The sequence below is a fragment of the Pseudomonas sp. p50(2008) genome (assembly GCF_015351605.1).
Lineage (GTDB): Bacteria > Pseudomonadota > Gammaproteobacteria > Pseudomonadales > Pseudomonadaceae > Aquipseudomonas.
The window spans coordinates 57,672-114,740 of sequence record NZ_JACMYF010000014.1; the positions used below are offsets into that span (position 1 = coordinate 57,672).

The following is a 57,069-nucleotide window of genomic DNA, read 5'->3' on the forward strand; positions in this document are numbered from 1 at the left end:
GGGCGACAAACTGCTGCGTTATTCCTACATGGCATCAGCGGCGATCTTCTGCTATTTCGCGGTGTACGTGATCCTATCGGGTTACAACGAGTTTGTCGGCAGCGGTGCCGTCGAGCAGTTGCACACCCTGTAATTTGGCGAATCGGGTTTGGCTTCTATACTCCCAGCCGAACCCACTTTTTCATTCCAGGAGTCGAGTCATGGACGAGCAAGCACGCGTGGAACTGGCTGAACCTCGCTTCGAGCATGGACACTTCCTGCTGATCGCGGGGCTTGGTGGACGATTCACCCAGGAAACCGCCGGTAGAATCCCTGATCTGTGGGAAAAATTCATCTCCGAGATCGGCAAGATTCCTGGCCAAAAAAGCGAAGTCACCTACGGCATCTGCTGCAATCCGGATGGCAAGGGTGGTTTCGAATACATCGCCGGTGTCGAAATCAGCAAGCTCGATGACCTGCCCGAGAAATATCGCTGGGTCGAAGTTCAACCTCAGCACTATGCGGTATTCGAGCACAAGGGCTCGCTGGATAAACTGCCGGAGGTCTTTCAGTACATCTGGCATACCTGGCTGCCGCAATCCGGACACGAGGCGGCGGACGCTCCGGAATTCGAGCGTTACAGCGAAGACTACAATCCGAAACTCAACACTGGCGTGCTGGAAATCTGGCTGCCGCTCAAGGCGTAATAATTTATGATCGCCAACCTTCTTCATCGCTGACTTCGAGTTGCCATGACCCTTGTTATTCGCCACGTCACGCCTGCTGACCTGGACCGCTGCTACAGCATCGAAACCGTCGCCTACGAAGGCGACGAAGCCGCCACTCGCGAAAAGATCGCGACCCGCATTGCCACCTGGCCCGAAGGTTTCATCGTCGCCGAGGTGGAGGGCGTTGTCGCCGGCTTCATCAATTCCGGCGCGGCGTTTGAAGTGGAAATGTCGGACGAGGCCTTCAAGGAGCTGATCGGCCACGACCCGGCAGGCCCGCATGTGGTGATCATGTCAGTGGTGGTTCATCCGGATTATCAGGGACAGGGTGTGGCGAAGCGTTTGATGGAAGAGTTCATCGAGCGCATGCGCGCCATGGGCAAGGTCAGCATCAACCTGATGTGCAAGGAGCGGCATGTGCCGTTTTACGCCGGATTCGGCTTTGCCTACGTCAAGCCATCGACGTCGGATCACGGCGGGATGGCATGGCATGAAATGGTGCTGACGTTATAGTCAGTGAAGATCAACTGTGGGAGCAAAGCTTGCTCGCGATAGCGATCTCAAAGACGCCATCGCGAGCTGGGATGTGTCAGTAAAGACTGTCGCGCACCCTCGCCGGGGCTTCCCGGTCATAGGTCTCGGCATCGAACTCCCCATCATTCAAACGCTTGTGAAACGCGCCCGCCGTCGGCAGCGCAGAGCGGTCGAGGTAGGTCTGCGGGTTCCACACATCGGAACGCACCATCGCCTTCGAGCAATGAAAATACGCCGCCTCCACTGTCACCAGCATCACCGTGCGTGCGGGTTTGCCGTTCACCGCGAAGCTGTTCAACAGCTCCGGCTCGGCACTGATCTGCGCGCTGCCGTTAACCCGCAAGGTCTCGCCAATCCCCGGAATGATGAACAGCAATGACACCCTTGAATCCAGCACGACATTGCGCAGGGTGTCGATGCGGTTGTTGCCCGGACGGTCCGGAATGGCCAGCGTTCGCGAGTCGATAATCCGCACGAAACCCGGCATGTCACCCCTTGGCGAACCGTCCATGCCATCCGGGCCGACCGAGCTGATGATCACGAGCGGGGAAGCACGGACCATCGCCTGATAATCCTCGTTCAAGAAAGGGATTTGCTTGCGCACGGCGCGATCGTGGGGTTGGCCGTAAATGGCCTCCAGTGCTTCGATGCTATTGAGCATAATTATCTCCTTGAAAAAACAGACCCATGCGCCGTTCAAAACCGATACGGCCCTTGTACGCTTCGCCGGTATCGACCCAGCCGAATTTTGCGTAAAGCGCGATCGCCGCTTCATTATCCGCGTCCACCGACAGTTCCAGTCCCTTGATCTCCGGCCAGGCCAGGCGCGCCACTTCCGGCAGCGCTTGCAGGCAAGCCTTGCCGTAGCCTTTGCCCTGAGCCCGTTGATCGACTTGCAGTGCATGCAGCGTGGCGCTGTGTTCGTTCGCCCAGGCAGGCAATACCGGCGGGCGTTTGAGCAGCAGGAACGCGACGGGAACGTCCTCGACCAGCAAGGCAAATCCTTTGACGCCGGGGCCGGGTTTGGACAGCAGGGAATGCAGCGCTCCGAAGATATCGCCGCAAAACCTGATTTGTTTCGGATGCACTTCGATGGCCTCGACCTGTTGGCGCTGGAGCGTATTCAGGCTTTCGTAAGGCACAAGCTGGGCTGTCACTGGAGTGTCCTTTTTCCAACAGAATCGAGCCTCGGATTCTAGCGAGTTTGTGTCCGTGGATTATTTTTATTTGGGCTGTCGAATGGGCGTCGGTCCAGACGACTAAGGGTGTCTTCACAACAATACACACGGAGAACCCTCATGAGCGCACACGCCGAAATCCAGAGCCTGATCGATACCTATCAACAGGCCGTCATCGCCAAGGATATTGATAAAGTCATGGCACTGTATGCCGATGACATCGTTTCGTTCGATGCGGTCAAAGCCCTGCAATTCAAGGGCAAGGCCGCTTACCGCGCGCATTGGCAGGCGTGCATGGAAATGTGCCCCGGCCCGCACATTTTCGAGTTTCACCAAATCAACATTGTGACCGGCGAACAGATCGCTTTCGCCCATTGGCTGGCCCATTGCGGTGGTACCAATGACAAGGGTGAAACCCAGGCCTGCTGGATGCGCGGTACAGCCGGCTATCGTCGCGACGCGGGCCAATGGCGCATCGTCCACGAACACTTTTCTGCCCCGTTCGACATGGAAAGCGGTGCCACGTTGTTCGACTTGCAACCTTGATCGTCTGGCTGGTCGTCGGGAAAAAACACCCAAACGCCAAACTGCAGCCATAGTTGATCCGTTCGATCCGGGAGAATCCCATGAAGTATTTGTGCCTGGTCTACAGCAGTGAGCGCGAACTGCATTCGCTGCCCGAGAGCCCTAAAGATGCCGAATGCATGGCCTATGCCGAGTCCATCCAGGGCAGCGGGCGAATGATCGCCGCCGAGGCGCTGGAATCAGTGCAGACCGCGACCACCGTGCGCATGCGCAACGGCAAACTGTCGATTACCGACGGCCCCTTTGCCGAAACCAAGGAGCAGTTGGCTGGCTTCTACCTGATCGATGCCAAGGACCTTAACGAAGCCCTTCAGGTCGCCGGAAATATTCCGGCGGCACGGGTGGGCTGTGTCGAGGTGCGCCCCGTTCGCCAGTTGAATCCCTGAATAACAAAGACAACAGGAGATCCTGCATGAGTCCGACACTCCTTCAACGACAGCCTGCACCGTTCGAGTTATCCATCAGTCGCCTGATCGACGCGCCACGGCGCAAAGTCTTCCGCGCCTGGACCGAGCCGGCCTTGCTCGCCCAGTGGTGGGGGCCGCACGGCATGACCACGCCCGAGTGCGAAATGGACCTGTGGGTCGGTGGCCAATTCCGCACCCTGATGCGCGCCCCCGACGGTTCGGAGTATCCGACCCTGGGCGTATTTCTGGAAATCGTCGCCCCCGAGCGTCTGGTGTTCACCGATGCCTTCATTCCTGGCTGGATCCCCTCGGGCAAACCATTCATGTCGGCAGAGGTGACGCTTGAAGAGCGCGACGGCAAGACGCTTTATTCCGCGCGCGCCATGCATTGGTCCGAAGAGGATCGTCAGGCCCACGAAGCCATGGGGTTCGAGGACGGTTGGGGGCAGAGCCTGGACAGGTTGGTGACGTTGGTCACTGAAGGCATGCCGGACTGATGCCGGGCGTGTCGGTCAGCGCTCGGGTCGAGCAGGTTTATCGCGACGAGTCGCGGCGAATTCTGGCGACACTGATTCGCTTGCTCGGTGATTTCGATCTCGCGGAGGAGGCGCTTCACGAGGCTTTTTTCGTCGCGGTCGAACGCTGGCAACGAGACGGCGTGCCCGATAATCCACGCACGTGGCTGGTGTCCACCGGGCGCTTCAAGGCCATTGACGTGTTGCGCCGGCGTGCGCGATTCAATGCGTCGCGACCCCTGCTGATCGCGCAACTGGAGGCGCTGGAGCAGGCGGACTGGAGTGATGAGGACGTGGAAGACGACCGCTTGCGCCTGATCTTCACCTGTTGTCACCCGGCACTCGCGGCGGATTCGCAAGTGCCATTGACGCTGCGGGAAGTGTGCGACCTGACCACGGAAGAAATCGCCCGAGCGTTTCTCGCCACGCCTACCACCATTGCGCAACGCATCGTTCGGGCCAAAGCCAAGATTCGAGACGCAAAAATCCCCTATCAAGTGCCGACCCTGGCGGAATTGCCCGAACGTCTGGACAGTGTGTTGCGGGTGATCTACCTGGTGTTCAACGAAGGTTACTCGGCGTCCATCGGCGCCGAATTGACCCGTGAAGAACTGACCCGCGAAGCCATTCGCCTGGGTCGTTTGTTGATGGAACTGCTGCCTGAGCCGGAAGTGATGGGGCTGTTGGCGTTGATGCTGTTGCACGAGTCCCGGCGTCCTGCCAGGACATCGGCAGACGGTGAGCTGATTGTGCTGGATGAACAGGACCGCTCGCTGTGGAATACCGAGCTGATCGAAGAGGGTTGCGCACTGATCGAGCGGGCGCTGTCGACGGGGCGGTTCGGGCCGTATTGCTTGCAAGCAGCGATTGCGGCAGTGCATGCAGAGGCGCTGAGCGCACAGGAAACGGACTGGCTGCAGATTGTGGGTTTGTATGACGTGTTGCTGGCCGCTGTGCCTTCACCGGTGATCGAGCTAAACCGGGCGGCAGCGATTTCCAAACGGGATGGGCCGTTGGCGGCGTTGGCGTTGGTTGACGGGATTCTGCAGCGCGGTGAGCTGCTGGACTATTACCTGGCGCATTCAGCGCGGGCGGAGTTTTACCGGCAGCTGGGCAGGGCGGAGGAGGCGCGGGGGGCGTATCGGCGTGCGCTGGAGTTGACGCAGCAACTGCCGGAACGGCGGTTTCTCGAGGGGCGCTTGCGGGCATTAAAGTGAGGCGACCTCAAGGCCGCCATCGCGGGCAAGCCCGGCTCCCACAGTTGACCGTGTCGGCCAGGACAACTTGGTCAAATGTGGGAGCCGGGCTTGCCCGCGATGGGGTCCTCAAACCCTCCACAAAATAACAGTTAACCCTGTGGGAGCCGGGCTTGCCCGCGATGGGGTCCTTAAAACCTGGCCAAAAATCTCAGGCCTGCTGACGTGTTGCCGCCAACACAATCTCCCGAATGCACACATTCTGCGGCTGCTGATAGGCATAGCTGATCGCCGCCGCCACATCCTCTGCGCTTAACACCGTGCCACCCATGTCCTGTTTCCAGGCCTGGTAACCGGTCTTGATCGCGTCATCGGTGGTGTGACTGAGTAACTCGGTTTCCACCGCCCCCGGCGCAATAGTGATCACTCGCACATTGTGCGGCGACAGCTCTTCACGCAGGTTCTCGGACAGACCGTGCACCGCGAATTTGGTCCCGACGTAGGCAACGTGGTTCGGGAACGTCTTGCGACCGGCCACGGAACTGATGTTGATGATCGTGCCGTGTTTACGCTCAACCATGCCCGCGACCACCGCATGCACACCATTGAGCAAACCCTTCACGTTGACGTCGAGCATCTGATCCCACTGCGCCGGATCCTGTTGAGTCATCTCGCCCAGCAGCATGACACCGGCGTTGTTGATCAACAGATCCGCGGGGCCGAACTGCGCTTCAGCCTCGGCCACTGCCGCGAGCAGGGTTACGCGGTCGGTGATGTCGACCCGGCGGCTGAGGGTGTTCGGCAGTTCTAGCGCCTCCAGACGCTCAACCCGACGGGCCAGCAGCAACAGGGGATGACCGGCCGCGCTCAACAGGCGTGCAGCCGCTTCGCCAATGCCGGAACTGGCCCCGGTGATGATGATCAATGGCTTGCTCATGCTTGACTCCTGGAATTGGAAAAACAAATAACTAAACGTGAGGCGCAGTATATTTATCGCCTTGCTGGCTGAAAAATGCCTTATTCCTCTTTCTGCTATCGGAATTTCCTATGGATATTCGTCACCTTAAAGCCTTCATCGCCGTATTCGAGGAACGCAATATCACCTCGGCGGCGCAACGATTGTTCCTCAGCCAACCAACGCTGTCAGTCACCATCAAACAGCTCGAAGAAGACATGGGCGCGACGTTGTTCCTCCGTCAGCCACGAGGTGTGGAGGTCAGCGATGAGGCACGGGTGCTGTACCCGCAAGCCCGGCGAATGGTGGCGGAGGCCGAGGCATTGAGCCGGCTGTTTCGTGGTCGAGAAAACCGGTCACCATTGGTGCTGGGGATTGAAGGGGATATTGCCGACAGCCAGATCGAAGCCTTCGTGCGCATGGCCCATCAGGCGTTACCCCATTTGCTGCTCACGCTGGAAGAGGGTTGCCATGGCGACGGTCGCTTGGCGGTGGAGGAGATGTGTTGCGAGGACGAATTGTTCCTGCCGTTGTGGGAGGAGTCCTACGTGATGGCATTGCCGGTCGGGCATCCGATGGCCAAGGGGGAGGCGGGCCAGCACTGGACGCCGATCGATGACTGGATCACCTGTGCGCAGCATCCTTCCCATCAGCGTTTGATGGCGTTGTACGGGCGTTCGCCGGAAGCGGTGGCCGGGCATGCCGGTTCGTTGAAACAGGCACTGCACATGGTCGCGGCGGGGGTTGGTGTGGCGATGTTGCCGCAGTCATTGGTGAGCGGGAATGACCGGGTGGTGACCCGCGCATTGCACCTGCCGGCACCGACCCGGCGAGTGGGTTTGTGTTACGCGGCGCAGGCGTTGGAGTTGCCGATGATGCGAGGGTTGCATGAGTATTTTCAGAGCAATCGGCCGATAGATATCGACGCTGCGTGAAACGTCACCCCTGTAGCAGCTGCCGAAGGCTGCGTTCGGCTGCGAAGCAGTCGTGAAATCAGGCGATGAGGTGTTCCAGTTATAGCGTGTGGTCAGAAATTACGACTGCTTCGCAGCCGAACGCAGCCTTCGGCAGCTGCTACAGATAGGTCTGTGTTTACTCCAGCATCTTGCCCAGCAACCAACTCCCCGCCGGCCCTGGCGGATGCAGGCGTGACCACAGCGCATCGACAAACACCGATTTCGGCCAGCCGCGCACCTTCAGCTCCACTAACGCCCCGGCGTCAAAACGACCCACCAGCCAGCGGGGCAAAGGCGCCCAGCCAAACCCGCCCTGAGCCATTTCCAGCAGCATCAGGTAACTTGGCGCCGACCAGACGCGGCCTTTTGCACGGCTTTCATACGGATTGACGATCGTCGCCAGCCGCAGCTCGCGGTGTTGCTGCAACACCTCCTGATCAATATCGCTCAGCGTCGCCAACGGGTGCGCACGGGAGACGAACAGCGCAATTTCCGTGCGCTCTTCGACGGTCGAACTGACCAGGTCCGGCGGATAACTTTCCTGCATCTCGGCAAACGCGACATGCGCCCGACCTCGCTGCACCAGCGCCACCAGGTCGTCGCATTCGGCAATCAGGCATTCGAGTTCCAGGTCGGGATAGCGTTGCTCGAACGCACTCAGGGCCGCCTCGAACCGGTCGGACTGGTACGTGTCGGAAATCGCCACGGTGAGCTTGGCTTCGACTCCCTGGGACAGTTGGCTGGCGGACATTTCCAGCCGGCTGGTGGCGGCCAGGATGTCCTCGGCCCGTTGCAGCATGACGTGCCCCGCCGGCGTCAGCGTGGGCTTGCGGCTGCTGCGGTCAAACAGGATCAGATTAAGATCGATTTCCAGGCTGGCCACGGCGGCGCTGATGGTCGACTGACTGCGACCCAGCTTGCGTGCCGCAGCGGAAAACGAACCTTGGGTGGCTGCCTGGACGAACGCCAGCAACACTTCGTGCGAGGCCATGAACTATCGCCTTGATCGATGGTTATTGATTATGAAGTATCGGGGCAGTGCCGGATCATGGCAACCACAGTCACTCAGAGGAGTCTGGTCATGAGCACTAGCAAATCCATCACTGAACGTTTCCTGCAGGCCGTCGGCTTCGAAACATTGGCCATCCTGATCTGTACCCCGCTGCTGGCGTGGATCATGGACAAACCGATGCTGGAAATGGGCGTCGTCACCGTCATCATCGCAGCGCTGGCGCTGGCCTGGAACGTGATCTTCAACGGCCTGTTCGATCGGCTGCTGGAACGCCTGAACATTGTGCATAACGCCTGGGTTCGCGTGGTGCATGCGCTGCTGTTCGAAGGCGGGCTGGTGGCGCTGGGCGTGCCGTTGATTGCCTGGTGGCTGAACGTCAGCCTGTGGCAGGCGTTTGTGCTGGACATCGGTGTGCTGCTGTTTTTCCTGCCGTACACCTATGTTTACCACTGGGTGTATGACGTGGTGCGTGAGCGGGTGGTGATGCGCCGGGTCTGTGAGGCATAACCCCCAAACCTGTGGGAGCGGCGGTGATCAGAACAACTGCGTGAACAACCAATACAAACTGCCCGACAGTAGAATCGCCGCTGGCAATGTCAGTACCCAGGCCATCAGCAAGTTGCGGATAGTCTTCATTTGCAAGCCGCCACCGTTGGCGACCATTGTCCCGGCGACGCCCGATGACAGCACATGGGTGGTCGACACGGGCAGGCCAAACATGTCGGCGGCACCAATTGTCAGCATCGCCACGGTTTCCGCCGAGGCGCCCTGTGCATAGGTCAAATGGGTCTTGCCGATCTTCTCGCCGACGGTCACCACGATGCGCTTCCAGCCGACCATGGTGCCCAACCCCAGCGCGATGGCCACGGCGATTTTCACCCACAACGGAATAAACCGCGTGGCGTTGTCGATTTGTTGCTTGAACAGTTGCAGCTTGTCGACGGTGTCGGCGTCGAAATTGCCGACCTTGTTCTTTTCCATCAGGCGAATGGTTTCGCTGGTCAGGTACATGTCGTTACGCACGTTGCCCATGGCTTCGGCAGGGACTTTCGACAGCGAGCCATAACCTTTCACTTCATTACCGATGTGGCCTGTCAGGGCGGCGAGGGCGGGGATCAGTTGCGGCGCCACGTCCTTGCTGCGCACATAGTCAGACAGGATCGCTCTTGGATCGGCAGGTGCCGGTTGAGGCGCACTGCGCTCCAGCGCTTGTTGGGTCACTTGCGCCACAGCAGCAAACTGCAAGGCCTGATCGGCCGGCATGGTCCGGTTCAGCGCATACGCCATCGGTAGCGTGCCCACCAGAATCAGCATGATCAGGCCCATGCCTTTCTGGCCGTCATTGGAACCGTGGGCGAATGACACGCCAGTGCAGGTCAGAATCAACAGGCCGCGAATCCACCACGGTGGCGGCGTGTTGCCTTCCGGAGCGCTGTACAGCGAACGATTCTTGACGAAAGCGCGCAATGCCAGCAGCAGCAACGCGGCGAAACCAAAACCGACCAGGGGCGAAAGCAGCAGCGCGTAACCGATCTTGGTCGCCTGCGCCCAGTCCACGCCGCTGGTGCCATCGCGGCCGTGCATGAGGGCATTGGCCACGCCGACGCCGATGATCGAGCCGATCAGAGTGTGTGAAGACGACGCCGGCAAACCCAACCACCAGGTACCGAGGTTCCACAGGATCGCGGCGATCAGCAGGGCGAAGATCATCGCGAAGCCGGCGGACGAACCGACTTGCAGAATCAATTCCACCGGCAGCAGGGCAATGATGCCGAACGCTACCGCACCGCTGGAAAGCAGTACGCCGAGAAAGTTGAAGAAGCCGGACCAGGCCACTGCGAAATTCGGCGGTAACGAATTGGTGTAGATCACCGTGGCCACGGCGTTGGCGGTGTCGTGGAAACCGTTGACGAACTCAAAACCGAGGGCGATCAGCAGGGCAACACCGAGCAGCACGAAGGGCGTCCAGGTGGTGACCACGGTGCCGAGTTCATGCACGTCATGCATCAGGCTATAGGCCGTGAACAAAAGCCCCCCTGCCAACACACCGAAAAAAATCACCAGGGTGAACAGGCCGGGTTTTTTATCGAACTGCGGCGTGGCGCTACTGGCGGGAGCCTGCGCATCGGGACAGTAGGAAGGCGTAGCCATGACGGACAATCCTGAGGAGGGAAGGAATGCCGCCCATGATCGTTGCTAAATGTTACTGAGGGGCTGCTTCAGATCAGGGTTTGGGGTGTTTGTGGGGGCCGCTGATCTGAAGGCAACGATCTTTTAATCTTAATAATCCTGGCGCTTGCGGAACGCCCAGCGCCCCGCAATGACGGTGAACGTGGCCACCAGTGCCACCAGAATCCAGAACCCTTCCGGATCCCCCGATAGCGGCACACCGCCGACGTTCATGCCGAAGAAGCCGGCGATGATGTTGATCGGCAGCGCCAGCACCGTCACCACGGTCAGCGTGAACAGCGTGCGGTTGCTTTGTTCGTTGAGGTTGGCGGCGATTTCTTCCTGCAACAACTTGATCCGTTCGCCCAGGGCCGTGAGGTCGTTGATGATCAGTGCGAACTCCTCGGTGGACTTGCGCAGCTCCTTCACGTCTTCCTTCTGCAGCCATTGCGGCGGGCGATTGAGCAAGCGCAATAACGAGCCTGGCTCCAGCGCCAGCAGGCGTTGCAAACGAACCAGCACCCGCCGGTTGGCGCCCAGCTCGGCGCGGTTGGTGGACAGCCGTGAGGAGAGCAACTCGTCTTCGATCTGGTCGACGCTCTGGCTGGTCCTGCGCACGATTTGCGTCAGGACTTCACCCTGGTCGCGCAGCAAGTGCACCAGCAATTCCAGCGGGGAGCGAAAACGTTCGCCGGCCTTCACCGACGTACGCAGCTTGTCCACCGAGTGCAAGGGTTGCAGGCGCGCGCTGATGATCAGCCGGCTGCGTGCGCACACCCACAGCGTCGACACGTCCGAAGACACCATGCTGCTGAGGTTGAACACCACATCGTTGACCACCGCCAGCAAGGCGGAATCGACATGTTCGATGCGCGTCGAACGGGAGCCTTCATGCAGCGCTTCGAAAAACTCGTCGGGTAAACCCAGGTGACTTTTCATCCAGCGCTCACAGGCAGCGTGCGCGAGGTTCAGGTGCAGCCAGAGAAAGTCGTCGTTGTTTTCCGGTTGCTCCAGGCACTGCAACGCCATGGCTGAGTCGATCTCCCGGCCACGCTCACCGGGACGAAAACTGAACCCATAGAGCAGGCCGAACAGGTCCGGATCACGGTGGCTTTGGTCGATGCTGTGGTTCATGAGGTCTCGCTGCGCGAAGGCGGTTGTTGCGGGTTTTACAGGTTCACTGGAGCCGCATCATCGCAAGGAGGTTTGACCGTTTTGTGACCGTTCGATGTCGCTGATGTTTGTGACTGCCAACGGCCGAAAGGATTAAAGAAAGGCTCTGGCACGCCGATGACGGTGATGCTGAATATCGCGATGTGGTCGTGGACCAGCGTCGCCGACAGGGAGGTCCGGACATCTTGCACGCCTGCCGGGCGTGTCTTATCCCTGTCATGAGATTCCCCTCGATGTTTTTGCAAAAATCCCTGAGAGCACAAATCCTTGCCTTGTTGAGCGGGAGCTTGCTGGCGATGTTGCTGATCGCCCTGGCCTGCTTCCACTTTCTGTCCAGTGGCGTGCAGAGCTATGCAAACCTGATCGAAGGACCTTTGCACACCTCGCAGTTGATCGATGAAGCCAACCTGCAATTCAAGGTGCAGGTTCAGGAATGGAAAAACGTCCTGCTGCGCGGCAAACAACCGGCCGATCTGGACAAGTACTGGAAGCAGTTCGAAGACCGTCAGCGCGATGTTCAAAAGATTCTCGGTGAACTGGCCGGGCAGAAAGGTATCGAGCCACCACTCAAGACACGCATCGAACGCCTGCGTGATGAGCATCGCCTGTTGGGCGCGGCGTATCAGAAGGGGCGCGATGCCTATGTGGCCGCGGGTGCTGCTCCCGCGGCCGGCGACGCAGCTGTCAAAGGTGTCGACCGTGCGGCCAGCGAGCAGATGAGCGAACTGGTCGGCGAGTTGCGCAAACAGGGCGTCGAGCAGTCGACGGTGATCAGCGCCAGTGCCGATCGCACAGTGTTGCTGGGGATCGTGGTGATGTTGGCGTCGGGTCTGTTGATTGGTCTGTTGAGCCTGTGGCTGGTCAATCGCAACCTGGTCGAACCGATCCGCAAACTGATCGAGTACGTGGCGCAACTCAGCCAGGGGCGCTTTGCCGAGCGTGTGGCCAATACCCGTCAGGATGAGTTGGGCAAGCTGGCCGTCGCGGCCAACTTGCTGCGCGATTTCCTCGCTGACACGTTCACTCGCTTGCAGCGCAGCGCCTCGGATCTGGACAGCGCGAGCGGCGAGCTGAAGTCCATCGCCAGCCTCATGGCCAGCGGCACCAACGAGCAGTTCAACCGCACCGATCAGGTGGCCACGGCCATGAACGAAATGTCCGCCACCGCGCAGGAAGTCGCCCGTCATGCGGCCGATGCGGCGCGCGCCGCCGATGATGCCGACCAGTCGGCGCAGCAGGGCGAAAAAGTCATGCAGGGCACCATTCATACCATCACCCGGATGCGCGGCGAAATCGCCAGCACCGCCACGGTGATCCGTCAGCTGGAAACCGACAGTGGACGTATCGGCAAGGTGCTGGAAGTGATTCGCGGTATCGCCGAACAGACCAACTTGCTGGCGCTTAACGCGGCCATCGAAGCGGCCCGTGCCGGTGAAGCCGGGCGCGGGTTTGCCGTGGTGGCTGATGAAGTTCGTAGCCTGGCCCAGCGCACGGCGGCGTCGATCATCGAGATCAACCAGATCATCCAGACCGTGCAAACCGGTGCAGTGGACGCAGCCCAGGCGATTGAAAGCGGTCAGTCGAGCAGTGAAGAAAGCGTCGAGCAGGTGACCCAGGCGGGGGCGATGCTCGAACGCATCACCCACGCGGTGGAAGCGATTCGCGACATGAATCGTCAGATCGCCACGGCTGCCGAAGAGCAGACGTCAGTGGCCGAAGACATTTCGCGCAACCTCACGGAAATTACCAGCATCGCCAGCACCAACTTGGATAACGTGCAGCGCACTGAGGCGGCCAGCCACAACCTGCACGGGTTGTCGGGCCAGCTGAATGAAGTGACGGCGCGCCTGAGCGCTTAGTAGCGCCACCTGATCAAATCGCGGATGCAAAAAAAGCCGCACGATCCGAGGATCGTGCGGCTTTTTTTTAGGTGTTTAATCAGTCGTCTTTCTTGTTCTTCAGAACTTCGCCGGTGGCGGCATTCAAATCCACATCCCATTCAACGCCTTGGGCGTCACGGAGTTCGACTTCGTATTCATAACCGTTGAAGTGGTTGTCCAGGTCGCTGTCGGTAATCGTGGCACCTGGGTGCAACTTCATTACGACCTTGTTCAGTTCTTCCAGCGGCTTGATTTTGCCGTCTTTAACCAGTTGCGGAATCTGATCGACCGGCACATCGGCCTGGGCCAGGCCAGCGGTGAGGGTCAGGGCAGCCGCTGTGAACAAAGCAGTCAAAGTTTTCATGAGGTTCTTTCCTTGGATGAGCTGTTTAAGTGGGATCAGATTAACTGTGGCAACTTAATTCAGGCTTAATTCTATTGAGCCGGCAAAAAAGCATCGCGGGCAAGCCTTGCTCCTACAGGTCATGCTCCAATCCGGGGGTAGCAAGATCGGTGGGAGCAAAGCTTGCTCGCGAATAGGGTCGACTCGGTCTTCAATCAATACCCGTTGTTGCGCAGCAACTGAGCAACACTTGCCGCCGCCGGGCGTTTGTAGAACTTCAATAGTTCGCTGGCGCGGTTGGTGAAGATGCCGTCCACACCGGCGTCCATGACCTTCTGATAATCCACAGCATCGTCGACCGTATAGGCATGCACCAGCAGACCTTGGTCGTGGGTGTACTGATTCATCCAAGGTTGCACCAGATCGGAATAGCTCTGATCACCGCCCTTGGTCAGCGCCACAGAAGGCCCGGTGCCTATGGCGCCCTGGGCTTTGGCGTACTCGATCCATTGCTGAAATTCGGCTTTGCTCTTCGGTTCCTGTTTGGCGTAGTAAGTGGCTTTGTCCTTGTCGCCGGACTGCGCGAACGTCACGCTGGATTTAGGCTCGATACTGCCTGGGCCGACCCACAGCAGCAGGATCTTCGGCACTTGCGGCATTTCCTTTTCGAGCAGTTCGAGGCTGCTCTTCTCGAAGGTTTGCAGCACAACTTTGCCTTTGCCCTGGCCGACCGCCAGTTCGCTTTTTGCGAGTTTCGAACCGGCAGGGCTCAACCAGCCGCGATCCTGAAGTTTTTCCTTGAGGTCGCGTTCGAGGCCGGGAAACTGTTTCGGCTCTTTGGTTTCGATGTACAGCCCGGGCTTATGCAGCGGGTTGCCTTGGGCGATGTCGATGATTTCGTCGAGTGTCAGGATTTTCAGGCCGACGAAGGATGGGCGCGCGCGGTCCGGGTAGGCGGTGTTGAACCAGCTGCCGGCGTCGAGGGTTTTCAGTTCGGCGAGGGTGAACGCATTGGCCGGGCTGTCCTTGCGCTCAGGGAATTTGGTGGCGACGTCAGTGGTGCGTTGCAGGTTGTCATCGTGCAGGGCGAACAGCACGCCATCCTTGCTGCGCTGCAGGTCCATTTCCAGGTAATCGGCTCCCAGGTCGCGGGCCAGTTTGTAGGCCGCCGCGGTGGATTCCGGGGCATCAAAGGAGGCGCCGCGGTGCGCGATCACCGCCGGGTGCGGGATGCCCATACGGGTCGCCAGCGCCGTGGGGCTTGGCTCGCTGGCAGCCTGAGCCTGGCCGAGGCCGAGCAGTACACTCAGCAGCAGGGCGCTTTGGGTGAAGGTGACTGGCATGGTCGAGGTCCTTTCGCAGAGATTCAAAGACGTCCCTTTTAACAACTGAGGACTTTGAGCGCTATCGCCAGACCGACATAAACCTGTTTAAAGCAGATATTTTCAGCACGTTTGTGCGGTTCTTTGCAGTACTCTTGCCCCTGGCGTTTCCCCGGCAGAGGGAAATCCGTTTGCTTGTCCTGCGTGTAAACCATCGATCACCGGTCCTTTTCGACCTTTTGTGAGGTTTATCATGCGCATCACTTCCCAGCTCATCTGCCAGGCCGCCGACCAACTCAAAGGCTTTGTCGGCCTCAATCGCAAAACCGGTCATTACATCTTGCGTTTCAGCGAAGACTCCTTCGGGATGGACGTGGCGGACGACGGCATTATTCCCACCAGTGAATTCGTCTGGGCGGCTGATTCGGAGCAGGGCATGACACTTAAACGCGAGTTGATTCAGTTGCTGCTGGACCAGAATATTGATGACCGGATCAACATTACCGAACCGTTGCTGGTGTACATGAATCGGCAGGATGTGCCGGAGATTGCGGCCGTTCGGAGCCTTGTTCAGGGCTGAGATTTGAGGTGTTTGTGCGGGCCTCATCGCTGGCAAGCCAGCTCCCACAGGGTTTTTGCGTTGTTCACCGGTGTTGTGTTCGACACCAATCCCTGTGGGAGCTGGCTTGCCAGCGATGAGGCCCGTTCAGACACCGCATCATTCACAGCTTGAACGCATACGCCCGCTCAACCCTGCATCCCCTCATATGAGCTCGGGCAAGCGCTGAAGTTGCCGAGACGCATCAGGCCTTGGGCTGATTCTTGAGCACAAAGTGCTGGTGCATTTCCGAAGTGAGGTTTTCGATGCGCTCGGTCAGCGATTTGGTCATTTCGGTCAGTCGGGTGTTTTGCTCGAGCAGTTCCAGCAGTTGAGCGGAGTTCTGCGCAGCTTGTGCCTGACGTTCGGAATTGGCCACGGCCAGCGCTTCACGGTGCTGCGCATCGGCGTCCGACTGGGCCTTGTCCCGCGCTGCCTGGCGGGTCTGGGCGAGCAGGATCAGCGGCGCGGCATAGGCCGATTGCAGGCTGAACGCGAGGTTCAGGAGGATGAACGGATACAGATCGAAGTGCGCTACGCCAAAGACGTTGAGGCACACCCACAACACGACGATCAGCGTCTGCGCACCCAGGAAGGTCGGCGTGCCGAAGAACCGGGCAAAGGCTTCGGCGCGCAAGGCAAACTTGTCGTTGCCAAAGGTCGGCGCCAAGTGATCGTGATGGCGGAGAAAACGCCGGTGATCGACGTGGGGGGCGGGCTGGGTTTCGGTCGGCGTGGTCATGGTGCCCTCTACGGGTCGGTGGGACTGAAGATCACTATAGCGCCCGCGCCAGTTTCATTCTGAAACACATCATGATGTTTAATTTAGCGTTGGCGAAACCTTGACCCCTGCCGCAGACATTGTCATTTATCGCAGCTCGTAACAGGCCAGGAACATGTCCAGCGCAGCGTCGACGACTGTGTTTTGCATGTCGGATTCAAGGCCCGGCAGCCCCATGGAAATTTGCGGCCAGAACGCAAAGGACTTGAGGATTCCCTGGATTTGCTGCGCAGCAAATGCCGGATCGACCGGTTTCAACCGACCATCTGCCTGAGCTGCGCGAATCCACACTGTCAGGCCTTCTTCTCGCTCGCCCATGCGCGCAACCATGTTCTGCCCGCGTTCGGGGGAATGAATAGTCGCGGCGATGGCAACGCGTGCCAGGTCGAGAAAGTTTTCATCGCCGAGGGTTTGCAACTTCGCCATCAGCATCAGGCGCATTTGGCTGCGTAACGGCTGATCAGCGTGGTAGGACGTTTCCTTTTCCTCCGTCACCCGCGCCCACAATTGATTGAGGATTTCGGCGAACAATTCTTCCTTGCTCGGGAAATGGTTGTACACCGTGCGCTTCGAAACGCCCGCCGTAGCAGCGATCTTGTCCATGCTGGTGATGTCGAAACCGTTGGCACGGAATTCGGCAATCGCCGCCAGGATGATGGCTTCACGTTTTCGGTCAGTCAGGCGCTTTGGAGCTGTCATAAGTACGCTTCGGCAGGAAGAGAAAGGAATTACACTTGGTAGTTTACTTGTGATCCACTTTGATGCAACCTTGAAACTACACTGTGCAGTGTAATGTTCTGTTAATGCTGCGCGGTCAAAAATAGAAACTTCGGCTGATGCGTGCATGCTTGGCCATTTACCGTTCCACCGAGAAGCACCGTATTGATTGCGGTCATTCTGGAGTCATTCATTCATGGCCATTTCAAATTCCGCGGCGGACAACGCCCAACCCCCTGAATCTTCCCGGCAGGTCGAAGGGCTTTTTCGAAACCATGCGCCGGTCAAACGCGAAGGCTTTCGTAAAACCTTGCGCATCATGTGGAACGTGATTTTCCACAAACCACGCAACACTCGTCCGACCGCTGCCGTGCCGGTGGAAACCCTGACGCAAGCCGCGTTGATCGCTGCGCCCAATCACAGCGTTTACCGCCTGGGCCACTCCACCGTACTGCTCAAACTGCGAGACAAATTCTGGATCACCGATCCGGTCTTCGCCGAACGCGCATCGCCGGTCCGGTGGGCCGGGCCGAAACGCTTTCATCAGCCCCCCATCAGTCTTGAGGAATTGCCACCCATTGAGGCGGTGATCCTGTCCCACGATCACTATGACCACCTGGATTATCAGGCTGTGCTCAGGCTCGCGGACAAGACCAACTACTTTCTCGCGCCACTGGGTGTCGGCGATACCTTGATCAAGTGGGGCGTCGATGCCGGCAAGGTGCGCCAATTGGATTGGTGGCAGGGCACCGAAGTGGCTGGCATTGAGTTCATCGCCACACCTTCGCAGCACTTTTCCGGCCGGGGCCTGTTCGATGGCAACAGCACGCTGTGGGCGTCGTGGGTGATGATCGATGGTGATGCGCGGATTTTCTTCAGCGGTGACAGCGGCTATTTCGATGGCTTCAAACGCATCGGTGAACAGTACGGCCCGTTCGACCTGACGCTCATGGAAACCGGTGCATACAACGTCGACTGGCCGCACGTGCACATGCAACCGGAGCAGACCCTGCAGGCGCACATAGACCTGAAAGGACGCTGGTTGTTGCCGATTCACAACGGGACTTTCGATTTGTCGATGCATGCCTGGTACGAACCGTTCGACCGCATTCTGGCGTTGGCGTGGGAGCGCAATGTGTCGATTACTACGCCGCAGATGGGGGCTGCATTCAACGTGAAGTACCCGTCCCGTGGCGCAGCCTGGTGGTATGACGTAGAGCAGCAGGTGTATCAGAACCAGCAAAGCATTGGATAAAGCGGCTACAGCGTAAAGGGCGCATTCATACGTGATCTGGCGATCAGTGATGACACACATTCCTGGCTGCGTCGGTAGGCTGGAAAGCGAGTGAGCTTTGTCACTCGCCATCAGTCATCACAAGGATACCGTTCACATGGATGTAAATTTGAAAGGCCGCATGACGCGGCTGTCCGCCATTGTCCTGCTTTCAATCGCTGGCGCCGCCCATGCGCAAACGCCTGCACCCGAGTCGAGGCTGGAATACCTGAGTGTCGATGAGCTCGGCAAAAGAATGGATCGTGGTCAGCTAACCGCTGTGAAAATCGTGCAGCACCTGCAACAGCGTATCGAGGCGCTGGATAAAAACGGCCCGGCAATCAATTCGATCATCGAGCTCAACCCGGATGCGCTGGAGATCGCCGCTTCACTGGACCAGGAGCGACAGCAGGGGCGCATTCGTGGTCCGTTGCATGGCATTCCAGTCCTGCTCAAGGACAACATCGACACCTCCGACCAGATGCAAACCAGTGCCGGGTCTTTGGCCATGGTCGGGCAACCCGCCGCGCAGGATGCTTTTGTCGTACAACGTCTCAGGGCTGAGGGAGCGGTCATCCTGGGGAAAACCAATCTCAGCGAATGGGCTAACTTCCGCGATCCCGAAATCCCTCCAGGCTGGAGCGGACGCGGTGGACAGACCAAAAATCCCCATGTGCTGAGTGTCACACCCTGCGGCTCAAGCTCAGGCTCCGGTGCGGCAGTGGCTGCAGGTTTTGCACCGTTAACCGTTGGAACCGAAACCTCTGGCTCGATCATCTGCCCAGCCTCCCTCAATGGCGTGGTAGGCCTCAAACCCACGACAGGGTTGTTGAGTCGCAGTGGCATCGTCCCTTTGGCGCCCAAACTCGACACGCCAGGGCCGATGACACGAACCGTCAGGGACGCCGCATTGCTGTTGAACGCCATGGCGGGCAGTGACGACGCCGATCCGGTCAAACAACCTCACGCCCTCAAAGGGATGGATTACACGGCACTGCTGCAGCCCGATTCACTGGTTGCGCGGCGGATCGGCTATCCGGTCAAGTTCGACGCCAGCGGTCAAGCCATGAAAGACGATCCGCAGTTTTCAGAAGCGTTGGAGGTCATGCAGGCCGCAGGCGCCACGTTGATTCCGGTCGAGTTCAAAGATCCTGATTCCCCTGGGATAGAAAAGGCCCTGTCGATGAGCTTCAAAAAATACATTCCGAAATACCTTGCGACCCGAACGGGTCTTGCGGTCGATAGCGTAGAAGAAATTGTGCGCTTCACCGAAAACGATCCCGGCACGGAGGGGCATGGGCACGCCTTTTTGAAGCAGGTCGAAAACGTTGTTTTTGACGAACCTACCTACAACGAGTTGTGGCAGAACATTCAACGGGAAAACGCAGCGGTCATCGATGAATTGCTGGCAACGCATCAACTGGATGCCGTGGTCATGGACGTCGGTTCACCGGGGTTGAACGTCATATCCCTGGCTGGATATCCCGGCATCATGATGCCTTCCGGCATTGAAGAAAGCGGGGTGCCAACGTCGGTATTCTTCTTCGGAGCACGTTGGAGCGAAGCCACGCTGTTGGCATTGGCTTATGGCTATGAACAAGCATCCCATGCTCGGCAAGTGCCTCAATTCAAACCGTAGTTACTGACTGACTCAATCAGATTTTGGCGCTAACGCAGATCCAGCGTTAGCGCTGAGTCCCTTCACTCAACCATCGCATAATCCGCCCGCCCAACTGGATTGGGCGTAGACCCTCGCACGTTCATCCCTCTACCCGGCGCAAACCCTGGGAAGAACGCCAGGCCTTCGGATTCCAGCCGATAAGCCAACGCCAATCGAGTGACATCCAGCACGGTTTGCTCATTCTCGAATCGCTGAATGGCCTCTACCGACACCCCGGATTCCCGGGACAACTCTTCGATACTCCAACCCAGCATTGCCCGGGCTTGGGCACAGTGGGCGGGGGTGAATTGAAAAAGGGCGATGCGTTCCAGGGTGATTTTGATCGCGTGAGAGGCCATGGTGTTCTCCGGGCTCGAGAGTGCTGGTTTTAAATGTACTGTGTTTTTGTACAGTTGTTTTGCGCCCGGATCAAATTGATTTTTTCGATTTTCCTATTTCGTCTCGTTCAACCAGACGGACGGCGCCTGTCCCAGGACGCGGCGGAACATTGTTGAGAACGCTGCGGGGCTGTCGTAACCGAAGTCCAGCGCAATCCGCGTTACGGGTTCACCTTCCGCCAACCGCGCCAGTGCTAACACCACGCAGGCGCGCTGTCGCCACTGACTGAAACTCAAGCCGGTCTGCTGGCGAAAAAGACGATTGAACGTGCGCAGACTGGTATGCAAATGATCAGCCCACTGCTGCGGCGACTGGTGTGCATCGGGATGCTGCACGAAACCTTGGCACAACCGGAGGAGCCGGGCGTCCACAGGCAACGGAATGTGCAGCGGTAAATGAGTACTGCGTGCCAGTTCGTGCAGCAGCAAATCGATCAGCGCTCCATCGCGCCCGGCCTCGTCGTACGTTAATGGAATCTCCACCGCCTCCATCAGTAAATGCCGCATCAACGGCGAAACATTGATCACCTGACAACGACTCCCCAGGTCGACAGTCCCCGGCTCGACGTAAAGGCTGCGGGTGCTCACCCCTAACATCACCACTTCATGGGCAATGCCCGCTGGTATCCACACCGCACGCTGCGGCGGCACGACCCAGTTGCCGTCGTGCGTACTCACCTGCATCACTCCGGTTGCCCCATACAACAGTTGTGCGCGCCGGTGCGTATGGCGGGGTAACAGATGCCCGTAGGAATAATCCGAACCGGTCGCTACCACGGGTCGCGGCGTGTCATCCAGCAGATCAATTGAAACGTTGTGCATTGAGACATCCGGCGATTGGCGTAAACGCAAACATTATTGGCTGGCTTGCTGAAGCGAGCCAACCCCGGCCGGTTTATCGTCATCCCCCCAACCAGCGGACGACACGCGATGTTCTATTTACTGCTGACACTTTTCGGCTGCATGACGGGCGCTACCGCGGTGCTGTTTGGCTTTGGCGGCGGCTTCGTCGTCGTGCCATTGCTGTACCGCATGCTTATGACCAGCAACGGTGCAGGCGACTCCATCGGCCAATCGGCGATGCACATTGCTGTCGCTACCTCGACCTGCGTCATGATCGTCAACGCACTGGTTGCCACCGCAAAACACCGTCGCGCCGGCAATCTGATCCGAGACTACTTGTGGCCGTTGGGCGGGTACATCGGAGTGGGTGCAGTCGTTGGCGCGATCGCGGCGATGTGGGTCAGTGGCGAGGTGATTCGCTATGCCTTCATCGCCTACCTGGGCGTAACCATTCTGGATTGCCTGCTCAGACGTGGATTTCTTACGCAAACCGATAACGAAAGTCCACGTCGATTGGGGAGGGCGGAAGTTTCTGGTGGAGGTGTAGGAATCGGCGCTATTGCTACGTTTCTTGGCGTAGGCGGTAGCGTCATGACTGTGCCGTTATTGCGGCGCTTCGGGTTGAGCATGACCCAGGCGACGTCCATGGCGAATCCGCTGAGCCTGCCCGTGGCAGTGGCAGGAACGCTAACTTACATGGGGATGGCGGGGTTCACCGAGTTTGATCTGGGGGCGTGGTTCATCGGCTATGTGGATCTGCTGGCGTTTGCGGTTTTGACGATGGGGTCGTTATTGGGCATTCGATTGGCTACGCCATGGATCGGTCGTATTCCGGATCGGGTGCATGCGCGGGTTTATGTTGGTTTGTTAATGTTGGTCCTGCTGAGCATGTGCTTCAGCTAGCCGGATGAGTACGCGAACGACTTCCTCAGAGGCATTAAAGGTCAAAAAGACTGAGCGACAACTCCAACAAAGCTGATCACTGCGGCGCCAACCCCGGCGCTTCCCGAATAATGAAGTGATCCAGGTTCTCGATATTCGCACTGAACACCCCGAACGTCTGCTCGGGGTTCTTCTTGCTCGGCACCTGTTTCAACTCCGGCGTCACGCCATAAAAGAAGCAATACAAGTCCTTCCCACTCTCGATGGCGTGCTTGATCTCTTCCAGAAACGCTTTGCGCTTGCGGTAGTTGTCGATCAGCTTTTTGCTCAAGTACACATTGACTGAGTACGGCTTTTTCTTCGCCTCGTCCGCTTGCTTGAACCAGACCTTCTGCTCGAAATCGATGCGAAAACTCTGGGTGTAGTCCTTGATCTCCTTGATCTTGCCCCAGTAAATCAGCCCTTTGTTATCCGTCAGGTATTCGATCTTCTTGAAGAATGAACCGTAGGGCGCCGTGTGCTCGCCAATCTTCAAAGGCATGCGCTTGAGCAGGTCTTTGTCTTCGAAGTTCGAGACGAAACACTCCACTGGATGGGCGAAGATGCTGGTCTTGTCTGGCGCGGAGTCGTGGGCAGGTTTTTCGATATCTCCTGCGGCTAAATACGGTTTCGGCTCCTCACGAACTACATCCGCCACCACCGTCGTGTTCGAAGGCTTGCGCACATACTCACGTCGAGTCAGCAACAACTCCGACGGGAAATGCTCCTCTCGACTGTCATCCGTTTCCACCCCATCCGCGTCCACTCCAGGCGCCGGCGATTTGAGACTGACATAAGGGCAGTCCGCAACATGCCGGGTGCTTGGCGTATTTTTGAAATGCGGGGTGCGAACGTAATTCACGTTTTTGGCGTTGAACGTCGTCAACACATTTGCGGCATCGAACGCCGCCCTGCAGGCGTCATTGGGGCATTGGAAATGTTCTTTCGCAGAATCGAACGCCATGGTCTCGTCGAAATTCAAATCGCGCACGTCATAGATCGACAGCTTGTCGTCGAGGCTGAGGCAGTAGGCGAGGTCGAATTTCATGGTGGGGCTAGGGTCCTTGAGAAGTGGGAGAGTATTAATAGCGGGTAGCGAGTCATCGCGCACGTGCTGAATCAATCAGAGAGTTGAAAAGCTCTTCAGCATTTAGAAATAGGGGCTTTTCGCCCTGTTACGTATTGCAACCCTTTGGTACTTTGGCGGTTGTAGGAATTTTCCTACGGCAAATGTCGATTAAGGGCAGCGCTCGTGGCGATCAAAGCGGTTTCGAAGGAACGAATAGACAACGCGATGCTGGAGTTTGATCGTAAATATAGGAGTAGGCGTGAGTGGCAGGGCTGGGAAAATAACCTAGCCCACCGTTATGCCATTCACGCGGGTGTTGAACTGTATCCGGCGAAGAAAATCCTCTCTTTGGCGACCGGCATTGCCGTAGGCGAATTCTCAGGTGGACGCCCGACCAACAGCTACCTAGAAAAGCGAGGCTTCACTATTGTGGAGTTACCGCGCGGGGAGGGCGAGCCCGTATTGCAGTTCACGCCGGGGGCCGTTTACGACCGAAAAACTGAGATCAATGGGCCGTTCGGTGGAAGCCTACAAAGCGGCATTGCCGCGTCCGCTACCTATCCTGCGATATTTTTGTTCACGGGAGATAGTGGTGAGCAATACGGGTATGCCGACGACTGGAACGAAGACAAAAGCGCCTACCTTTATACCGGTGAAGGACAACGCGGGCCGATGACTTTTATCCGTGGCAATCGAGCCATTGCGGACCATGCTGAGGATGGTCGAGCGCTGCACTTGTTTAAGTCCCTGGGCAAAGGAAAAGGCAACGAATACATGGGTGAGTTTTCTTGCGCCGACATGTATGAGCGGACCCAGCCGGACGTGAGCGGCCAGAATCGGACTGCGATTGTTTTTCGGTTAGTTCCTGTGGGCATTCCTGGTGAAATAATTGAAGCTGAAGTCCAGGATGAAGATGAGGCTGACCTTTACGGGTCTCTGGCTGCTGCGCGGTTGGCTGCGTTGGCTGCATGTAAGCCGAGCAAAGATGATTTAGGACAATCTGCTCCGCGTAAGATCTATCAGCGCAGCCGGAAGGTTGCACACTATGTGTTGATGCGTGCCGCGGGTGCATGCGAGAGCTGTGAGAGGCCCGCTCCTTTTATGAAAAAGGACGGCACGCCTTACTTAGAGCCACATCACGTAAATCGGCTCTCAGATGGGGGACTAGATCACCCGCGCTATGTAGGGGCTGTATGCCCAAGCTGCCATCGGGAGATTCATTCTGGCGTGCACGGAACATCGATGAATGAAAGATTGAAGCAAAGGTTGAAAGTAATTGAACGTTTATCGAGCGATGCGCTAAGGCTACCGGCCTTCATCTCAAGAGTGCCCCTAAACTCGTAATATCGCCGAGGGTGAAAACCCTCTGGCGATACGAAGTGGGCTGTATGCCTACAGAAAACTGCGGTGCTTGTTTCCATCGATTCTACGAGGTCTAACCAACCGAATGGTTCGAAACATCAAACGCCTCTAAGACCCTACGCCACCAAGGCTTAACCGCCGGCACCCGTCGCCGCGTGCGATTGAGCAATAGATAAGGCATGTCCCGCAGCCGAATCCAACCCTCATTCTGCCAATGCAACAAGCTCAGCGACATCTCCGGCCAATCCAGCAAACTCAACATGGGCCGATCGGTATTGTTTGACTGCCCTGCATCGCGCAGGGCCGGCACCACCTGATGGGTCAACCACTCACGCAACAACCGATTTCCCGGCACGTAGTGATACACCAACAAGGCATACGCACCGGACTCGCTAATCATCAGTAGGTTCTCAAGCTTGCCGTTTTAGTTAATCAACAACATATGCCGCTGATCCTCGTCCAACTTGTTGACTGCACGATCACTGAGATGAAAGCCCATTAACCGACCCAGATCACGAGCACACAACCACGGTTGGTTTTCTAGGAGAAGGGCGTGGAGACGAAGGTGATGGCGGGTGAATACCGTTGGTATGAATGGATCAAGCATGACCGATCTCCGAGATGGAGAAGCGGAGGGGAGTCGATATGGGCATCTTCCATTACCTCTACGTTTGTTTTGGATAGGGCCAAACCCGACGTAGAGGATTGAAGAAAATCCCAACAAGCATTCACTACAAACAAAATGTCGCACACGTGTCTTCGAGACGTGCGCGATTTTGAGTCAGTGAGCAGCTTCTACGTTGGGCGTTTCTTAGGCACCTGTAACAGAGCTTAACGACGCATTAATTGGTCATCAATACGGACGAAGCTGAAATTGCTGTGGGAGGTTTAGCAACAATTGAGAGCGTAGGTAAGCTTTTTCCTACGCAATAAAAAAGCCCCGATAAGATCGGGGCTTTCAGATGTTTGATTTAATGATTCAGATTCAAATCGTTAAATCGTGGCGAACTCAGCCATCAATCCCAGCTCAACGCCCCACCAGTCTGATACTCAATAACCCGCGTCTCAAAGAAATTCTTCTCTTTCTTCAAGTCCATAATCTCGCTCATCCAAGGGAACGGGTTAGTCGTCCCTGGATACTCTTCCTTCAAACCAATCTGGCTCAAACGACGGTTAGCGATGAACTTCAGGTAGTCCTCCATCATCGCTGCGTTCATGCCCAGCACGCCGCGAGGCATGGTGTCGCGTGCGTATTCGATTTCCAGCTGCGTGCCTTGCAAAATCATCTGCGAAGCTTCTTCCTTCATTTCGGCGTCCCACAAGTGCGGGTTTTCGATTTTGATCTGGTTGATCACGTCGATGCCGAAGTTCAGGTGCATGGATTCGTCGCGCAGGATGTACTGGAACTGCTCGGCGACGCCGGTCATTTTGTTGCGACGGCCCATGGAGAGGATCTGGGTGAAGCCGCAGTAGAAGAAGATGCCTTCCAGAACGCAGTAGTAGGCGATCAGGTTGCGCAGCAGTTCTTTGTCGGTTTCGACGGTGCCGGTTTCGAACTTCGGATCGGAGATCGAACGGGTGTACTTGAGGCCCCAGGTGGCTTTTTTCGCGACCGACGGGATCTCGTGATACATGTTGAAGATCTCGCCTTCATCCATGGCCAGCGATTCGATGCAGTACTGGTAGGCGTGGGTGTGGATCGCCTCTTCGAACGCCTGGCGCAGGATGTACTGGCGGCATTCCGGGTTGGTGATCAGGCGGTACACGGCCAGGACCAGGTTGTTGGCAACCAGGGAGTCGGCGGTGGAGAAGAAGCCGAGGTTGCGCATCACGATGCGGCGCTCGTCGTCGGTCAGGCCTTCCGGGTCTTTCCAGAGGGCGATGTCGGCGGTCATGTTGACTTCTTGCGGCATCCAGTGGTTTGCGCAACCGTCCAGGTACTTCTGCCAGGCCCAGTCGTACTTGAAAGGTACGAGTTGGTTGAGGTCGGCGCGGCAGTTGATCATGCGCTTTTCGTCGACGGCCACACGGGCGGAGGCGCCTTCGAGTTCGGCGAGGCCTTCGGCGATGTCGAGGTTGTCCAGGGCGGCCTTGGCGCGAGCGATGGCGGCGGAGTCGGACGCGGTCACAGCGCGAGCTTCTTGAGCAGCAACACCACCTGCGGTGTCGAGGCGGTCCATGTTGGCTTCAGTCGCGTGGCCGGCGTTGGCGCCTTTGACCACGGTTTCGGCGCTGTCTTCTTTGTCGAATTCGTCCCAGCTCAGCATGACGTGTCGTCTCCTGCGTGAGGGCCAGATGCCCGTGTGATGGTTTTTCACACGGTCGGGTCTGACCGCGTTGGATCTAAAGGAATATCGTTTTTTGCAGCAGCTATACGCAGGCATCAAACAGAATTTTGTACGGGAATACCGAAGCCGCTGACGGACGCAGATTGCGTGAACAGTTCTGCGTGGACTTCAGACTGGCTTTTGACCCCTGTAAGGGGATATTGCAGGCCCGTTTAAGCCGGCATTATAGGGAAATTTTTGCGGCCGTGGTGGGGCGAATCCGCGCATGGAGCGGTCGAGACGGAGGGATTTTCGGTCAGAGCGAGGCTTTACAGGGCTTTGGCTGGATAACGCGGCTGAAGATTTTTTTTCTTAAATTTTGACGTGCTGATTTTTTGTTCAAAAAATAGACAGAAAATCGTCTTTTTCACTACATCTTGTGTTTAAAGGCGTTTTTCGATAGCCCTGGACACAACTAAGCCCGACCGAGGTCGGGCTGTAAAGTCACGCTATAGGATCAGCTGTAGCGAGCGGCACCAACGTGATCGGCACCATCGGCTGCGACTTTCGCGGCACCGGTGTGATCGAAACCGTCGGCAGCGACTTTGGCGGCGCCGGTACGATCAAACCCATCAGAAGCCAGTTTGCCTACACCGACGTGATCCGAACCATCGGCAGCGAAAGACGCTGAACCGGTATGGTCGTAACCATCTGCAGCGACGGCTGCTTCGTGGGTGAAAGTGGCCGAGCCGGTGCGGTCATAACCGTCGGCGGCAAAGGTGTTTGCGGCCAGTACAGACAGGGTCAGGGCGAGGATCAGTTTGGTTTTCATGGGAGTGGCTCCAGGTTCGTTGGCGTTTTGTGCCTTGGGTGTGGAATTCATACTACGCTTGATAAATCGATTAAAAAGCGCAAATAAATGCTTAAAACAATCGTATAAATCGATCTATACGGTTTAGCGCTTCATCTGCCTGTAATAACGGGCGGACGGGTCAAACCGTATAAAGGGGGAGCGGGTGATCAGCCGTTGGAGCAGCCGTTACCCATGACGCTGTAACGCAGGATGTGGCGTTGACCGGTGGAGTCGTCGTATTCCATTTTCATTGGAACCACTTCGCACACATTGGGGATTTCACTCATGGAGACAACTTTGGCGATGTCCAGGTGAGTGGAGTAAGTGTATTCCTCGATGGCCGGTTTTTGCTGTGCGACATCAGTCGGGACCTCGTCTGCCATGGCGGTTACGCACAGACTGGAGAGGGCCAGAACTAATAAAGCTTTCATTTCAAATTTACCTTTTAGAGGTCGAATGGGGTCACGCAACCTTTTTGGGGTTGCGTGCGGAGCTTTAACAAGAGTCTTGGATTAACTGCCTTCGTGGGGGCTGCAACTGGGTTAATCACTTGCCTGGTTGGCGAGTTGGATTTTAGGCGCGGGGGGTGAATTCATATAGGTGGGGTTTTGATAAACACCTTTGACAGATTTCGTAACAATCGGTGTTTCCCAGCGGTAACACACGACTTGTAGCCGCTGGCGAAGCCTGCGTCCGGCTGCGAAGCAGTCGTCATTTCGGGGCATGCGGTGTGTCAGGCGAAACTGCGCTATCAGATTTCACGACTGCTTCGCAGCCGGACGCAGGCTTCGCCAGCTGCTACAAGGTGAGCGTTGTTGATCTTCAGGTTTAAGTTTTCAGTGATATCGCATTCGAGGGCAAACCCTGCTCCTACAGGCGTCGTGGCGGGCGTTTGAGGCTTATCACGATAATTTGTAGGGGCTTGTTACTACCATCGTCGAATGGTTCTATACGGCTGGCCCGGCTACAACAGGGTCATACAAAAACAACTATTTCACCGAGGTAAGAAAGATGAGTGCGGCTTCCCTGTATCCCGTTCGTCCCGAGGTAGCAGCCAACACGCTGACCGACGAGGCAACCTACAAAGCCATGTACCAGCAGTCGGTCGTCAACCCGGACGGCTTCTGGCGCGAGCAAGCCAAGCGCCTCGACTGGATCAAGCCTTTCACCACGGTGAAGCAGACTTCCTTTGACGATCACCACGTTGATATCAAATGGTTTGCCGATGGCACCCTGAACGTTTCCTACAACTGCCTCGACCGTCATCTGGCTGAGCGCGGCGATCAAATCGCGATCATTTGGGAAGGGGATGACCCTTCCGAAAGCCGCAACATCACCTACCGCGAGCTGCACGAACAAGTCTGCAAGTTTGCCAACGCCCTGCGCGGCCAGGATGTGCACCGCGGCGACGTGGTGACTATCTATATGCCGATGATCCCTGAAGCTGTGGTCGCCATGCTGGCCTGCACCCGGATCGGCGCGATTCACTCGGTGGTGTTCGGTGGTTTCTCGCCGGAAGCCCTGGCCGGTCGCATCATCGACTGCCGCTCCAAAGTGGTGATCACTGCGGACGAAGGCATTCGTGCGGGCAAGAAAATCCCGCTCAAGTCCAACGTCGACGACGCGCTGACCAACCCGGAAACCAGCAGCATTCAGAAAGTCATCGTGTGCAAGCGCACCGGCGGCGACATCAAGTGGAACCAGCATCGCGACATCTGGTTCGAAGACCTGATGAAAGTGGCGGGCAGTGTCTGCGCGCCGAAAGAGATGGGTGCCGAAGAAGCCCTGTTCATCCTCTACACCTCCGGTTCCACGGGCAAGCCGAAGGGCGTGCAGCACACCACCGCCGGTTACCTGTTGTACGCGGCGATGACCCATGAGCGCGTGTTCGACTACCGTCCCGGTGAAGTCTACTGGTGCACCGCCGACGTCGGCTGGGTCACTGGCCACAGCTATATCGTCTACGGCCCATTGGCCAACGGCGCGACCACGTTGCTGTTCGAAGGCGTGCCGAACTACCCGGACATCACTCGGGTGGCGAAGATCGTCGACAAGCACAAGGTCAACATCCTCTACACCGCACCGACCGCCATCCGCGCGATGATGGCGGCTGGCACTGCAGCGGTTGAAGGCGCTGACGGCAGCAGCCTGCGTCTGCTCGGTTCGGTGGGTGAGCCAATCAACCCGGAAGCCTGGGACTGGTACTACAAGAACGTCGGCAAATCCCGTTGCCCGATCGTCGATACCTGGTGGCAGACCGAAACCGGCGGCAACATGATGAGCCCGCTGCCCGGCGCTCACGCCCTCAAGCCGGGTTCGGCGGCACGTCCATTCTTTGGCGTCGTACCAGCGTTGGTCGATAACCTGGGCAACATCATCGAAGGCGTGGCCGAGGGCAACCTGGTCATTCTCGATTCGTGGCCAGGCCAGGCGCGTACGCTGTATGGCGATCATGACCGCTTCGTCGACACCTACTTCAAGACCTTCCGCGGCATGTACTTCACCGGTGACGGTGCGCGACGTGACGAAGATGGTTACTACTGGATCACGGGGCGCGTGGACGACGTGCTGAACGTTTCCGGCCACCGTATGGGCACCGCCGAGATCGAGAGCGCAATGGTTGCGCACCCGAAAGTCGCCGAGGCTGCCGTGGTCGGTGTGCCGCACGACATCAAGGGGCAGGGCATTTATGTCTACGTCACCCTGAAAAATGGTGAAGAACCGACCGAGCAGCTGCGTCTGGAGTTGAAGAACTGGGTGCGTAAAGAGATCGGGCCGATTGCTTCACCGGATGTGATCCAGTGGGCACCGGGGCTGCCGAAGACGCGTTCGGGCAAGATCATGCGCCGGATTCTGCGCAAGATTGCGACGGCTGAGTACGATGGGTTGGGTGATATCTCGACCCTGGCGGACCCGGGTGTGGTGCAGCATTTGATTGATACGCATAAGACGATGAATGTGGCGTAAATAGCTTTTGGAGTCATCGAAGCCCCGTCGGGTGTTTGTCTGGCGGGGCTTTTTTATTGTCTGGTCCCGCCTCGACCTGTAGCAGCTGGCGAAGCCTGCGTTCGGCTGCGAAGCAGTCGTAAATTCGGTATATGCGGTGTGTCAGGCAAAACTGTACGACCAGATTTCACGACTGCTTCGCAGCCGAACGCAGGCTTCGCCAGCTGCTACAGGTCGAGGCCAGCACCCCGTGCTAAATAAACATCAGCCAATAATTATCGGCATCCCCTGTCATCCTTTTCCCACTGTTACCCGAACCCATTCAAGTAACTAAATGTGTAACCGCTCGCGCCGATACGGGGCATTGAGAAACGTAAAGCCCCATCCTTGGGCGTCTCCAGCCCCTCTGAAAAATAAGACACAACGCTACGCTTGCCGGATTAGAAGGGTTTGCCAATAATAGGCCCGCAATTTGCAGCATGGATCGGTTCACTGTCTTTTGCTCCTGCATGAAAATGCAGGGCTGTCAACGTGCCCAAACGGCTTTCTCGGTGCTTCTGTAATTTGTTGTCGCATTGAAGAAATATCGGCTTCGGGCCTGTCGTTAGAATGCCGATCACTCGCTCGTCGTTGCGTGCGTTGAAAATAACGTGTGTTACACAAGACGCAGCAATCGCTTTCCGGTTTTACTCACTCGCATATTGGGCTGTCGCTCACTCTGCCTTTTAGCCCTTTACCGATGGAGTCCCAAGATGAAGAAACTCGTGCTGCTTGGCGCCCTGGCACTGTCCGTGCTGTCCCTGCCAACCTTCGCCGATGAAAAGCCTCTGAAAATTGGTATCGAAGCGGCTTACCCTCCGTTCGCTTCCAAAGCACCGGACGGCAGCATCGTTGGTTTCGACTACGACATCGGCAACGCTCTGTGCGAGCAGATGCAGGTCAAATGTGTGTGGGTCGAGCAAGAGTTCGACGGTCTGATCCCGGCCTTGAAGGTACGCAAGATCGACGCGATCCTGTCGTCCATGTCGATCACTGAAGATCGCAAGAAATCCGTGGATTTCACCAACAAGTACTACAACACTCCGGCTCGCCTGGTCATGAAGGCCGGCACTCAGGTCAGCGAAGGCCTGACCGAGCTCAAGGGCAAGAACATCGGCGTGCAACGTGGTTCGATCCACGAACGTTTCGCTCGTGAAGTCCTGGCCCCGCTGGGTGCTGAAATCAAGCCGTACGGTTCGCAGAACGAAATCTACCTCGACGTGGCTGCCGGTCGCCTCGACGGTACCGTGGCTGACGCCACCTTGCTGGACGACGGTTTCCTGAAAACCGACGCTGGCAAAGGTTTCGCGTTTGTCGGCCCGGCCTTCACCGACGTCAAATACTTCGGCGACGGCGTCGGCATCGCTGTACGCAAGGGTGACGCGCTGAAAGACAAGATCAACACTGCGATCACGGCCATTCGCGAGAACGGCAAGTACAAGCAAATCCAGGACAAGTACTTCGCCTTCGACATCTACGGCAAGTAACACGTCCAGGCGGCAAGTCCGAAATGGCGCAAGCAACAGGATCTCTGAGGTTTGCGCCATTTTTTCATCCCAACTTTCGAGGACCTGAATCATGTTGAAAGGCTACGGGGCTGTCATCCTCGATGGCGCATGGCTGACGCTTCAGCTCGCCTTGTCGTCCATGGCCCTGGCCATCGTTCTGGGTCTGATCGGCGTTGCGTTGCGTCTGTCTCCGGTGCGCTGGCTGGCCTGGCTGGGCGACCTGTATTCCACGGTGATCCGCGGTATTCCTGACCTGGTGCTGATCCTGCTGATTTTCTACGGTGGTCAGGACCTGCTCAACCGCGTGGCGCCGATGCTCGGCTATGACGACTACATCGACCTGAACCCGTTGGCCGCCGGTATCGGCACCCTGGGCTTCATCTTCGGTGCGTACCTGTCGGAAACCTTCCGCGGCGCGTTCATGGCGATCCCCAAAGGTCAGGCGGAAGCCGGTATGGCGTACGGCATGAGCAGTTTCCAAGTGTTCTTCCGGGTGTTGGTCCCGCAGATGATTCGTCTGGCGATTCCGGGTTTCACCAACAACTGGCTGGTACTGACCAAGGCCACCGCGCTGATTTCGGTGGTGGGTCTGCAAGACATGATGTTCAAGGCCAAGCAGGCGGCAGATGCCACTCGCGAGCCTTTCACCTTCTTCCTCGCAGTGGCGGCGATGTACCTGGTCATCACCAGTGTCTCGTTGCTGGCATTGCGTCACCTTGAGAAGCGCTACTCGGTAGGCGTAAGGGCGGCTGATCTATGATCTTCGACTACAACGTCATTTGGGAGGCCTTGCCGCTGTACCTCGGCGGCCTGGTGACCACCCTCAAACTGCTCGGGCTGTCGCTGTTTTTCGGCCTGCTGTGCGCGTTGCCGCTGGGCTTGATGCGCGTCTCCAAGAACGCGGCCGTCAACATGACGGCGTGGCTCTACACCTACGTGATCCGCGGCACGCCGATGCTGGTGCAACTGTTCCTGATCTACTACGGGCTGGCGCAGTTCGAAGCGGTGCGTGAAAGCTTCCTGTGGCCGTGGCTGTCCAGCGCGACGTTCTGTGCGTGCCTGGCGTTTGCGATCAACACCAGCGCCTACACCGCCGAAATCATTGCCGGCAGCCTGCGGGCCACGCCGAACGGCGAGATTGAAGCCGCCAAGGCGATGGGGATGTCGCGCTACAAACTGTACAAGCGCATCCTGCTGCCGTCGGCCCTGCGCCGGGCGCTACCGCAATACAGCAACGAAGTGATCATGATGCTGCAGACCACCAGTCTGGCGTCCATCGTGACCCTCATCGACATCACCGGTGCCGCGCGCACTGTGAACGCCCAGTACTACCTGCCGTTCGAGGCTTACATTACTGCCGGTGTTTTCTACCTGTGCCTGACGTTCATTCTGGTGCGCCTGTTCAAAATGGCCGAGCGCCGCTGGCTGGGCTACATGGCCCCGCGGAAGCACTAATATGGAACGCATCGATCATTCATTACCCTGGAGCCACCTGGGCAGCGAACGCCAGATTTCGGTATTCCGTTTCGGAACAGGAGAACGCAAGGCCTACATCCAGGCCAGCTTGCATGCCGATGAACTGCCGGGCATGCGCACCGCCTGGGAGCTGAAAAAGCGCCTCGCCGAACTCGAAGCCCAAGGCTTGCTGAACGGGGTGATCGAACTGGTGCCGGTGGCCAATCCACTAGGGCTGGGTCAGTTGCTTCAAGGCAATCATCAGGGCCGTTTCGAGGCGGGCAGCGGCAAGAACTTCAACCGCGATTTCGTCGAGCTGAGTGCGCCCGTGGCCGCTGAGCTGGCGGGGCGTCTGGGGGATGATCCGCACGCCAATATTCAATTGATTCGTCAGGCCATGAGCGATGCGCTGGCCGCCTTGCCGCCGGCAGCGAGTCAGTTGCAAGGCATGCAGCGTGTCTTGCTCAGCCATGCCTGCACGGCCGATGTCGTGCTGGATTTGCATTGCGATGCCGAAGCGGCGCTGCACATGTATGCCCTGCCGCAGCATTGGCCGCAATGGCGCTCGCTGGCCGCGCACCTGGGTGTGAAGGTGGGGCTGTTGGCGGAAGATTCCGGCGGCAGTTCGTTTGACGAAGCCTGCTCGCTGCCCTGGTTGCGCCTCTCTCGATTGTTCCCGGATGCGCAGATTCCACTGGCCTGTCTGGCGACTACCATTGAACTGGGTGGTCAGGCCGACACCGGTCGCGCGGACGCTGAGGCTTATGCTGAAGGCATTCTGGCGTTCCTCGCCGAGCAGGGTTTGATCAGCGGTGAGTGGCCAGCGCCTGCTCAGGAGGCGTGCGAAGGCATGCCGTTCGAAGGCACCGAATTGTTGTTCGCGCCGCACCCTGGGGTGATCAGCTTTTTGCGCCGGCCCGGCGAGTGGGTCGATGCCGGTGATGAAATTTTCGAAGTGATCGATCCGTTATCGGATCGGGTCAGCACGGTGTGTGCTGGTACGTCCGGGGTGCTGTTTGCCATTGAACGGCTGCGTTATGCCCAACCCGGTTTCTGGCTGGCCAAGGTGGCGGGGCGCGAAGCGCTGCGTCACGGGCGCTTGCTCAACGACTGACTGACTGTTTTTGTGAGAACCGACCGCATGTACAAACTTGAAGTCCAAGACCTGCATAAACGCTATGGCAGTCACGAAGTGCTCAAGGGCGTGTCCCTGAAAGCGGCGGCTGGCGATGTGATCAGCATCATCGGCTCCAGTGGCTCCGGCAAAAGTACTTTCCTGCGCTGCATCAACCTGCTCGAGCAGCCGCACGCGGGCCGGATTCTGCTCAATAACGAAGAGCTGAAACTGGTGGCGAACAAGGACGGCGCGATGAAAGCGGCCGATCCGAAACAGTTGCAGCGCATGCGTTCGCGCCTGTCGATGGTGTTCCAGCATTTCAATCTGTGGTCGCACATGACCGCGATGGAAAACATCATGGAAGCGCCGGTCCACGTACTGGGCATGTCCAAGGCCGAAGCCCGCGAGAAGGCCGAGCACTACCTGAACAAGGTGGGCGTGGCGCATCGCAAGGACGCCTATCCGGGTCACATGTCCGGTGGCGAACAACAGCGTGTGGCGATTGCCCGTGCGTTGGCGATGGAGCCGGAAGTGATGCTGTTCGACGAACCGACTTCGGCCCTCGACCCGGAACTGGTTGGTGACGTGTTGAAGGTAATGCAGGCCCTGGCGCTGGAAGGCCGGACCATGGTGGTGGTGACGCACGAAATGGGCTTCGCCCGTGAAGTGTCCAACCAGTTGGTGTTCCTGCATAAAGGCATCGTCGAAGAAAGCGGTGACCCGCGCGAAGTGCTGGTCAATCCACAGTCCGAGCGTTTGCAGCAGTTCCTCTCGGGCAGCCTCAAGTAAACCGGACTCCCGTTGCGCACCGTGTAGGAGCTGTCGAGTGAAACGAGGCTGCGATCTTTCGATTTGAACAATCAGGATCAAAAGATCGCAGCCTCGTTTCACTCGACAGCTCCTACAGTGGGGGGGCGCAAGCCAGCTCCCACAGTTAGATCTCCATCGGTTTTGAGATATGCGTTCATTTACGGGCTAGCATTGGCCCATGCCTTCATCACGTTCCTCGTTTCGGATTGCCCGCCATGACTGCCCATCGAATTGGTTTCCTGATTTGGCCCAGCACTAAAGCACTGACGCTTGCGCTGGCTGAGGAGGCCTTGCGTGTTGCCCAGCGTGTGCATCCGGACGTTGTCTACGAACTGTCGTTCCTGCAGGCCGAACCGCCTGCCGAAGGCGCCTGGCAATTGCCTGGCGAACCCTGGGCCGGCAAGCTTGAAAACTTCCAGAAACTGTTTCTGCTCGCCGACGAGCCGCCGACCACACTCGCGCCGGCGCTCAGCAGTGCGCTGAAACAACTGGTGCGAGCCGGTTGTGTGATCGGTGGTTTGTCCGCCGGGGTTTATCCGTTGGCGCAACTCGGTTTACTCGACGGTTATCGCGCCGCCGTGCACTGGCGCTGGCAGGATGATTTCGCCGAGCGCTTCCCCAAAGTGATCGCTACCAGCCATCTGTTCGATTGGGATCGCGATCGCCTGACGGCTTGTGGCGGGCTCTCGGTGCTCGATTTGTTGCTGGCGGTATTGGCCCGTGATCACGGTGCGGAACTGGCGGGTGCGGTTTCCGAAGAATTGGTGGTCGAACGTATTCGCGAAGGCGGCGAACGCCAGCGCATTCCACTGCAGAACCGCCTGGGCTCGAGCCATCCAAAGCTCACCCAGGCGGTGTTGCTGATGGAAGCGAATATTGAAGAGCCACTGACCACCGACGAAATCGCTCAACACGTGTGCGTGTCCCGTCGGCAACTGGAGCGAATCTTCAAGCAATACCTCAACCGTGTGCCGAGCCAGTACTACCTGGAACTGCGCCTGAACAAGGCCCGGCAGATGTTGATGCAAACCAGCAAGTCGATCATCCAGATCGGCCTGTCGTGTGGCTTCTCCTCGGGGCCGCATTTCTCCAGCGCCTACCGCAACTTCTTCGGCGCCACGCCGCGGGAAGATCGCAACCAGCGGCGCAGCAGTAGCCCGTTTGAATTGTCGTCGGTGCCTTCAGAACGCGGTTAGTCTCAAATGGAGAAGGCCATGGAGTAACTTCCACGGCCTGTTTGCTCAAGTCCTACGTTCAGCTTTCCATATCAACATCAGGTGCGATATCGGCGGGGCGCGACATCCCGGTGACCGCACCAATGCCCAGCGTATTCCCCGTATCGTGGAAGTGAGCAGCCACACGTTCCAGGCTTTGCGCCGAGAGTGGATTACCTCTGAAGTTGAAATTTTCCGTGTTATCGGGATTGGCTTCCATCAACTCGATCGGTATTTCAGTGATCATGTTGTTGGAAAGGTCTGCGTGCATCAGGCGAGGGTTGTCGAACAAACCTATCGGCGTCTCGCGGATTCCCGTATTGCTCAGGTCCAGCGTGAACAATCCCCTCATATTGCTCAGATCGGGTGTCAGGCCTAACGGATTGCCTCTGAGATTCAAACTGTCGAGTTTTTCCATTCCATTGAGTGCGTTCAGGGTTGTTTGGGTCAGGGTGATGCGGCAATCAGGCAGGCTCAGCGACGTCAGATTTCTCATCTTGAAGACCGCCTCAGGGATGTTGTCCAGCTGATAACCCTGAACGCCAAGGCTTTCCAGATTTGGGAAATACTCCAGAAACCGGCTTGCTCTTGACGCCATGGCGCCATCAACTCTCAGGTAAAGTTCGCTGACATGAGGAAATTGTGTCGTCAGTAAAGGCAAGTCGCCCAGGATGACCAGGTTAGAAGCAAAAGTGGTTTCGCCAAAGGACGAATCTTCTGCCGGTATTTGCCGCCAGCATCGCTCTACACTTTTCTTGAACTTCAGTCTTTTGTGTTGCTCTTGCAGAAGAATTAATGGCTCCAGCGGTTCACCCGTGACGGGGTGGTCGGGGATATCGGTCATCCACACATCAAGATCACGACTCAGGGCGTCAAGCTCGGCTCGCTTACGCATCAGTTCGACACGTCCATCGGCCAGCGTACCGGGCAGGCGATAAATGTATTCGCTGGCTTGTTCCAGACTCAAACCCGGGTAAAGCGCCAGCACCTGATCGATATCCCCCTGGTCGGCCAATACGCCCAGGTCTTTTCCGGTTTGTCGGTGGTAGGTTTTTACCCGCTCAAGGGTTACTTCGGACAACGGGTTATGACCAAAGTCGAATCCCTCGCCCACTTCGGCGGACAGGTTGTAGAGGTCGGGTGGAATTTCAGTTATCCGATTGTTGTTCAGAACGGCAGTTTGAAGTCGAGGGTGATTCGACCAGCCGACGGGTACATGGTCTATGCCTGTACTGGAAAGGTCGATAAACGTGAGCGCTGGCATGGCGGCTACGTCCGGAACGCTGCCCAGTGGGTTATTGAACAGGTCCAGCATGTCTAGGCGAGGCAGCGAGGAGAGTATGGCCTGCCCCTCGGACCCGAGCGCGACACCACAATTGCTCAACACCAGTTTTTCAAGTGATGGCATGCCGGTGATAGACCGAGGTATGTGATTAAGGGCGAAGTCGCGTAACTCCAAGTGTTGGAGACCGGGAAAACATTCAAGGAAGCCGGAAGAGGCATTCAGGGCGCTGTTGCCGCTGAGGGCCAGTGCCGAGACATGACTGAAGTCTGCTGTCAGCACTGGTAATTCACCCATAAAGGCCAGGTCTGTTATGAATGCGTCTTCCCTGAGTTCCGGCCTGCCTACCCGTCTCAAGCGCCAGAATTGCTCAAGTTTTTCCCTGAACTCGTTTCTCACGGTCCGTTCTGTGAGCAATTCATGGGGATTTAAGGAGGCGCCAGTTGAGGGGTGACGCGATGGAACGTCAGCGGCCCAGTCCTTGAGGTCATGGGTTAACTGAGAGATTTCCGTTTCCCAACGAGTGAGCTGGCTACGACTGTCTTCCAGCGTTCCGGGCAGCGTATAAATCACATGACTGGCGTCTTCGGTACTCAGTCCTGGAAAAAGTGCGCGTGCGCGATCAATGTCGGCCTGCTCGGCCAATACGGCGAAGTCTGTTCCGTTTTTTGCGTAGAAGGCTTTTATCCGGTCCCGGCTCATTGAAGACAACGGGTTGTTGGCGAGATTAACCCCTTCGGCGAGATCAAGGTCCAGATCAAAAAAAGCGTCGGGCAGTTCGGTGATCTGGTTCCCATTAAGGATGGCGGTTCTTAGATGTTGGCGACTGGTGAGTCCCTTTGGCAGGTCGCTGATACCTGTATTGGACAGGCGAAGTTCGTTCAGTGCGGGTAACGTTTCTACATTGGGCGCGATCATCAGTGGGTTGTCACTGAGGTTCAGCACCTCGAGCTCGCTGAGCGATGAAAGTATTGTCTGGCCCTCAGGGGTCAGTGCCACTCGGCAAAGGCTTAAATGCAGTTCCTTGAGCGTGGACATGCCTGTGATGGCGGGGGGCACCTGTTCAAGAGTGAAGTTTCGCATCTCCAGGCTTTGCAAGTTCGGGAAGAGGTCGAGGAACGGGTCGGTCGCAAGGATCGCATCGTTGCCATTGAGGGTGAGTCTGGACACATGGCCGAAATCCGCAGTCAGCGGAGGCAGGTCACCGGAGAATGTCAGATTGATAACCAAATGATCGTCCCGCATCCGGGACATCTCTATCCGACGCCGCCAGAACCGTTCCAGGGTTTGCCCAAATTCTGACCTTGATGCGTACTGGTCATACAGCTGAGGGGCCGTAAATGCTTCGCTGGTGACGGGATGACGGGCAGGCACCTGGGGCGCCCATGTCGTCAGGTCAGCGGTCAATTGGTTCAGCTCTGCTCTCCAGTGCACCAGTTGGCGGCGGCTGTCTTGCAGTGTGCCGGGCAAGTCATAGATCGCATCGCTGGCATCCTGTGAGTCCAGCGCTGGAAAAAGCGCTTTCATTATGTCGATGTCAGCCTGGTCAGCTGGAACGCCAAAGTCTTGCCCAGTCTCGCGGAAGTAAGTTTTTATCCGTTCTCTGCTCGCTGCGGACAGTGGATTGTCAGCAAACTCAAACCCGTCACTGCGGTTGGCGGGAAGGGTGAATACGGTCTCGGGCAATTCGGTTATCAGGTTGCCATTGAAAATGGCAGTACTGATATTCGGATGCTCCACCAGACCCACGGGAATGTGGGTAATGTGGGTATTGGACAGGTTGATGTACTTCAATGCAGGCAGCGCAGTGATATCGGGTGCTTGCCCTAATGGGCTGTTGGTCAGTTCCAGCGTGTCGAGATTGCTCAGTGAGGACAGTGCTGTCTGGCTTGCGTGATTCATCGCCACGCCGCAATCGTTCAGTATCAACGTGTTGAGCTCAGGCATGTGCGTGATTGCCTGGGGTATCTGCTCCAGTGCAAAACTACGCAAACCCAAGTGTCGCAAGTTCGGGAACCGCTGCAGGAATGGAGAGGTTGCAGAAATAGCGGTATTGCCCGTCAGGCTCAGGTAGGAAACATGACTGAAATCGGCGGTCAGTTCAGGCATGTCCCCCATGAATTCCAGAGTCAACACCATCTGGTCATTCAATCTGCTGCGCCATGCCTGGTCCAGTTGTCGGCTGAAGTAATACCTGGCCAGTTGCTCACCGGCCTGCTGATGGTTATTCAGGAGTTGGCCCGACGAGGGTGAACGCTCAGGAATGCGGCTGGCCCACTGCGAAAGATCATTGTTCAAGCGAAGAATCTCGCCCTCCCAATGTGTCAGTTGATTTCGGCCTTGCATCAGGGTTCCCGGCAAACGATACAAGAGATTAGTTGCCTGGTGGGCGTTCAGGTCAGGGAACAGGGAGATTGTGCGGTCGATATCCGCCTGCTCGGCCATGACCCCGAAATGATTTCCGGTTTGATTGTAATGTGCCTTTATCCGCGCCCGCGTAGTAGCGGACAGTGGGTTGTTTGCAAAATCCAACGCGCTTCCCTGGTTGCTCGCGGCATTGAAGAGCGCATCGGGCAGGCTGGTTATCTGATTACCGTCAAATCTGCCGATTACAACGTGCGGATGATCAAGGAGTCCGACGGGTAGCTCAGTAATCCCCGTATTGGCGAGATTGATGTGACGCAAAGCGCGAATAGCCCGGATATCGGGTGCGACCGCCAAAGGGTTGTCCTGTAGATCGAGCAGAGAAAGCTTGCGCAGTGAAGAGAGCACTTGCTGGTTGGCGGGGGAAAGTGTGATGCCGCAGTTGCGCACGATCAGTTGCCGCAGCGAGGACATCGCAGCGATGGAGGGCGGCAAGTTCGGCAGGTTGAGGTTCTGTACGTCGAGGAACATTAACCCGGGGAAATTTTGTATAAACGGCTCGAAAGCCCGGGTGCTGGTGCCGCTATTGATGGTCAGGGCAACGACATGGCCAAAGTCGGCGGTCAGGGCGGGCAGCTCCCCCAGTATCGAATTCGGAAGGTAAAGCTGGTAGCCGACAGGCCCGCGTGTTTCCTTGCGCCAGCAACTCTGAACAGTTTCCTTTAGCAGGCGGCGGTTACGCTGGGCTGCCCGGCGCTGGGACGCTGTCAGCGCGAGCCCGCTGTCGGGGTCGGCAGACGGTATTTCGTCAGCCCAGCGACGCAGGTCAGCGGTGAGCTGGGCATATTCGTTGCTCAACCGGGACAGTTCTGTCCGTACCCCTGCCGGATGGTTGCGCAGCCTGGAAATCAACGCGTCCACTTCCTCGGGGGAATGCCGTGGATAGATTTCCAGGACCCTGTCTTGCAGGGTGAAAGTTGCCTCGTTCCTGGATGTGCGCACGGTGCGCGTGATTCGTCGATAGCCCTCCAACCCCACCAGGCGCAGGGTGTCCAGATCAGCTCCTTCAACCGCTGGCAGAGAAATCGCCAATCTAAGCTCGCTTCGCTCCATGGGCTGTTTGCGAATAGCATCTTTAAGCTTGTCCCCTTGGCCTGCCTGGATGTTCACGGCTTGGCGTTCCGAGTCGGGCAGGGCGTACAGGACGCTGGTGTAAAAGTCGGTTGCCGAATGCAGTTCCTGGCCGCGGTCGTCAAAGGGCTGATAGGTGCCATCGGTTTGGCGAACCAGGATTTTTTGTGCGCTGGCATCGGCGCGTCCGCTGCTGTCCAGTATCGGCCCTTCATAGGATTGATCCCGGATTTCAATACGCACGTCGTTGGTCCAGCCGGGCAGGCGTTTGAGGCTGTGCAACGCCAGAGTGTCGGTGTCCGGATTGTTCACGGCGTCCAGTTCCAGCCCTTCGTAAGCCCGGGTGACGCGCACTTCCTGATTGGCCAGTTGAGCGAGATCCTGCTGACGTTGGGGCAATTGCCCTTCACTGATCTGCAGGAGTTCATCGCCGGTGGCGGTGTTGAGTAATTCCCGCGTGATGCTGACCGGCAAGTTTGGATCGTATTGGGTGATCGGTTGTGCCAGCGGATCTTCGATTCGTTCGAGCGCCTGGTAACGTGTTTCGAACACGGACGTTCGTTGTTGCCAGGCGAGATCGACCAGGTGCTTCCTCAGTGTTCGGGCGCGCCGATCCAGGGAGAGCGAGGGGCCGCCAAATTCTTCTTCGAGCAGCGCTTTGGCTTCGCTTTCGTCGAGCGAACTGAGCAGCGTTTTGAGCAGGTCGCCGTCCCTCAGGTTGTCCTGACGAATCGTGGTCAGATGCAAGCTTTCGTCCGTTGAGGATTGCCAGATAACGCTCCCCTGTTGATCCAGGTAGCGCAGGCGTTTACCGGTTTGCCATCGGCCGCTCTCATCGAGCAGCTGCAGCTGAACCAGAGGATCGGCGCTGAGGTAATCCTGGGGCAACTCGCTGTCCAGTCGATCGACAAACGCTTTAAGATCCTGATCGATTTTGAAGCGCTTGATGGTGTCGGCCAGCAAGGGGGGCAGAGGCTCTTGATTGACATGCATTTTGCGCAAGGCATCTTCGTTGTAGCCGCTGACTTGAAGAATGATTTCGCGTTGGGCGGGGGAAAACGAATCGATCGAAGGGCCAATCCGCCGAAGCGCTGTGGTTTTGTCCCATTCGAGCGGTTGTTCGAGTTCGGTGTGCCAGGCGCCGTCGCCGTTGTGGCGCAGGATGGGTTTGTAGGCGTCAGGCCGGGTCGGGTGTTCGATACGGTACTGGCCGGGGACCTGGCTTTCGCTGACGGCAAAGTGTGCCTCATCGAGAGGCAGCAGTTGTTTGCCCTGGTGTTGATGCAGGCCCAGTTCATTGGCTTTGGAATCTGCGCCTGGAATGTCTTTTTGTTCGTAGCGGGCGAGGTCCGGTTCCCAGTAGCGGGTTTGTCCCTCGGTCATCGTCACCGGTTTGAAACGGTCGATGAAGGCGACAACCTCCTTGGGCAACACCTTGCGCAACTCGGTGGCGCCGATGGTCCCACCGACGGCAAACGCCCCCAACTGGACCAACGATTCGACGGTGCCCATGAAATGCTCGAACGCCTCTTTGGTTCGGTCTTGTGCCCACTCGACGATCCCTTCGAAGGCTTCGTCGAGCAACTGGTAGGCCATGTACGCCATCATCGCTTCACCCAGCACGGGCACGAATGGCGCGATGATGAACGCGGCGGTCTGAAGGATTGATGAGGCCAGGTCGATCAGCGAATCCCAAAACGCCCAGCGGGTTTTCTGATCGACTTTTGCCGTGGGGACGGCGATGGCCCTGGCGTCGTTGAGGATTTTGTCGAGCCTGGCCTGGTAGAGGTGTTGCCACAGATTGTCATTGAACGCTACGAACGCCGTTTGCAGGTTGGGGCGATCAATGGGTGTCTCTCGCCACGTTGGTTCAGAACTGCCGGCAACGGGCGAGTGCCATTTCACTTTGCTCAGGCGGTCATTGAGGCTGGCAAAAAAGAAGCCGCGTTGGTCGTGGTTCACGAATCGGCTAAAGAACTGTTGATAGTCCTTGGAACGCAACTGCCGGGTCAGTTCGATGACCATTGTCAGTGGGGACGCATATTCCTTGATCGGGTGCTCGGGGTCATCCGGTACATAGGCCACGACCCGGGCGGTTGCTCGGGTCTGATCCAGGTCGGGGGCAAACACCACGATGCCGGTGAGCGGGGCGGACAGCATCGTCAGGTCGTGACACAACAGGGGCTGCCCGTTGAGACGCATGCCTTGCACGCCATCGATCAACCCTTCGATCAAACGACAGTAGGTTTCGCCGATGTCTTTGTTCATTCGTGCCCAGTGCAGGGCGGCTTTCAGGGCCGCTTTCTGGCTGGCATCCACCTGAAGTCGCAGCGTCGAGGCGGCGGTCGGGTTGGAAAACCCGAGGTTGTCTTCGAGGTAGCGGGTGTACTGGCGGCCGATGTCCAGTTCTCGGCACAGGCTGGTAAACGCGGGGATGCTCATTCTGGCCTTGATAAAGGGCAGGGTATCGAACTGACCGCTCGCCGAGGGCTGGGTGATGTAGGTCGAATCGGTTTCGTAGGCAGTGTCCCGGGTTTCCTTCTCTTCGAAATTATGTAGTGCCGCGTCCAGCAGCGAAACGGTCCAGGCGCGGGCGCCGGTCTTGACTGGAAACCATGGGGTCGTCGCGGGTACATACAGGCGCAGGAAGGTGGATTTGACGTCCACCTCAAGGCCGAAGCGGCGTTTCAAGGCGGCTTTGAGTAACGGTTCGGCGAAAGCATTAGCGTCTTGCAGATGCGCGAGCGTTTGGTCGACCTCAGTTTGTGCAGTCCAGTGCGCGGCGTTAAGTGCCATCAGTTGCTGGTGCTGGGCGGCCGATGCTCCGTTGAGTGAGCCGAGGCGTTGGGGCTGAGTATTTTTAAGCGCTTGGCGCCGGGCCGGTGAGGCGGTGCCAAGCCAGTCGGGGATGGCGTCTTTTAGCGGTTGATAGTGGTGATCGGGGTGCTGCGATTCGGTTGTGTCGCTTGTAGCCGTGGGTGGCCATTCTTTAGACAGTTGCATCGTGCCAATCCTTGAGCATTTAAAGAATCGCAAGCAAATCAGGATGACGCGATAGGGGGGCGGTACATACGTAAGGTGTTCGCGAGCGGCACAAATCAAATCCTGGCAACCCTGCCTGTAATCTCGCCAGCAGTTTAAACTGCGCCTTTGCGACGCTATTTGTCGCATTGCCGTAAACCCGGCGTAAACCGGGGTTTGCGCTATAAGAAGTTGTCGCTTGGCGGCAAGGCCAAGCTGAAAACTCTCCTTACAATCCCCCCATCGCTCGCCAGTTTCAGGCGGGTGTTCCTCTTCAGGAGACTCCGATGTCCGTTGAGCACGCTGCAGTAGAACGCGCCGATTTCGACCAGGTAATGGTTCCCAACTACGCGCCTGCCGCATTCATTCCCGTGCGTGGCGCCGGTTCCCGCGTGTGGGACCAGTCTGGCCGCGAGCTGATCGACTTCGCTGGCGGGATCGCCGTTAACGTATTGGGCCACGCTCATCCAGCGCTGGTCGGTGCACTGACAGAGCAAGCGAACAAGCTGTGGCACGTGTCCAACGTGTTCACCAACGAGCCGGCCTTGCGCCTGGCCCATAAGCTCATCGACGCCACGTTTGCCGAGCGCGTGTTCTTCTGCAACTCCGGCGCCGAAGCCAACGAGGCCGCTTTCAAGCTGGCCCGTCGCGTCGCGTTCGACCGTTTCGGTAGCGAGAAGTACGAAATCATCGCCGCCCTGAACAGCTTTCACGGTCGCACGCTGTTCACCGTGAACGTCGGTGGTCAGTCGAAGTATTCCGATGGTTTCGGTCCGAAGATTACCGGTATCACTCACGTGCCTTACAACGATCTGGCCGCTTTGAAAGCAGCCGTTTCCGACAAGACCTGCGCGGTGGTGCTGGAGCCGATTCAGGGCGAGGGCGGTGTGTTGCCGGCCGAGCTGGCTTATCTGCAAGGTGCCCGTGAACTGTGCACCGAGCACAACGCGCTGCTGGTGTTCGACGAAGTGCAAACCGGTATGGGCCGCAGCGGCAAGCTGTTCGCCTACCAGCATTACGGCGTAACTCCGGACATCCTGACCAGCGCGAAGAGCCTGGGCGGTGGTTTCCCGATCGCTGCGATGTTGACCACTGAAGCATTGGCCAAGCATCTGGTCGTTGGCACCCACGGCACCACCTACGGCGGCAACCCGCTGGCGTGCGCGGTGGCGGAAGCCGTGATCGATGTGATCAACACCCCTGAAGTGCTGGCCGGCGTCAACGCCAAGCACGACAAGTTCAAGGCGCGCCTTGAGCAGGTCGGTGAGAAATACGGCGTGTTCACGCAGGTTCGTGGTTTGGGCCTGTTGATCGGTTGCGTGCTCAGCGATGCCTGGAAGGGCAAGGCCAAGGACATCTTCAATGCGGCTGAAAAAGAAGGCCTGATGATCCTGCAAGCCGGTCCGGACGTGGTGCGTTTTGCCCCAAGCCTGGTGGTTGAAGACGCCGATATCGATGCCGGCCTGGATCGTTTCGAGCGCGCCGTAGCGACGCTGACGCAAGCCTGATAGACCTTTCGACGCCTGACCAGTCAGGCGTCGAACCAAATTTTAATGCCGGACCCGATCAAATGTAGGAGTGAGCCTGCTCGCGATAGCGATATGTCAGTCGACTTATTGTCTCCTGACAGACCGCTATCGCGAGCAGGCTCACTCCTACATTGATCTCTGCTTATGCAGTGAGTGCCCGGTTATTTCTTCTGTAAATTGATAGAGAAAGGAGTGACACCATGCTGGTGATGCGCCCCGCGCAAATGGCTGATCTGGGCGAGGTACAGCGTCTGGCTGCGGACAGCCCGATTGGTGTCACTTCCTTGCCGGATGACGTTGAACGCCTGAGCGACAAGATCGCCGCGAGCGAAGCTTCGTTTGCCGCTGAAGTCAGCTTCAACGGTGAAGAGAGCTATTTCTTCGTCCTCGAAGACATCGCCACCGGGAAACTGGTCGGCTGCTCGGCGATCGTGGCGTCGGCGGGTTATTCGGAGCCGTTCTACAGCTTCCGCAATGAAACCTTCGTACACGCTTCTCGCGAGCTGAAGATTCACAACAAGATCCACGTGCTTTCCCAGTGCCACGACCTGACCGGCAATAGCTTGCTGACCAGTTTCTATGTGCAGCGCGAATTGGTCGGTTCGCCTTGGGCGGAGCTCAACTCCCGTGGCCGTCTGTTGTTCGTGGCCAGCCATCCGGAACGCTTTGCCGATTCCGTGGTGACCGAGATCGTCGGTTACAGCGATGAAAACGGTGACTCGCCATTCTGGGATGCCATTGGCCGCAACTTCTTCGACCTCAACTATGCCGCTGCCGAGCGTCTGTGCGGGTTGAAAAGCCGCACGTTCCTGGCCGAGCTGATGCCGCACTACCCGATCTATGTACCGTTGCTGCCGGATTCCGCGCAAGAAGCGATGGGCCAGGTCCACCCACGGGCGCAGATCACGTTCGACATCCTGATGCGCGAAGGCTTCGAGACCGATCACTACATCGATATTTTTGACGGCGGTCCGACCCTGCATGCGCGGGTTTCAGGGATTCGTTCGATTGCCCAGAGCCGCCTCGTACCGGTGAAAATCGGTGAGCCGGTCAAAGGCGCCGGTCGTCAGTACCTTGTGGCCAACGCCCAGCTGCAAGATTACCGCGCGGTACTGCTCGAGCTCGATTATGCGCCGGGCAAACCCGTGGTTCTGGATCTTGAAACAGCCGAAGCCCTGGGTGTCGGTGAAGGTGCCAGCGTGCGCCTGGTAGCGGTTTAGCGACCGCTGCACTGCCTGGAAAGAATGCCTAGAAAGCAGCGAAGTTTTGCGGGTGGCGTGAGTGGCCCGTTTGAGGAGATAGCATGATCGTTCGTCCCGTACGCAGCAGCGATTTACCCGCTCTGATCGACCTGGCCCGCAGCACCGGCACCGGCCTGACTACCTTGCCGGCCAATGAAGAACGTCTGGCCCATCGGGTCGGCTGGGCCGAGAAGACCTTTCGCGGCGAAGCCGGGCGTGGCGATGCGGACTACCTGTTTGTCCTCGAAGATGACAATGGTCGTGTCGTCGGCATTTCTGCCATCGCCGGCGCCGTTGGCCTGCGTGAGCCCTGGTACAACTTCCGGGTTGGCCTGACGGTCAGTGCTTCGCAAGAACTGAACATCTATCGCGAGATCCCGACGCTGTTTCTGGCCAACGACCTGACCGGCAATTCCGAGTTGTGCTCGTTGTTCCTCCACGCCGATTACCGCAATGGCCTCAACGGCCGCATGCTGGCCAAGGCGCGGATGCTGTTCATTGCCGAGTTCCCGCAACTGTTTGGCAACAAGATCATTGCCGAGATGCGCGGTGTGTCCGACGAAGCCGGGCGTTCGCCATTCTGGGAGAGCCTGGGCCGTCACTTCTTCAAGATGGAATTCAGCCAGGCCGACTACCTGACGGGTGTGGGCAACAAGGCGTTCATCGCCGAACTGATGCCTAAATTCCCCCTCTACACCTGCTTCCTGTCGCCTGATGCGCGCAACGTGATCGGTCAGGTTCACCCGGACACCGAGCCGGCGCTGTCCATGCTCAAGAGCGAAGGTTTCAGCTATCAAGGTTACGTCGATATCTTCGACGCGGGCCCGGCGGTGGAATGCGAAACCGGCAAGATCCGTGCGGTGCGCGACAGCCAGGCATTGGTGCTGGCCATCGGCACGCCCGGTGATGACGCCACGCCGTTCCTGATTCACAACCGCAAGCGCGAAGACTGTCGAATTACGGCTGCACCGGCACGCTTCGCTGCCGGCACATTGGTCGTCGATCCAATGACCGCCAAACGCCTTCAACTCAACGCTGGCGACCAAGTGCGCGCCGTACCGTTGTCTGCTGCTCGGGAGTCGAAATAATGAATTCGCTATACATCGCAGGTGAGTGGCTGGCCGGTCAGGGCGAAGCCTTTCAATCGTTGAACCCGGTGACCCAGCAAGTGCTGTGGGCGGGCGAGGGCGCCACGGCTGCTCAGGTTGAGTCGGCTGTGCAAGCTGCGCGACAGGCGTTCCCGGGCTGGGCCCGTCGTACCCTCGACGAGCGCATCACGGTGCTGGAAGCCTTTGCCGCGGCCTTGAAAAACCACGCTGACGAACTGGCCCGCTGCATTGGCGAGGAAACCGGTAAACCCCTGTGGGAGTCGGCGACCGAAGTCACCAGCATGGTCAACAAGATTGCGATTTCGGTGCAGAGCTACCGTGAGCGCACCGGCGAGAAGAGCGGCCCGCTGGGCGACGCCACCGCCGTGCTGCGCCACAAGCCGCACGGTGTGGTCGCGGTGTTCGGGCCTTACAACTTCCCCGGTCATTTGCCAAATGGTCACATCGTGCCGGCGCTGCTGGCCGGTAACAGCGTGCTGTTCAAGCCTAGCGAGTTGACCCCGAAAGTCGCCGAACTGACGGTGAAGTGCTGGATCGAAGCGGGTCTGCCCGCAGGCGTGTTGAACCTGCTGCAGGGCGCTCGCGAAACCGGTATCGCCCTGGCGGCGAACCCGGGCATCGATGGGTTGTTCTTCACCGGATCCAGCCGCACTGGTAATCATCTGCACCAGCAATTTGCCGGTCGCCCGGACAAGATTCTTGCGCTGGAGATGGGCGGTAACAACCCGCTGGTGGTCGATGAGGTGGCTGATCTTGATGCGGCTGTTTACACCATCATCCAGTCGGCATTCATTTCCGCCGGTCAGCGTTGCACATGCGCTCGTCGCTTGCTGGTGCCGCAGGGTGCCTGGGGTGATGCACTGCTGGCACGTCTGGTGGCGGTTAGCGCGACCATCGAAGTCGGTGCGTTTGACCAGCAACCTGCACCGTTCATGGGCTCGGTCATTTCCCTTGGCGCAGCGAAAGCGCTGATCGATGCACAGGAACATCTGTTGGCGAATGGCGCCGTGGCGTTGTTGGAGATGACTCAGCCTCAGGCCCAGGCCGCATTGCTGACCCCAGGCATTCTGGACGTGACGGCGGTGGCCGATCGTCCTGACGAAGAGCTGTTCGGGCCGTTGTTGCAGGTGATTCGCTACGCTGACTTCGAGGCGGCGATTGTTGAAGCCAACAACACCGACTATGGACTGGCGGCCGGTTTGTTGTCGGATTCCGAAGCGCGTTACCAACAGTTCTGGCTGGAAAGCCGTGCGGGTATCGTCAACTGGAACAAGCAGCTGACGGGTGCTGCGAGCAGCGCGCCGTTTGGTGGCGTTGGCGCTTCGGGCAACCACCGCGCCAGTGCTTATTACGCAGCAGATTACTGCGCGTACCCGGTGGCTTCGCTGGAAACGCCGAGCCTGGTGTTGCCAGCGACCCTTACGCCTGGCGTGAAGATGGCGTGATGCCCATCGCGGGCAAGCCCGCTCCCACAGGTTCGGTGGCGTTCACATATCTTGTGTACGACGCAATAACTGTGGGAGCGAGCTTGCTCGCGATGGCCGCAACCCGGTCTAAAAGAACAGTTACCTGAAGCCTATACAACAGATTCTCGTGGAGCCTCGCTGATGAAATCCTATGAAGTCAATTTTGACGGTCTAGTGGGGCCGACCCATAACTACGGCGGTTTGTCCTACGGCAACGTCGCGTCCCAGAGCAACAGCCAGCAATCTTCGAATCCGAAGGAAGCCGCCCTGCAGGGCTTGGCGAAGATGAAAGCGCTGATGGAAATGGGCTTCCAGCAAGGCGTTCTGGCACCGCAAGAGCGTCCTGATGTGGCGGCGTTGCGCCGGTTGGGTTTCAGCGGCACCGACGCGCAAGTGATCGAGCGTGCTGCCAAAGAGGCGATGCCATTGCTGGTCGCCAGTTGCTCTGCGTCGAGCATGTGGGTGGCCAACGCCGCCACGGTCAGCCCAAGTGCGGACACTGCAGACGGGCGTGTGCACTTCACGGCTGCCAACCTCAATTGCAAATATCACCGCAGCATCGAGCACCCGACCACCAGTCGCGTGCTGGGCGCGATGTTCGCCGATCAGAAACACTTCGCACATCATGCTGCGTTGCCGGCGGTTGCGCAGTTCGGCGACGAAGGGGCTGCCAACCACACCCGCTTCTGCCGCGAGTACGGTGAGGCGGGCGTCGAGTTTTTCGTGTTCGGTCGCAGTGCGTTCGACACCCGTTACCCGGCCCCGCAGAAATATCCCGCGCGCCAGACCCTCGAAGCGTCTCAGGCGGTTGCGCGTTTGCACGGCTTGAGCGATGACGGTGTGGTGTACGGCCAGCAGAACCCTTCGGTGATCGATCAGGGCGTGTTTCATAACGACGTGATTGCGGTGGGTAACGGCGAGGTGCTGTTTTATCACGAGGACGCGTTCCTCGACACCGAGCAGATGCTGGCTGAATTGCACGGCAAACTCGCGAAAGTCGGCGGCAAATTTCAGTCGATCTGCGTACCGCGTTCTGCCGTAACCGTCGAGGATGCGGTTCGGTCCTACTTGTTCAACAGTCAGCTGCTGACACGTCCGGATGGCTCGATGCTGTTGATCGTGCCGGAAGAATGCCGTGGCAACGAGCGTGTCTGGCAGTACCTGCAAAGCCTGACCAGCTCCGGTGGCCTGATCCGTGAAGTCAAGGTTTTCGACTTGAAGCAAAGCATGCAGAACGGCGGTGGCCCGGCTTGCCTGAGGTTGCGTGTTGCGCTGAATGAAACCGAACTGGCGGCGGTCAACCCAGGCGTTATCATGACGGCACCGTTGTACGGCACGCTGACCGAATGGGTCGACAAGCACTACCGCGACCGCATGACCGAAAACGATCTTGCGGACCCGCAATTGTTGCTTGAGTGCCGGACGGCACTGGATGAACTGACGCAAATCCTTAAACTGGGCGCGGTTTATCCTTTCCAGATCAATTGAACGTCGAGAGCGAAAAAAACATGAGCGATACCCTGCAGCTGATCCTTGAAGACACCGACGGCACGCAACTGGAAACTTCCTGCACCCGCGTCGCGGTCATTTGGCAAGGCAAAGAGCTGTGGATTCAGCACGATGGCCGTGGCCAACTGCTGATCGGCGTGGACGTGGAAGAAGGTGACGCTGAATACGCAAACCTGCTGCTGCGCCCATTGGCGACTAATCTGGTAAGTCTGCAACTGGAAATGGAGCCGGCTGAAGTCGGTGACGAAGACCACGTGCACGGCCCGGATTGCGCACACGACCACTAAGGAAACGCTCTATGCTCGCCCTCGGCAAATTGCTTGAACTGACCCTCGCCGGCCGTGAACCGGCGGAGAAGACTCAACTGACTGTCGAAGGCGTGCGGATGCGCTGGTTGAGCGAAGGTGCGCTGGAAGTCCGACCACCTGAAGCCCGCGACAACGGCATGGACGTGCTGCTGTCGGCCGGCATCCATGGCAACGAAACAGCGCCGATCGAGTTGCTCGACCGCCTGTTGCATGACATCGCCCGCGGCGATTTGAAGCCGCGTGCACGTATTCTGTTCCTGTTCGGCAACCCGGATGCGATTCGCAAAGGCGAACGCTTCATCGAGCAGGACGTCAATCGGCTGTTCAACGGCCGTCACGAACAAAGCAGTGGTGCCGAGGCCCTGCGCGCCTGTGAGCTGGAGCGGCTGGCGGCCAGTTTCTTCAGCCTGCCGGATCGCAGCCGTTTGCACTACGATCTCCACACGGCGATTCGCGGCTCGAAAATCGAGCAGTTTGCCTTGTACCCCTGGAAGGAAGGTCGCCAGCATTCACGCCTGGAGCTGGCGCGCTTGCGTGCCGCCGGGATGGAAGCCGTGCTGCTGCAGAACAAGCCTTCCATCGTTTTCAGTTCCTACACCTATGACAAGCTTGGCGCCGAGTCTTTCACGCTTGAATTGGGCAAGGCGCGACCGTTCGGGCAGAACGACGGGGTCAACGTTGATCTGTTGGAAACCCGTCTTCAGCAAATTATCGAGGGTAATGAGCCGCCGCTCAGCGAAGCTTCGCTGGAGGGGTTGCAGTTGTTCAGCGTGGCGCGGGAAATCATCAAGCACAGCGATAGCTTCCGCCTGAACTTGCCGGCCGACATCGAGAATTTTACGGAGTTGGAGGTGGGGTACCTGCTGGCCGAAGACATTGCCCAGACGCGCTGGATCATCGAGGAGGAGGGCGCCCGGATTATCTTCCCGAATCCCAAGGTCAAGAATGGACTGCGTGCCGGCATCCTGATCGTGCCGACGACCGACGAAAACCTCGCCTAGGCGCAGCACACAACCAACGTGGGAGTGGTTGTGGCGAGGGGATTTATCCCCGTTGGACTGCGAAGCAGGCCCAGGTTTTTCGGGGCGGCTGCGCCACCCGACGGGGCGGTGCGACGTTTCGATAAATCCCTCGCCACGACCCGCTCCCACATTCTGATTGGGGTGAGGTTTAGAGACCTTCACCCCATCACAGGTTTTGTTTAGACCGCTACCGCACGCGGCTCAGTACGGCGCAATGCACGTATCTTGTGCAGCGTATCCGCGCAGGTCTTCGCCGCTTCCTGGCCTTTATGCACGAAATGCTCGAAGAAAAATTTGTGATGCAGTTCTTCGCCGGCATGGAAGTGGTGCGGGGTCAGGGAGACCGAGAACACGGGCACTTCGGTTTCCAGTTGAACCTGCATCAGGCCACTGACCACCGATTGGGCAACGAATTCGTGACGGTAGATCCCGCCGTCTACTACCAGGGCTGCCGCGACAATGCCGGCATAGCGACCGGTCTTGGCCAGCAACTTGGCGTGCAGAGGCATTTCAAAGGCGCCGCCGACTTCGAAGAAGTCGATGTCGGATTCCTGATAACCCTGGGCAATCATTTCCGCCAAAAAGCCTTTACGGCTCTGATCGACGATTTCCTTGTGCCAGCAGGCCTGGATGAACGCTACGCGCTCGCCGTGATGGTGTTTGCTTTTGCTATCGATTGCGGTGGGTTGCATGTTCTGACTCCTGTTTGTGTAAAAAACAGGGCATATGAATCGAATGGGATTTAAGGGTACGCGCGCTCGCACTAAGGCATGCGGACGGCCCTTTGGCGCCAATCCCGTTCTCTCTTCATCCGGACTATGACCGTCGGCCCCGGGATCACACCGGGTCTGCTGACCTTGCCGTCATGCACCGCTATTGCCGTGCCTGCCGCCAAGCGCTCGCGGGCTATGCGCATTGCGCGCAATTACCGCCGGTGGGGAGTTGCGCCCCGCCCTGAGAACGTTTTGCCGCCAGATTGTCTGGCGGCGAAGCGTTTTTAACACATATTTCTGACTGGCGCATCGCTGCTATCTGATGATTGCGATCGAGTTTTCAGTTGTGTCGGCGAGACTTTTCCTCGACGCGGGGTTGATTATTCGGCGCCAAGACCGCAGTAATTCCTACATGAAAGGGATTTCCCCTGCTTACCGAGGCCAGATTCATGAGCGTTATCGATCTTCGCAGCGACACCGTCACCCAACCCACCGCCGGTATGCTCGACGCCATGGCCAAAGCGGCCACGGGTGATGACGTGTACGGTGAAGACCCGACGGTCAATCGTCTGGAAGCCGAGCTTGCCGATCGGTTGGGTTTCGCTGCGGCGCTGTTTGTGCCAACGGGCACCATGAGTAACTTGTTGGGCTTGATGGCCCATTGCGAGCGCGGTGACGAATACATCGTTGGCCAGCAGGCACACACCTATAAGTACGAGGGTGGCGGCGCGGCGGTACTGGGTTCGATCCAGCCGCAGCCTATCGAGGTGCAGGCCGATGGCTCGCTGGATCTGGCTCACGTGGCTGCCGCCATCAAACCGGATGATTTCCACTTCGCCCGCACCCGTTTGCTGGCACTGGAAAACTCCATGCAAGGCAAAGTGCTGCCATTGGAGTATCTGGCTCGGGCTCGAGAGTTCACCCGAGAGCATGGTCTGGCGTTGCATCTGGACGGCGCGCGTCTTTATAACGCGGCGGTCAAATTGGGGGTGGATGCCCGGGAGATCACCCAGCACTTCGATTCAGTGTCCGTGTGTCTGTCCAAAGGGCTGGGCGCGCCCATCGGTTCAGTGCTGTGTGGCTCGACGGAACTCATTGCCAAGGCCCGGCGTTTGCGCAAAATGGTGGGGGGCGGTATGCGTCAGGCGGGTCTCTTGGCGGCGGCGGGATTGTATGCGCTGGAAAACAACGTGGAGCGTCTGGCCGACGACCATACCAACGCACAACACCTGGCTGACGGTCTGACAGCCGCCGGTTATGAAGTCGAGCCCGTTCAGACCAACATGGTTTATGTGCAAATGGGCGAAAAAGCCGAGGCGATCAAAGCCTTCGCCGCCGAGCGAGGGATCAAATTGAGTGCTGCCGGGCGACTGCGCATGGTGACTCACATGGACGTCAGTCGTGCTCAAATCGAGCAGGTCGTCGCGACATTTGCCGACTTTTCTCGCAACTGACCGTGTTAGCCGTCCAATTGACTGTTTGTATCGTACAAACACACTGTACCTAGTCACTAACGCCGATATAATGCGGCCCTTTGCCGTCGCTTCGTCTGTTGACGTTTCGCACAGGCCTTTGGCCGCAGCCTCCGTGGAAGAACCTAATGAAAAGCGCAGAAATCCGTGAAGCCTTCCTTCGCTTCTTCGAAGAGCAAGGCCACACCCGTGTAGCCTCCAGCTCTTTGATTCCGGGCAACGACCCAACCCTGCTGTTCACTAACGCGGGGATGAACCAGTTCAAGGACTGTTTCCTGGGCCAGGAAAAGCGCGCGTACACCCGTGCGACAAGCAGCCAGAAGTGCGTGCGTGCCGGTGGCAAGAACAGTGACCTGGAAAACGTCGGCTATACCGCTCGTCACCACACATTCTTTGAAATGCTGGGTAACTTCAGCTTCGGCGATTACTTCAAGCATGACGCGATCACGTACGCCTGGACCTTCCTGACCGATGTCTTGAAGCTGCCCAAGGAAAAACTCTGGGTCACCGTCTATGCGTCGGACGATGAGGCTTACGACATCTGGACGAAGCAGATCGGTGTGCCGGTTGAGCGCATGATCCGTATCGGCGACAACAAGGGCGCGCCGTATGCGTCCGATAACTTCTGGACCATGGGCGATACTGGCCCGTGCGGTCCTTGCACCGAGATTTTCTACGATCACGGCGACCACATCTGGGGCGGCCCGCCAGGTTCGCCGGAAGAAGACGGTGATCGCTACATCGAAATCTGGAACAACGTGTTCATGCAATTCAACCGCACCGCCGATGGCGTGTTGCATCCGTTGCCTGCGCCGTCGGTCGACACCGGCATGGGCCTGGAGCGGATCAGTGCGGTCATGCAGCACGTCCATTCCAACTACGAAATCGACCTGTTCAAGAATCTGCTGAGCGCTTCGGCCGAGGCCATCGGTTGCAGCAATGACGACCAGTCGTCGCTCAAGGTGGTCTCCGACCACATCCGCTCGTGCGGTTTCCTGATTGCAGACGGTGTGCTGCCGTCCAACGAAGGTCGCGGCTATGTGCTGCGCCGAATCATTCGTCGTGCCTGCCGTCACGGTAACAAGCTGGGCGCGACCGGTAGCTTCTTCTACAAGATCGTCGCGGCACTGGTTGCCGAGATGGGTGAAGCGTTCCCGGAACTCAAGCAGCAACAAGCCAACATCGAACGCGTGCTTAAAGCTGAAGAAGAGCAGTTCTCCAAGACGCTTGAGCACGGCCTGAAGATCCTCGAGCAGGATCTGCTGGAGCTCAAAGGTACCGTCGTGCCGGGCGATGTGGTGTTCAAGTTGTACGACACCTACGGTTTCCCGATGGACCTGACGGCGGACATCGCCCGCGAACGTAACCTGACCGTCGACGAAGTCGGCTTCGAACGTGAAATGGAAGCCCAGCGCGTCCGTGCCCGTTCGGCGAGTTCCTTCGGCCTGGACTACAACACGCTGGTCAAGGTTGACGTGGCCACCGAGTTCACCGGTTACAAAGCCACCAGTGGCTCGGCCAAAATTGTCGCTATCTATAAAGATGGTCAGTCGGTCGACGTATTGAGTGAAGGCGAAGAGGCCGTCATCGTCCTCAATCAGACCCCGTTCTATGCCGAATCCGGTGGCCAGATTGGCGATAGCGGTTACCTGCAAGCGGGCGCTTCGCGTTTCGACGTGCGCGACACGACCAAGACTGGCGGTGCATTTCTGCATCACGGTGTTTTGGCCTCGGGCAGCCTGCTCGTTGGCGCGCCGGTCGACACTCATGTTGATGCCGAGGTGCGTCACGCCACCGCGCTGAACCACTCAGCGACACACTTGCTGCACGCAGCACTGCGGAAGGTGCTGGGCGAACACGTTCAGCAGAAAGGCTCTTTGGTCGACAGTCAGCGCCTGCGTTTTGACTTCAGCCACTTCGAAGCTATCAAGCCTGAGCAACTGAAAGCACTGGAAGACATCGTCAACGCCGAGATTCGCAAGAACTCTGAAGTTGCGACCGAAGAAACCGATATCGAAACCGCCAAGCAAAAAGGCGCCATGGCGCTGTTCGGCGAAAAATACGGCGACAACGTTCGCGTACTGAGCATGGGCGGTGATTTCTCCGTCGAGCTCTGCGGCGGTATCCATGCCAACCGTA

The 57,069-nt window shown here is 57.9% G+C and carries 50 protein-coding genes, 2 pseudogenes and 1 riboswitch (2 of these 53 running past the window's edge); of the genes and pseudogenes, 32 read left to right on the forward strand and 20 right to left on the reverse strand.

The genetic code is table 11. From position 1 onward, the window contains the following. The 3 genes from H7698_RS29305 to H7698_RS29315 form a co-directional block, all read left to right on the forward strand. Nucleotides 1-133: the final stretch of a LysE family translocator gene (locus H7698_RS29305; protein WP_194693742.1), read on the forward strand. Its footprint begins 530 nt before the window's first position; 133 of the gene's 663 nt are visible here — the last part of the coding sequence; the start codon falls outside the window, past its left edge; the stop codon is at nt 131-133. 67 nt (nt 134-200) lie between these two features. Beyond that, nucleotides 201-686: a GyrI-like domain-containing protein gene (locus tag H7698_RS29310; protein WP_194693743.1), complete on the forward strand. Its 486-nt coding sequence runs from the start codon at nt 201-203 to the stop codon at nt 684-686. Between the two features lie 45 nt (nt 687-731). After that, a complete protein-coding gene (locus H7698_RS29315; protein ID WP_162438666.1) occupies nt 732-1,220 on the forward strand; it encodes a GNAT family N-acetyltransferase in 489 nt (162 codons plus the stop codon). 76 nt (nt 1,221-1,296) lie between these two features. On the opposite strand, the gene H7698_RS29320 is transcribed toward H7698_RS29315, so the two are convergent. Together H7698_RS29320 and H7698_RS29325 are read right to left on the reverse strand one after the other, a co-directional pair. Beyond that, nucleotides 1,297-1,902, reverse strand: coding sequence for a pyridoxamine 5'-phosphate oxidase family protein (locus H7698_RS29320; protein WP_194693744.1), 606 nt, complete (start codon nt 1,900-1,902; stop codon nt 1,297-1,299). Next, nucleotides 1,892-2,398: a GNAT family N-acetyltransferase gene (locus H7698_RS29325; protein WP_194693745.1), complete on the reverse strand. Its 507-nt coding sequence runs from the start codon at nt 2,396-2,398 to the stop codon at nt 1,892-1,894. The genes H7698_RS29320 and H7698_RS29325 overlap by 11 nt, the downstream gene beginning before the upstream one ends. Before the next feature lie 141 nt (nt 2,399-2,539). On the opposite strand from H7698_RS29325, the gene H7698_RS29330 reads away from it, so the two are divergent. The 4 genes from H7698_RS29330 (at nt 2,540) to H7698_RS29345 (ending at nt 5,143) form a co-directional block, all read left to right on the forward strand. Next, nucleotides 2,540-2,965, forward strand: a complete 426-nt coding sequence (locus H7698_RS29330) for a YybH family protein (protein WP_162438669.1) — start codon at nt 2,540-2,542, stop codon at nt 2,963-2,965. 80 nt (nt 2,966-3,045) lie between these two features. Next, nucleotides 3,046-3,390 (forward strand): YciI family protein, encoded by a 345-nt coding sequence (locus H7698_RS29335; RefSeq protein ID WP_162438670.1) that lies wholly within the window; start codon nt 3,046-3,048, stop codon nt 3,388-3,390. Nucleotides 3,391-3,416: 26 nt separating this feature from the next. Next, a complete protein-coding gene (locus H7698_RS29340) occupies nt 3,417-3,908 on the forward strand; it encodes an SRPBCC family protein (protein ID WP_162438671.1) in 492 nt (163 codons plus the stop codon). After that, nucleotides 3,908-5,143, forward strand: coding sequence for an RNA polymerase sigma factor (locus H7698_RS29345; RefSeq protein WP_194693746.1), 1,236 nt, complete (start codon nt 3,908-3,910; stop codon nt 5,141-5,143). Before H7698_RS29340 ends, H7698_RS29345 begins: the two co-directional genes overlap by 1 nt. 190 nt (nt 5,144-5,333) lie before the next feature. Here the strand turns inward: H7698_RS29345 and H7698_RS29350 are convergent, their stop codons facing one another. Next, complete coding sequence (locus tag H7698_RS29350; protein WP_194693747.1) at nt 5,334-6,059, reverse strand: SDR family oxidoreductase; 726 nt, start codon at nt 6,057-6,059, stop codon at nt 5,334-5,336. 110 nt (nt 6,060-6,169) lie between these two features. Here H7698_RS29350 and H7698_RS29355 point away from each other — a divergent pair, with 110 nt between their 5' ends. Further along, nucleotides 6,170-7,012 (forward strand): LysR family transcriptional regulator, encoded by an 843-nt coding sequence (locus tag H7698_RS29355; protein ID WP_162438674.1) that lies wholly within the window; start codon nt 6,170-6,172, stop codon nt 7,010-7,012. A 157-nt stretch (nt 7,013-7,169) separates the two neighbouring features. On the opposite strand, the gene H7698_RS29360 is transcribed toward H7698_RS29355, so the two are convergent. After that, nucleotides 7,170-8,024 carry a LysR family transcriptional regulator gene (locus H7698_RS29360; protein ID WP_194693748.1) on the reverse strand — a complete coding sequence of 285 codons (855 nt, stop codon included), beginning with the start codon at nt 8,022-8,024 and terminating at the stop codon, nt 7,170-7,172. A gap of 90 nt (nt 8,025-8,114) precedes the next feature. On the opposite strand from H7698_RS29360, the gene H7698_RS29365 reads away from it, so the two are divergent. Then, on the forward strand, nt 8,115-8,552 hold the full coding sequence (locus tag H7698_RS29365) for a multidrug/biocide efflux PACE transporter (protein ID WP_194693749.1): 438 nt from the start codon (nt 8,115-8,117) through the stop codon (nt 8,550-8,552). 27 nt (nt 8,553-8,579) lie between these two features. Here H7698_RS29365 and H7698_RS29370 read toward each other — a convergent pair whose 3' ends face one another. The 3 genes from H7698_RS29370 to H7698_RS29380 all read right to left on the reverse strand — a co-directional run bounded on the left by H7698_RS29370 (nt 8,580) and on the right by H7698_RS29380 (nt 11,713). After that, nucleotides 8,580-10,052: an inorganic phosphate transporter gene (locus tag H7698_RS29370; RefSeq protein ID WP_442966347.1), complete on the reverse strand. Its 1,473-nt coding sequence runs from the start codon at nt 10,050-10,052 to the stop codon at nt 8,580-8,582. A gap of 273 nt (nt 10,053-10,325) precedes the next feature. Further along, entirely contained in the window at nt 10,326-11,348 is a 1,023-nt protein-coding gene (locus H7698_RS29375; RefSeq protein ID WP_162438677.1) for a transporter, read from the reverse strand. A gap of 35 nt (nt 11,349-11,383) precedes the next feature. Next, the gene (locus tag H7698_RS29380; RefSeq protein WP_162438643.1) at nt 11,384-11,713 is read right to left on the reverse strand and encodes a hypothetical protein; all 330 of its coding nucleotides are present in this window, start codon (nt 11,711-11,713) and stop codon (nt 11,384-11,386) included. A 489-nt stretch (nt 11,714-12,202) separates the two neighbouring features. Here H7698_RS29380 and H7698_RS32015 point away from each other — a divergent pair. Next, nucleotides 12,203-12,313, forward strand: a pseudogene (locus H7698_RS32015) (hypothetical protein); the annotation flags it as partial. Between the two features lie 228 nt (nt 12,314-12,541). Beyond that, complete coding sequence (locus tag H7698_RS32020) at nt 12,542-13,246, forward strand: methyl-accepting chemotaxis protein (RefSeq protein ID WP_442966348.1); 705 nt, start codon at nt 12,542-12,544, stop codon at nt 13,244-13,246. A gap of 79 nt (nt 13,247-13,325) precedes the next feature. Here H7698_RS32020 and H7698_RS29390 read toward each other — a convergent pair whose 3' ends face one another. Continuing rightward, nucleotides 13,326-13,631, reverse strand: a complete 306-nt coding sequence (locus tag H7698_RS29390; protein WP_194693752.1) for a PepSY domain-containing protein — start codon at nt 13,629-13,631, stop codon at nt 13,326-13,328. 194 nt (nt 13,632-13,825) lie between these two features. Then, nucleotides 13,826-14,953 carry a glycerophosphodiester phosphodiesterase gene (locus tag H7698_RS29395; protein WP_194693753.1) on the reverse strand — a complete coding sequence of 376 codons (1,128 nt, stop codon included), beginning with the start codon at nt 14,951-14,953 and terminating at the stop codon, nt 13,826-13,828. 232 nt (nt 14,954-15,185) lie between these two features. Here H7698_RS29395 and H7698_RS29400 point away from each other — a divergent pair, with 232 nt between their 5' ends. Then, complete coding sequence (locus tag H7698_RS29400) at nt 15,186-15,512, forward strand: DUF2025 family protein (protein WP_194693754.1); 327 nt, start codon at nt 15,186-15,188, stop codon at nt 15,510-15,512. Nucleotides 15,513-15,735: 223 nt separating this feature from the next. On the opposite strand, the gene H7698_RS29405 is transcribed toward H7698_RS29400, so the two are convergent. Both H7698_RS29405 and H7698_RS29410 read right to left on the reverse strand, forming a co-directional pair. After that, entirely contained in the window at nt 15,736-16,272 is a 537-nt protein-coding gene (locus H7698_RS29405) for a DUF1003 domain-containing protein (protein ID WP_194693755.1), read from the reverse strand. Between the two features lie 126 nt (nt 16,273-16,398). Then, complete coding sequence (locus tag H7698_RS29410) at nt 16,399-17,010, reverse strand: TetR/AcrR family transcriptional regulator (protein ID WP_194693756.1); 612 nt, start codon at nt 17,008-17,010, stop codon at nt 16,399-16,401. 214 nt (nt 17,011-17,224) lie between these two features. Between H7698_RS29410 and H7698_RS29415 the strand changes: the two genes are divergently transcribed. After that, nucleotides 17,225-18,283, forward strand: a complete 1,059-nt coding sequence (locus H7698_RS29415; RefSeq protein ID WP_194693757.1) for an MBL fold metallo-hydrolase — start codon at nt 17,225-17,227, stop codon at nt 18,281-18,283. A 136-nt stretch (nt 18,284-18,419) separates the two neighbouring features. Beyond that, a complete protein-coding gene (locus H7698_RS29420; RefSeq protein WP_194693758.1) occupies nt 18,420-19,940 on the forward strand; it encodes an amidase family protein in 1,521 nt (506 codons plus the stop codon). Nucleotides 19,941-20,002: 62 nt separating this feature from the next. On the opposite strand, the gene H7698_RS29425 is transcribed toward H7698_RS29420, so the two are convergent. Next, entirely contained in the window at nt 20,003-20,320 is a 318-nt protein-coding gene (locus tag H7698_RS29425; protein ID WP_162438686.1) for a helix-turn-helix domain-containing protein, read from the reverse strand. Between the two features lie 93 nt (nt 20,321-20,413). Continuing rightward, nucleotides 20,414-21,181 (reverse strand): AraC family transcriptional regulator, encoded by a 768-nt coding sequence (locus H7698_RS29430; protein ID WP_194693759.1) that lies wholly within the window; start codon nt 21,179-21,181, stop codon nt 20,414-20,416. Between the two features lie 108 nt (nt 21,182-21,289). Here H7698_RS29430 and H7698_RS29435 point away from each other — a divergent pair, with 108 nt between their 5' ends. Next, entirely contained in the window at nt 21,290-22,105 is an 816-nt protein-coding gene (locus tag H7698_RS29435; RefSeq protein WP_194693760.1) for a sulfite exporter TauE/SafE family protein, read from the forward strand. 76 nt (nt 22,106-22,181) lie between these two features. Here H7698_RS29435 and H7698_RS29440 read toward each other — a convergent pair whose 3' ends face one another. Further along, nucleotides 22,182-23,171, reverse strand: a complete 990-nt coding sequence (locus tag H7698_RS29440) for a hypothetical protein (RefSeq protein WP_194693761.1) — start codon at nt 23,169-23,171, stop codon at nt 22,182-22,184. A 204-nt stretch (nt 23,172-23,375) separates the two neighbouring features. Between H7698_RS29440 and H7698_RS29445 the strand changes: the two genes are divergently transcribed. After that, nucleotides 23,376-24,536: an HNH endonuclease gene (locus H7698_RS29445; protein ID WP_194693762.1), complete on the forward strand. Its 1,161-nt coding sequence runs from the start codon at nt 23,376-23,378 to the stop codon at nt 24,534-24,536. A gap of 91 nt (nt 24,537-24,627) precedes the next feature. On the opposite strand, the pseudogene H7698_RS29450 reads toward H7698_RS29445, so the two are convergent. The 4 genes and pseudogenes from H7698_RS29450 to H7698_RS29465 form a co-directional block, all read right to left on the reverse strand. After that, a pseudogene (locus H7698_RS29450) lies at nt 24,628-25,161 on the reverse strand (BRO-N domain-containing protein). A gap of 409 nt (nt 25,162-25,570) precedes the next feature. Next, nucleotides 25,571-26,821, reverse strand: coding sequence for a ribonucleotide-diphosphate reductase subunit beta (locus tag H7698_RS29455; protein WP_028622416.1), 1,251 nt, complete (start codon nt 26,819-26,821; stop codon nt 25,571-25,573). A 517-nt stretch (nt 26,822-27,338) separates the two neighbouring features. After that, nucleotides 27,339-27,653, reverse strand: a complete 315-nt coding sequence (locus H7698_RS29460) for a hypothetical protein (RefSeq protein WP_194693763.1) — start codon at nt 27,651-27,653, stop codon at nt 27,339-27,341. Nucleotides 27,654-27,841: 188 nt separating this feature from the next. Then, nucleotides 27,842-28,105, reverse strand: coding sequence for a DUF2790 domain-containing protein (locus tag H7698_RS29465; RefSeq protein ID WP_162438693.1), 264 nt, complete (start codon nt 28,103-28,105; stop codon nt 27,842-27,844). Between the two features lie 580 nt (nt 28,106-28,685). Here H7698_RS29465 and acs point away from each other — a divergent pair. The 7 genes from acs to argR all read left to right on the forward strand — a co-directional run bounded on the left by acs (nt 28,686) and on the right by argR (nt 36,745). Continuing rightward, nucleotides 28,686-30,641 carry an acetate--CoA ligase gene (acs, locus tag H7698_RS29470; RefSeq protein ID WP_162438694.1) on the forward strand — a complete coding sequence of 652 codons (1,956 nt, stop codon included), beginning with the start codon at nt 28,686-28,688 and terminating at the stop codon, nt 30,639-30,641. Nucleotides 30,642-31,372: 731 nt separating this feature from the next. Continuing rightward, a complete protein-coding gene (locus H7698_RS29475; protein WP_162438695.1) occupies nt 31,373-32,146 on the forward strand; it encodes an ABC transporter substrate-binding protein in 774 nt (257 codons plus the stop codon). Between the two features lie 91 nt (nt 32,147-32,237). Further along, nucleotides 32,238-32,927, forward strand: a complete 690-nt coding sequence (locus H7698_RS29480; RefSeq protein ID WP_007951063.1) for an ABC transporter permease — start codon at nt 32,238-32,240, stop codon at nt 32,925-32,927. Next, a complete protein-coding gene (locus H7698_RS29485; RefSeq protein ID WP_162438696.1) occupies nt 32,924-33,622 on the forward strand; it encodes an ABC transporter permease in 699 nt (232 codons plus the stop codon). The genes H7698_RS29480 and H7698_RS29485 overlap by 4 nt, the downstream gene beginning before the upstream one ends. A gap of 1 nt (nt 33,623) precedes the next feature. Further along, nucleotides 33,624-34,736: a M14 family metallopeptidase gene (locus tag H7698_RS29490; protein ID WP_194693764.1), complete on the forward strand. Its 1,113-nt coding sequence runs from the start codon at nt 33,624-33,626 to the stop codon at nt 34,734-34,736. A 27-nt stretch (nt 34,737-34,763) separates the two neighbouring features. After that, nucleotides 34,764-35,528 (forward strand): ABC transporter ATP-binding protein, encoded by a 765-nt coding sequence (locus H7698_RS29495; protein WP_162438698.1) that lies wholly within the window; start codon nt 34,764-34,766, stop codon nt 35,526-35,528. A 236-nt stretch (nt 35,529-35,764) separates the two neighbouring features. Further along, the gene (gene argR / locus H7698_RS29500) at nt 35,765-36,745 is read left to right on the forward strand and encodes a transcriptional regulator ArgR (protein ID WP_162438699.1); all 981 of its coding nucleotides are present in this window, start codon (nt 35,765-35,767) and stop codon (nt 36,743-36,745) included. Between the two features lie 58 nt (nt 36,746-36,803). On the opposite strand, the gene H7698_RS29505 is transcribed toward argR, so the two are convergent. Continuing rightward, nucleotides 36,804-44,924, reverse strand: coding sequence for a dermonecrotic toxin domain-containing protein (locus H7698_RS29505; protein WP_235992986.1), 8,121 nt, complete (start codon nt 44,922-44,924; stop codon nt 36,804-36,806). On the opposite strand from H7698_RS29505, the gene H7698_RS29510 reads away from it, so the two are divergent. From H7698_RS29510 to astE, 7 genes are all read left to right on the forward strand, one after another. Beyond that, the gene (locus tag H7698_RS29510; RefSeq protein WP_194693765.1) at nt 44,849-46,069 is read left to right on the forward strand and encodes an aspartate aminotransferase family protein; all 1,221 of its coding nucleotides are present in this window, start codon (nt 44,849-44,851) and stop codon (nt 46,067-46,069) included. The genes H7698_RS29505 and H7698_RS29510 overlap by 76 nt on opposite strands. Before the next feature lie 221 nt (nt 46,070-46,290). Continuing rightward, nucleotides 46,291-47,310: an arginine/ornithine succinyltransferase subunit alpha gene (aruF, locus tag H7698_RS29515; protein ID WP_194693766.1), complete on the forward strand. Its 1,020-nt coding sequence runs from the start codon at nt 46,291-46,293 to the stop codon at nt 47,308-47,310. Between the two features lie 83 nt (nt 47,311-47,393). Beyond that, complete coding sequence (gene astA, locus H7698_RS29520; protein WP_162438704.1) at nt 47,394-48,419, forward strand: arginine N-succinyltransferase; 1,026 nt, start codon at nt 47,394-47,396, stop codon at nt 48,417-48,419. Beyond that, nucleotides 48,416-49,885 carry a succinylglutamate-semialdehyde dehydrogenase gene (gene astD, locus H7698_RS29525; protein WP_194693773.1) on the forward strand — a complete coding sequence of 490 codons (1,470 nt, stop codon included), beginning with the start codon at nt 48,416-48,418 and terminating at the stop codon, nt 49,883-49,885. The genes astA and astD overlap by 4 nt, the downstream gene beginning before the upstream one ends. Before the next feature lie 162 nt (nt 49,886-50,047). Next, a complete protein-coding gene (astB, locus tag H7698_RS29530; RefSeq protein WP_194693767.1) occupies nt 50,048-51,394 on the forward strand; it encodes an N-succinylarginine dihydrolase in 1,347 nt (448 codons plus the stop codon). 20 nt (nt 51,395-51,414) lie between these two features. Further along, a complete protein-coding gene (locus H7698_RS29535) occupies nt 51,415-51,702 on the forward strand; it encodes a hypothetical protein (protein ID WP_008033108.1) in 288 nt (95 codons plus the stop codon). An 11-nt stretch (nt 51,703-51,713) separates the two neighbouring features. Continuing rightward, a complete protein-coding gene (gene astE, locus H7698_RS29540) occupies nt 51,714-52,724 on the forward strand; it encodes a succinylglutamate desuccinylase (protein WP_162438707.1) in 1,011 nt (336 codons plus the stop codon). A gap of 200 nt (nt 52,725-52,924) precedes the next feature. On the opposite strand, the gene H7698_RS29545 is transcribed toward astE, so the two are convergent. Then, nucleotides 52,925-53,437 carry a 6,7-dimethyl-8-ribityllumazine synthase gene (locus tag H7698_RS29545; RefSeq protein WP_194693768.1) on the reverse strand — a complete coding sequence of 171 codons (513 nt, stop codon included), beginning with the start codon at nt 53,435-53,437 and terminating at the stop codon, nt 52,925-52,927. 102 nt (nt 53,438-53,539) lie between these two features. Then, a riboswitch (FMN riboswitch) is annotated at nt 53,540-53,711 on the reverse strand. 196 nt (nt 53,712-53,907) lie between these two features. Between H7698_RS29545 and ltaE the strand changes: the two genes are divergently transcribed. Continuing rightward, nucleotides 53,908-54,912, forward strand: coding sequence for a low-specificity L-threonine aldolase (gene ltaE / locus H7698_RS29550; protein WP_194693769.1), 1,005 nt, complete (start codon nt 53,908-53,910; stop codon nt 54,910-54,912). A gap of 146 nt (nt 54,913-55,058) precedes the next feature. Continuing rightward, a protein-coding gene (gene alaS / locus H7698_RS29555) for an alanine--tRNA ligase (RefSeq protein ID WP_194693770.1) crosses the window boundary here: on the forward strand, nt 55,059-57,069 show its 5' portion. Its footprint extends 608 nt past the window's final position; only the first 2,011 of its 2,619 coding nucleotides appear in the window; its start codon is at nt 55,059-55,061; its stop codon lies off the right edge, out of view.

What these genes read in the sequence shown, in the direction of transcription:
- H7698_RS29420 (WP_194693758.1), top strand. Translation starts at nt 18,420, where the DNA reads ATGGATGTAAATTTGAAAGGCCGCATGACGCGGCTGTCCGCCATTGTC.
- astB (WP_194693767.1), top strand. Translation starts at nt 50,048, where the DNA reads ATGAAATCCTATGAAGTCAATTTTGACGGTCTAGTGGGGCCGACCCAT.
- aruF (WP_194693766.1), top strand. Translation starts at nt 46,291, where the DNA reads ATGCTGGTGATGCGCCCCGCGCAAATGGCTGATCTGGGCGAGGTACAG.
- H7698_RS29370 (WP_442966347.1), bottom strand. Translation starts at nt 10,052, where the DNA reads ATGCATGACGTGCATGAACTCGGCACCGTGGTCACCACCTGGACGCCC.
- H7698_RS29405 (WP_194693755.1), bottom strand. Translation starts at nt 16,272, where the DNA reads ATGACCACGCCGACCGAAACCCAGCCCGCCCCCCACGTCGATCACCGG.
- H7698_RS29350 (WP_194693747.1), bottom strand. Translation starts at nt 6,059, where the DNA reads ATGAGCAAGCCATTGATCATCATCACCGGGGCCAGTTCCGGCATTGGC.
- H7698_RS29310 (WP_194693743.1), top strand. Translation starts at nt 201, where the DNA reads ATGGACGAGCAAGCACGCGTGGAACTGGCTGAACCTCGCTTCGAGCAT.
- astE (WP_162438707.1), top strand. Translation starts at nt 51,714, where the DNA reads ATGCTCGCCCTCGGCAAATTGCTTGAACTGACCCTCGCCGGCCGTGAA.
- H7698_RS29335 (WP_162438670.1), top strand. Translation starts at nt 3,046, where the DNA reads ATGAAGTATTTGTGCCTGGTCTACAGCAGTGAGCGCGAACTGCATTCG.
- H7698_RS29455 (WP_028622416.1), bottom strand. Translation starts at nt 26,821, where the DNA reads ATGCTGAGCTGGGACGAATTCGACAAAGAAGACAGCGCCGAAACCGTG.
- ltaE (WP_194693769.1), top strand. Translation starts at nt 53,908, where the DNA reads ATGAGCGTTATCGATCTTCGCAGCGACACCGTCACCCAACCCACCGCC.
- H7698_RS29535 (WP_008033108.1), top strand. Translation starts at nt 51,415, where the DNA reads ATGAGCGATACCCTGCAGCTGATCCTTGAAGACACCGACGGCACGCAA.
- H7698_RS29480 (WP_007951063.1), top strand. Translation starts at nt 32,238, where the DNA reads ATGTTGAAAGGCTACGGGGCTGTCATCCTCGATGGCGCATGGCTGACG.
- H7698_RS29355 (WP_162438674.1), top strand. Translation starts at nt 6,170, where the DNA reads ATGGATATTCGTCACCTTAAAGCCTTCATCGCCGTATTCGAGGAACGC.
- H7698_RS29460 (WP_194693763.1), bottom strand. Translation starts at nt 27,653, where the DNA reads ATGAAAACCAAACTGATCCTCGCCCTGACCCTGTCTGTACTGGCCGCA.
- H7698_RS29490 (WP_194693764.1), top strand. Translation starts at nt 33,624, where the DNA reads ATGGAACGCATCGATCATTCATTACCCTGGAGCCACCTGGGCAGCGAA.
- H7698_RS29430 (WP_194693759.1), bottom strand. Translation starts at nt 21,181, where the DNA reads ATGCACAACGTTTCAATTGATCTGCTGGATGACACGCCGCGACCCGTG.
- H7698_RS29340 (WP_162438671.1), top strand. Translation starts at nt 3,417, where the DNA reads ATGAGTCCGACACTCCTTCAACGACAGCCTGCACCGTTCGAGTTATCC.
- H7698_RS29545 (WP_194693768.1), bottom strand. Translation starts at nt 53,437, where the DNA reads ATGCAACCCACCGCAATCGATAGCAAAAGCAAACACCATCACGGCGAG.
- H7698_RS29410 (WP_194693756.1), bottom strand. Translation starts at nt 17,010, where the DNA reads ATGACAGCTCCAAAGCGCCTGACTGACCGAAAACGTGAAGCCATCATC.
- H7698_RS29495 (WP_162438698.1), top strand. Translation starts at nt 34,764, where the DNA reads ATGTACAAACTTGAAGTCCAAGACCTGCATAAACGCTATGGCAGTCAC.
- H7698_RS29505 (WP_235992986.1), bottom strand. Translation starts at nt 44,924, where the DNA reads ATGCGGCAGGCGCGTAGTTGGGAACCATTACCTGGTCGAAATCGGCGC.
- H7698_RS29425 (WP_162438686.1), bottom strand. Translation starts at nt 20,320, where the DNA reads ATGGCCTCTCACGCGATCAAAATCACCCTGGAACGCATCGCCCTTTTT.
- astA (WP_162438704.1), top strand. Translation starts at nt 47,394, where the DNA reads ATGATCGTTCGTCCCGTACGCAGCAGCGATTTACCCGCTCTGATCGAC.
- H7698_RS29400 (WP_194693754.1), top strand. Translation starts at nt 15,186, where the DNA reads ATGCGCATCACTTCCCAGCTCATCTGCCAGGCCGCCGACCAACTCAAA.
- H7698_RS29390 (WP_194693752.1), bottom strand. Translation starts at nt 13,631, where the DNA reads ATGAAAACTTTGACTGCTTTGTTCACAGCGGCTGCCCTGACCCTCACC.
- H7698_RS29415 (WP_194693757.1), top strand. Translation starts at nt 17,225, where the DNA reads ATGGCCATTTCAAATTCCGCGGCGGACAACGCCCAACCCCCTGAATCT.
- H7698_RS29485 (WP_162438696.1), top strand. Translation starts at nt 32,924, where the DNA reads ATGATCTTCGACTACAACGTCATTTGGGAGGCCTTGCCGCTGTACCTC.
- H7698_RS29320 (WP_194693744.1), bottom strand. Translation starts at nt 1,902, where the DNA reads ATGCTCAATAGCATCGAAGCACTGGAGGCCATTTACGGCCAACCCCAC.
- H7698_RS29375 (WP_162438677.1), bottom strand. Translation starts at nt 11,348, where the DNA reads ATGAACCACAGCATCGACCAAAGCCACCGTGATCCGGACCTGTTCGGC.
- H7698_RS29475 (WP_162438695.1), top strand. Translation starts at nt 31,373, where the DNA reads ATGAAGAAACTCGTGCTGCTTGGCGCCCTGGCACTGTCCGTGCTGTCC.
- acs (WP_162438694.1), top strand. Translation starts at nt 28,686, where the DNA reads ATGAGTGCGGCTTCCCTGTATCCCGTTCGTCCCGAGGTAGCAGCCAAC.
- H7698_RS29440 (WP_194693761.1), bottom strand. Translation starts at nt 23,171, where the DNA reads ATGAAATTCGACCTCGCCTACTGCCTCAGCCTCGACGACAAGCTGTCG.
- H7698_RS29365 (WP_194693749.1), top strand. Translation starts at nt 8,115, where the DNA reads ATGAGCACTAGCAAATCCATCACTGAACGTTTCCTGCAGGCCGTCGGC.
- H7698_RS29345 (WP_194693746.1), top strand. Translation starts at nt 3,908, where the DNA reads ATGCCGGGCGTGTCGGTCAGCGCTCGGGTCGAGCAGGTTTATCGCGAC.
- argR (WP_162438699.1), top strand. Translation starts at nt 35,765, where the DNA reads ATGACTGCCCATCGAATTGGTTTCCTGATTTGGCCCAGCACTAAAGCA.
- H7698_RS29435 (WP_194693760.1), top strand. Translation starts at nt 21,290, where the DNA reads ATGTTCTATTTACTGCTGACACTTTTCGGCTGCATGACGGGCGCTACC.
- H7698_RS29360 (WP_194693748.1), bottom strand. Translation starts at nt 8,024, where the DNA reads ATGGCCTCGCACGAAGTGTTGCTGGCGTTCGTCCAGGCAGCCACCCAA.
- H7698_RS29315 (WP_162438666.1), top strand. Translation starts at nt 732, where the DNA reads ATGACCCTTGTTATTCGCCACGTCACGCCTGCTGACCTGGACCGCTGC.
- H7698_RS29330 (WP_162438669.1), top strand. Translation starts at nt 2,540, where the DNA reads ATGAGCGCACACGCCGAAATCCAGAGCCTGATCGATACCTATCAACAG.
- H7698_RS29510 (WP_194693765.1), top strand. Translation starts at nt 44,849, where the DNA reads ATGTCCGTTGAGCACGCTGCAGTAGAACGCGCCGATTTCGACCAGGTA.
- H7698_RS29465 (WP_162438693.1), bottom strand. Translation starts at nt 28,105, where the DNA reads ATGAAAGCTTTATTAGTTCTGGCCCTCTCCAGTCTGTGCGTAACCGCC.
- H7698_RS32020 (WP_442966348.1), top strand. Translation starts at nt 12,542, where the DNA reads ATGTCCGCCACCGCGCAGGAAGTCGCCCGTCATGCGGCCGATGCGGCG.
- H7698_RS29395 (WP_194693753.1), bottom strand. Translation starts at nt 14,953, where the DNA reads ATGCCAGTCACCTTCACCCAAAGCGCCCTGCTGCTGAGTGTACTGCTC.